Here is a 57,199-nt window from a genome sequence, read left to right as displayed (position 1 = left end):
GGCCCGCTCGGCGATGGTGCGCGCGATCTCGCGCCCGCGGTCCAATGCCGCGGCCGCGTCGTCGGCCACCTCCTGGACCAGCCCGATGCGGTGCGCCTCGGCGGCGTCGAACTCGTCGCCGGTCAGCAGCCAGCGCATTGCGTTGCCCCAACCGGCATCGCGGGGCAGCCGGATCGTCGCGCCGCCGAACGGGTAGATGCCTCGTTGCACCTCGAGCTGGGTGAAGCGCGTCCCGTCCGCCGCGATCCGGATGTCGGCGGCCAGCAGCAGCTCGATGCCCAACGTCATGCACCAGCCGTGCGCAACCGCGATCACCGGCCTGGTCCATACGCCGTCGAGCCGCCACGGGTCGCGGCCGTCGTCGGGGAACGCCAATTCCCCCGCCGCGATGCCGGGGCCGACGTCGACGAGGTCCAGACCCGCGGTGAAGTGGTCGCCGTGTGCGAACAGCACACCGGCGCGCAGCGAGTCATCGGATTCCAACAGCCCGTAGGCGCGGGACAGGTCGGCGAGCATCGCCCGATCGAATGCGTTGCGCTTCTCGGGCCGGTTCAGGCCGATCAGCAGGACGTGTCCGTCGCGCTCGAGGGACACCGTGTCGAGGTTCGGAAGGCCCATCGGCACAGTCAAGCGCAGTGCTAAGGATTATGCAATAGAGCATAACTAAACCTCAGTCACGTTGCCTTCCGACCGAAGGCTCGACAGGGCCAGGACCGCATTCATCGAGATGTTCTGGTTACTTAGGGAATAAAAATTGCTTACTCGACCGATGTCTTATATGCTTCTAAGCATAATCTAGGGCCGCACTCAGGCCGGGAGAAAACAATGTGGATCATCGAAGTCAACGTCGCCGGCTACCAGTTCACCCGCGAGATGCCCGACTTCAAGCGGCGGACGTTCCGGTTCAGCCCGCGTAACATGCACTGGCCGGTACCGCGGCACTCGCACGCTGCATGACGCTCGCCACGGGAGGTACGACAGTGCCGACTACCACCGACGCCAAGACGGACTCAGCCCCGACCAAGCGCTGCGACACCCGCAAGAAGATGCTGCTCAGCGCAGCCGAGGTGATGCGCGAGCGCGGCGCCGCCGGGGTGACCATCGATGAGGTGCTGGCCCGCAGCGGCGCGCCGCGCGGCTCGGTGTATTACCACTTTCCCGAGGGGCGCAATCAGATCCTGACCGAGGCGCTGAAGTTCTCCGGCGACTCCATCACCGCGATGATCGACGACGCCGCCGGCTGGGGCGCCAGGGCCCTGCTGCGCGAGTTCGTCGAGTTCTGGGAGCGGCTCCTCTCCGAGGGAGACTTCAGCGCCGGCTGCCCCGTGGTCGCCGCCGCGATCGGCTCGGACGACACCGAACCCAAGCTGTCCGCCGAAGCCGGCGCCATCCTGGGCCGCTGGTGCACCGCCTTGACGCGGGCGTTCGCCAACGACGGCTTCGACGACGCCGAAGCTTCGTCGCTGGCCGTGATGTCGATCGCCGCCCTGGAGGGGGCCGTCGTGCTGTCCCGCTCGACCCGCAGCACCGACCCCCTGCACCAGGTGGGCGACCAGCTCGAATTTCTCATCAAGGCGAGGGAATTCGTCATTCGCAACAAGATCGCGGAGTAGCGCGCCGGCTCCGCCCGCCAATAACGCAACATTTGCTGTCCGCACCAAGTACCATCGGGTTGCCAACTACACGGCTCCACCAATACCTGCGCCGGCCGGCGCCCTGTCTGAGCGCTCGTCGGGAGGTATTTCCATGTCGTTCGTGTTCGCCACGCCGGATTTAGTGTCAGCCGCCGCAACGGATTTGGCGGGCATCGGCGCGACGCTCACCCAGGCCAACTCGGCCGCCGCCGCCCAGACCACAGAAGTCCTCGCGGCGGCGGCCGACGAGGTGTCCGCCGCGGTCGCGGAATTCTTTGCTGCTCACGGCCAGGGCTATCAGGCGCTCGGCGCGCAGGTGGCGGCGTTTCACGACCAATTCGTCCAGGCCCTGAACGCGGGCGCCGGCGCCTATGCCAGTGCGGAGGCGGCGAACGCCGCGGCGGCGGCCAACCCCTGGCAGGTTGTGCAGCAGGACCTGCTCAACGCGATCAACACGCCCACCGAGCTGCTGATGGGCCGCCCGCTGATCGGCAACGGCACCAACGGCGCACCGGGGACCGGACAGAACGGCGGACCCGGTGGGCTGCTCTGGGGCAACGGTGGCAACGGCGGTTCCGGCACCCCCGCGACCGGGGGCAGTTTCGGAGGGCCAGGCGGCAATGGCGGCCCCGCAGGGCTGTTCGGCAACGGTGGGGCTGGCGGAGCCGGCGGGCCCGCGGTCTTCCCCGAGTCCGCCGGACCCGGTGGCGCCGGCGGCACCGGCGGTTTGCTCGTCGGCAACGGCGGACCCGGCGGCGTCGGCGGGTTTGCCGTGGCCTCCACCACGGGAGGCGCTGGAGGCCACGGTGGCGACGCCATCGGATTATTCGGCAGCGGCGGGGCCGGTGGTGACGGCGGTTCCGGTCGGGTCAACGACTCGGCGAACAGCATCGCCGGTGCCGGCGGCCAGGGCGGCCACGGCGGCCTGCTGCATGGCGACGGCGGTCACGGCGGCAACGCCGGAGTCGCCACCCGCGGTAACAGTGGAGGCAATGGCGGGGCGGGCGGGATGTTCAGCGGCAACGGGGGCGCCGGCGGCAACGGCACGGAAGGCAACCCCACGTTGGGCGGAGGCTCCTACGCCGGCGGCAACGGCGGCTCAGCCGGCCTCATCGGCAATGGCGGCGCCGGGGGGACCGGCGGTTCGGCCACCCTTACGACCGCGTTTGCGGATGGCGGCATCGGCGGTAACGGCGGCAACGGCGGCAGCCTGTTCGGTCATGGCGGTCATGGCGGCGCGGGCGGGCAATCCGCCTATGGCAACGGCGGCGTCGGGGGTGCGGGCGGGAACGCGGTCGGGCTGTACGGCAATGGCGGGTACGGCGGGGACGGCGGCCAAGGCCTCGGCAATGGCGGTAACGGCGGCCGCGGCGGCAACGGCGGCCTCACCGGTAACGGCGGCAGGGGCGGCGACGCCGGCTTCGGCTACACCTTCACCGGAGCGGTGGGCGGCGACGGCGGAAACGCCCAGCTCGTCGGAAACGGCGGCGATGGTGGCACTGTCGGCGGGGTCGGGGGCGGCGGTGGCCTCCTGCTGGGCGTGCCCGGCGCCGACGGGCGATAGGCGCCGCTAGCCCGACGAAATCACGCGTCTGCGCCAGCCGACCGCGCTACGATTTGCCCACGACGGGGGCGTTGCCGGAGGTGCGGAATGTCTTTCCTGTTCACGGTGCCCGACGTCGTTTCAACGGCCGCCACGGATTTGGCGGGTATCAGATCCACGCTCAACCAGGCCAACTCGGCCGCGGCGGCCCAAACCACCCAGTTGCTGGCGGCCGGCGAGGACGAGGTCTCGGCGGCGGTAGCCGCGTTCTTCGGTGCGCATGCCCAGGAATACCAGGCCGTCAGCGCCCAGGCGGCGACCTATCATCAGCAATTCGTCCAGGCCCTGAACGCGGGCGCGAGCGCCTATGCCAGCGCCGAGGCGGCCAACGCCGCGGCAGCGGCCAACCCGTGGCAGGTCGTGCAGCAGGACATCCTCAACGCGATCAACACACCCACCGAACTCCTGCTCCAGCGACCGCTGATCGGCAACGGCACCAACGGCCTGCCGGGGAGCGGCCAGAACGGCGGGGCCGGCGGCATCCTGTGGGGTAACGGCGGCAACGGAGGATCGGGCGCGGCGAACTCACCCGGCGGCAATGGCGGGCCGGCCGGGTTGTTCGGCCACGGCGGCGCCGGCGGCGCCGGCGGGCTGAGCAACACACCCGGGGTCAACGGGGGCAAAGGCGGCGCCGGCGGGACCGGCGGGTTGCTCTGGGGCAACGGCGGCCCGGGCGGCGCGGGCGGTGCCTACAACAACACGATCAACATGAACGTCGGTGGGGGCGGCACCGGGGGCGCGGGGGGCGACGCGATCGGGCTGTTCGGCACCGGCGGCGCCGGCGGTGCCGGCGGCTTGGCGGTTGGCGGCCTTATCGGCGGCGCCGGTTCCGGCGGTCACGGCGGTCACGGCGGTCTGTTGAACGGCAACGGCGGCGCCGGCGGGGCCGCGGGCTCGCAGGGCTCCTTCCCAGGTGTCGGGGGCGACGGCGGCGCCGGTGGGCTGCTGAGCGGCAATGGAGGTGACGGCGGCACCGGCTACGCCGGGAAGGCCGGCAACGGCGGGAACGCCGGGCTGCTCGGCAACGGCGGCGCCGGTGGGGTCGGCGTATCCAGTGGCCTCGGCGGTAACGGCGGGCTGGGCGGCGCGCTGGCCGGCGACGGCGGCCGCGGCGGCGACGGCGGGCAATCCATCGTTGGCGATGGCGGTCGCGGCGGGGCCGGCGGCAACGCCATTGGGCTGTTCGGCAACGGCGGAGAGGGCGGCAACGGGGGCCAGAGCGATATCGCCGCAGGTAACGGCGGACAGGGCGGCCGGGGCGGCAATAGCGCTGTGTTCGGCAGCGGCGGCGACGGCGGCAACGGCGGGGCCAGCGTAAATGGGAAGGCCAACGGCGGCGACGGCGGCAACGCCCAACTCGTGGGCAACGGCGGCATTGGCGGGAACAGCGCCGGAGTCGCCGCCACTCCCGGGGTGGGCGGGGGCGGCGGGCTGCTGCTCGGTATCCCCGGTCCCGACGGGCACGCCGGGCCGTAACCGCCTCGGTCGGTGTAGCAACGCCGACGCCGACGGCCCAGTAGCTCCGATATGGCCCACGAGTTCTGCGGCCGGACTAGGATTTGGATTTTCACCGCACCAGACGCTGCGGGCGCCGGCAGGAGGCGTGAAGATGTCATATGTGATCGCCGTACCAGACGTAATATCAACGGCCACAACAACTCTGGCGGATGTCGGTTCCACCCTTAACGAGGCTAATGCCGTCGCGGCGCTCCGAACCACCAACCTGCTGGCCGCGGGTGCCGACGAGGTGTCGGCGGCGGCAGCGGCGGTGTTCGGGTCGCACGCCGTGGACTATCAGGCGCTCAGCGCCCGAGCCGCGGCGTTTCACCAGCAATTCGTGCAGGCCCTGAAGACGGCCGTCGACGCGTATGCCGGCGCGGAAGCGGCCAACGCCGCCGCCGCGGCCAACCCGTGGCAGGTCCTGCAGCAGGACCTGCTCAACGCGATCAACACGCCCACCGAACTGCTCTTGCAGCGTCCGCTGATCGGCGACGGCGCCGACGGCGCACCCAACACCGGCCAAAACGGCCAGGCGGGCGGACTGCTGTGGGGCAACGGCGGTAACGGCGGGTCCGGCGCGGCTGGCGGGCCCGGCGGCAACGGCGGGCCGGCCGGGCTGATCGGCAACGGCGGAAACGGGGGCGCGGCCGGCATCGGAAACGCCACCGGCGGCGCCGGCGGCACCGGAGGATTCCTGGTCGGCAACGGCGGCGTGGGCGGCGCCGGCGGGCTGTGGGTAAGCGCGACGCCTGCTGTCGCCGGCACCGGCGGCGCCGGCGGCGACGCGATCGGACTGTTCGGCCACGGCGGCGCCGGCGGTGTCGGCGGCTCGAGCGTTTCCGGGTCTACCGGGGGTGCGGGCGGACACGGCGGCCACGGCGGCCTGCTCAACGGCGCCGGCGGCGCCGGCGGAGCCGCCGGGTTGGGCACCTCAGGCAATGTCGGGGGCACCGGCGGGGCCGGCGGTCTGCTGAGCGGCAACGGCGGTGCCGGCGGCGCCGGCTCCGGCAGTCTGCCCGGCGGCGCCGGCGGGAATGCCGGGCTGATCGGCAACGGCGGCGGCGGTGGGACAGGAGGCTCGACCGGCGGCGGAAGCGGTGGCGGCGGCGGACTCGGTGGGGCACTGTTCGGCGACGGCGGCCACGGCGGGAGCGGCGGACAAAACATCAGCAGCACCGCCGGCACTGGCGGCGCCGGCGGCAACGCCATAGGGCTGTTCGGCAATGGCGGCGGCGGCGGAGCAGGCGGCAGTGGGTCGCAGAGCGGCGCCGGCGGCCGCGGCGGCAACGGCGCCCTGATCGGCAGTGGCGGAAGCGGCGGCAGCGCTGGACCCGGGGACCACGACGTTCTAGGCGACCGGTCCACCGGCGGAGACGGCGGCAATGCCGGGCTGATCGGCAACGGCGGCCGAGGCGGCAATGCCTACTTCGTCGACGGCACCGTCGGGCAAGGCGGCGCCGGCGGGTTGCTGCTCGGGGTGCCCGGACCGAACGGGCTGCTTCCCTAGCCGAGCATCAGTCGCTAGCCGGCGGCGGCCTGACCTCTTTGAGTCGCAGCGGTCTGATTGACGGCTCGGGCTGCCAGGCGCCGGGTTTAGAAACCCTCGCCAATACTGGCGCTTTAGTATGGTTTTGCCGTATTTTCGGTACCAGTTGGTTGCTAACGGGCGCAGCAGCAACGTTTCCGGTTTGAACGTACGCGGTACCGATAAATGCCGGTGGAGGTTCGGATATGTCTTTCCTCATCGCACAACCCGACCTGATGGCGGCGGCCGCAACGGATTTGGCGGGTATTGGTTCGACGATCAGTGAGGCGAATGCGGCTGCGTCCGGGCCCACCACGCAGATACTCGCGGCCGGGGCCGACGAGGTGTCAGCGGCGCTGGCAGCCGTCTTCGGTGCCCACGCCCAAGGGTTTCAGGCCCTCAGCGCCCAGGCGGCGGCGTTTCATCAGCAGTTCGTGCAGGCCCTAAACACCGGTGCGGCGGCCTATGCCGGCACCGAGATCGCGAATGCCGCGGCCACCGCGAATCCGTGGCAGGTGTTGCAACAAGACGTACTCAACGCGATCAACGCACCCACCGAGCTGCTCTTGCAGCGCCCGTTGATCGGCGACGGCACCAACGGCTTGCCGGGCACCGGCCAACCCGGTGGTGCCGGCGGCATCCTGTGGGGCAACGGCGGCAACGGCGGATCCGGTGCGGCTAACCAAGCCGGGGGCAACGGCGGTCCCGCCGGACTGTTCGGCAACGGTGGCATGGGCGGAGCTGGGGGCTCGAGTAGCACCGCTGGCGTGAATGGAGGTGCCGGGGGCGCAGGCGGCACCGGCGGCCTGTTGATCGGCAGCGGCGGCGCGGGCGGCATTGGGGGGGCCGACCTGGTCACCGCCGTAGATGGTCTCGGCGGCACTGGGGGCGCCGGGGGCGACGCGATCGGATTGATCGGCAACGGCGGCGCCGGCGGTACCGGAGGATTGGGTTTGCTGCCCTTGGGCGCCACGTCACAAGCCACCGGAGGTGCGGGCGGTAGCGGTGGCCACGGGGGCATCCTCCACGGAGACGGTGGAACGGGCGGGAGTGCCGGAGACGGCTCCGCCGGCAATGTCGGCGGCAACGGAGGATCGGGCGGACTGCTGACGGGAAATGGCGGTGCAGGCGGCGCGGGCACGGGTTCGTTTGCCGGCGGCAACGGGGGCAATGCGGGGCTGATCGGCAATGGCGGCCATGGGGGGAACGGCACAGGTCAGGCCATCGCATCCATCGGCAAAGCGGGCGCCGGCGGGGCCGGTGGCAACGGCGGAATCCTCATCGGCAGCGGGGGGCACGGGGGCCAGGGCGCTGCGAACGTGCTGGGATCCGGTGGTGCCGGAGGCGCGGGCGGCAACGCGATAGGGCTGGTCGGCAGCGGCGGGGACGGCGGTCAAGCAGGCTTCGGGGTGTTAGGTGACGGTACCGGCGGTCACGGGGGCAACGGCGCGGTGCTGATGGGCTCCGGCGGGGACGGCGGGAATGCCGGGAACGGCACCACTAACGGTAACGGCGGTGATGGCGGCAACGCCGCCATTCTCATCGGCAATGGTGGTACCGGCGGGAACAAGACCGGTCCGATCGGCACCGTGGGCAAGGGCGGCAGCGGGGGAATCTTGCTCGGTGTGCCTGGGAACGACGGGCTTTAGACGCTCGGCGGGCTTCCCTAGTCGCTGGCCGGCAGCGGCTTGACCTCTTTGAGCTGCAGCGCGGTCGCACCGATGCTCAGGCTGCCGGCGCCGGGCTTGGTCACCAGCACTTCGGCGCCGGTCTCGTCGACGTAGCGCTTGCCCATCACGGTGCCGTCGGAGAATGCCGGGTCGAGCTCGCCGGAGCGCTCGCCGCCGATCGGCACCATCGGCGCGCCACCGCAGCGCAGGTCGTCGAGGCTGTCGGCGCTGCGGACGACGATGACCTGGGTGTCACACACCTGGCTGGCGAGACGGGTTCCGTTCTTGATCATTTCGGCGTTCCTAAGGTTCGGAGATTTTCGACGATTTCGCGGCGCAGGACTTTGCCCGTGGGTGTGGTCGGCAGCTCGTCGCGAAAGACTACCCGGTCGGGCGTGCGCGACCCCCGCAAACTCTTGCGGACATGCTCACGCAGCTCCTCGGGGTCGGGATCGATGCCGGCCACCGGCACCACGACGGCCACGATCGCCTGGCCCCACTGCGGATCCTCGACGCCGACCACGGCGACGTCGCGCACGTGGGCGTGCTCGATGAGCACCTCCTCCAGCTCGGCGGGCGCGATGTTCTCCCCGCCGCGGATGATGGTGTCGTCGCTGCGCCCGCTGATAAAGAGGTAGCCGTCCTCGTCGAGCAGGGCGACGTCGCGGGTCGGGAACCAGCCGTCCTCGTCGAGCACCGAGCCGATCCCGGTGTAACGCCCCGACACCTGCTCGCCGCGCACGAACAGCTCGCCGCTTTCGCCCGGCGGCAGCACCGTGCCGTCCTCGCCACGGATCTGCAGCTCGATGCCGGGCACCGGCCGCCCGACCGACCCCAGCCGCTTCGCGACGTGGTCGGCCGACGCCGCGTGCGCCTCGCGGTGGTCGTCGGGTCCCAGCACGGCGATCGTCGAGCTAGTCTCGGTCAGCCCGTAGGCGTTCACAAAGCCCACGTGCGGCAGCAGCTCCAGCGCCCGGCGCACCAGCGGCAGGCCGACCTTGGATCCGCCGTAGGCCAGGCTGCGCAGCGACGGTAGCTCGTGTCCGCCGCGCTCGAGGACGGTGACGATGCGGTCCAGCATGGTGGGCACCACGGTCGCGGTGGTGACCTTCTCGGCCTCGATCAGCCGCACCCATTCGTCGGCGTCAAAGTTGGGCAGGTAGACCATCTTTCGGCCGGCGTACAGGTTCGACAGCGCGGCGCTCACACCGGCGATGTGATAGGGCGGCACGCAGATCAGCGCGGCGTCGGCGGGTTCGGCCGACTCGAACTCGACCGTCCCGGTGACGTAACTGGTCAGGTTGTTGTGCGAGAGCTCGACGGCCTTGGGCGCCGACGTGGTGCCCGACGTGAAAAGCACGATCGCCACCGACTCCGGGTCGGCGAACTCGGCCGCGGGCTCGCTCTCGCGCGCGGCCGCGAGGAATTCGTCGGACGACATCACCCGCCCCGACGATTCCCCGATCATGTCGCGGTAGCGGTCGTCGACGATCACCAGCGGTTCGGGCAACCGCTCGATGAGCGCCTGGATGCCCTCGGCGGAGAGCCGGTAATTGAGCGGCGTGAAGGCCAACCCCGCGCGCGCCGAGGCGAAGATCAGCACCGGCAGCATCGCGCCACCGGTCCCCACGTACGCCACATGCTTGGCGCCCGACGCCGCGATGACGCCGGCCCCGCCGTCGGCCAGATCGCTGAGCTGCTGAGTCGTCAGCCGCAGCTCTCCCGAGACGACGGCAGTGCGTTCCGGGTTGCCCGACGCAGCCATCTCCAGCAGCAACGAAATGCTCATCCTCGATCCTTCGTGGATCCCCGCCCTTTACAAATCTAGCGCACAGTGTAAGCCATCTAACTATTGCTAGCGGTTCGGGTCCCAGGCGGAGATCCGGGGGATCCAGCGCGGAACGTTGCGCCGGTAGGCGAGGTACTCGTCGCCGTAGCGCCCGACGAGGTGGGGCTCCTCCCAGAACCGAATGGCCGTCGCCTGGAACGCGAAGAAGATTGCGAACCAAGCCAGCAACGCACCGGAACCGGTAATGGCCGCCTCGCCCAGCAGGATGCAGAGCACGCCGGTGATCATCGGGTTACGCACATGACGGTAGGGCCCGCGCACGACCAAATGGACCGGCTCGCCCATCACCGGCCCGAGCCCCAGGGTCCCCTCGCCGACCCGGTCGAACAGCACGTTCGTCCAGACCATCAGGGCAAGGCCGGCGGCGATCAGCAAGCAGCCGACCGCGACCAGCGCCACCGTCAGCGCGGCACCGAAGTGCCCCGCCCGCAGGCCGGTCGGAAACACAATCAATGCCGGGACGACGATCGTCACCGTCAGCGGAAAAAGCAGGACGGACATCAGGTGTCGCCACCAGAGCCGTCGTTCGTGCGTGTTCGTCGCCATCGCCTACTCCTCTCCCCTGCTTACTTCAACCATCGTTGAACAAAGCCAGCCTACGCGCGCGGCCCTGCATAGGTCAACGCCTGTTGAAGTATGCTGACGCGCATGGCGGAAGCGCGGCGGGCGGGCCGGTGGCGGACCGGTCAACAGAGCAGGCAGCGCATCGTCGACGCGGCGCGCGAACGCTTCATGCGCGACGGGTACGACAAGGCGACGGTCCGCGCGATCGCCGCCGACGCCGGCGTGGACGTCGCGATGGTCTATTACTTCTTCGACAGCAAGGAGGGGCTGTTCACCGCGTCGGCGCTGACCGGGCCCGAGCACCCGCTGCACCAGCTGGCCACGCTGCTCGACGAGGGCACCGAGCAGATCGGCCCGCGGCTGGTGCGCCGCTTTTTCGAGCACTGGGAAGAAGGCGCCGTCTTCGAGCCCTTCATGACGCTGTGGCGTTCGGCGACCATCCACCCCCAGGCGCGAAAGGTGTTGCACGACAGCCTCGCCGGGCCGATCGCCAAGCGGGTCGCGACGGAATTCGGGGTTGCCGACGCCGAGCTACGCGTCGAGCTGGTGGCCAGTCACCTGGCCGGGCTCGCGTTCGCGCGCTACCAGCTCAAGATCGAGCCGCTCGCCTCGACCAGCGTCGACGACCTGGTCGGCTGGCTCGGGCCGACGGTGCAGCGTTACCTGACCGATTAGGTGCCGGTCCAGCGCGCCGGGCGCTTCTCCGCGAAGGCGATCGCGCCCTCCTTGGCGTCGTTGGACACGAACACCGGACCCAGAATCTTGTTCTGTTCCTCCCAGCGGGACTCCTGGGTCCAGCCCCGGGACTCGACGATGATGCGCTTGGTGGCGGCCACCGCGAGCGGGCCGTTGGCCGCGATCTTCTCGGCCAGCTCGATGGCGGCGTCCAGGGCATGGCCCGGTTCGGCCAGCACGTTGACCATCCCCAGCTCGTGGGCGCGCTCGGCGGAAAGGTTGTCACCGGTCAGCGCCAGCTCCATCGCGATGGCCGACGGGATGCGCTCGGGCAGCCGCAGGAGCCCGCCGCCGCCGGCGACCAGCCCCCGCTTGACCTCGGGGATGCCGAACGCCGAGTCCCGCGAGGCCACGATCAGGTCGGTGGCCAGCGCCAGCTCGGTGCCGCCGGCCAGCGCATAGCCTTCCACCGCGGCGATCAGCGGCTTGACCGGCGGGCGCTCGGTGAAGCCCATGCCGCGACCCTCGACGATGGGCACTTCGCCGCGCGCGAAGGCCTTGAGGTCCATGCCCGCGCAGAACGAGCCACCCGCGCCGGTCACGATTCCGACCGACAGGCCGGTGTCGCCGTCGAGCCGATCCACGGCGTCGGCCAGGCCCTGGGCGACCGCGGCGTTGACCGCGTTCTTGGCTTTCGGCCGGTTGATGGTGATGATCAGGATCCGATCCCGCTGTTCGACCAGGACTTCGGGCTCGGGATTGGTGGCCTCTTCGCTCACGGTGCCGCACAGCTCCTTCGGGTCGGGTGGGTGCCTATCCGAGAAGATGGTAACGGTCGGCGGAAATGGCATTGGCACCAGTCGAGAGTCCCGTTACCGGGGCGGCCCTCAGGCCGGCGCCATGGCCGCCTCGACGACCGTCAGTTCCTCGGAAAGACCTGCGGCCCTTCGTATTTCGATGAAGTCGGTGACCATGGCCTCGGTCACCTCGTGCGGGTCCTTGAGGGTGGCCCCGTCGGAGAGCACCGAGATGTTGAGCTGGTCGACGTAGCTCCACACGGTGATGTTCAGCCCGCTGCCGGCGGTCAGCGGCCCCACCGAATAGATCTCGGTGACCAGCGCGCCGCCCACCCGGCCGCGCTCCCGCGGGCCGGGCACGTTGGAGATGTTCAGGTTGAGGATCTTGTTGTGCCCGTCGCGGCCGGAGGCCCACCGGAAGAAGGCCTGGGTGGGCGCGGGCGGCATGTAGGCGGCCCATCGGCTGACCAGCTCGGGCCCCATCAGCTGGTTAGATTCCTTGGCGGCGATGGCGTTGTCGTGGGTGCACCGCACCCGCTCCAGCGGGTCGTCGGAGTCGGTCGGCAGGCCGACCAGCACGCCGGTGAACCGATTGCCGGAGATGCGCTCCGGCGAGAAGTCGAAGCTCATCGGCACCGACGCGAGCAAGGGCATGGCCTGGCCGTCGTAGCGCAGTTGCAGGGTGCGCAGCGCGCCGGTCGCCATGGCGAGCACCATGTCGTTGATCGTCGCCCCGAGCCGCTTGCCGGTCTCCTTCACGTCGGCCAGCGCCAGCGTGGCGGTGGCGAACCTGCGCTCCGCGGTGATCTTGTGGTTCATGAAGGTCGGCGGCGGCTCGAACGGCCGGGTGAGCTCCGGGGACAGCTTGCGCGAGCTGCGGCGGACCCGGCCCAGCCCCTCGGCGGTGTAGCGGATTGTCGCGGGGATTCGCCCGAGGTGGCGCAGGTGATCCGCGAACGCCGAACTCATCAGCTGCCGCGGGGTGGGGTCGGGGTCGGACTTGTACGGGCGACCCTCGGGCGCGGGCTGGATGTCCATGCCGCGGGCCAGCAGGTTCGCCGAGGCGACGCCGTCGGCAAGCGCGTGGTGGATCTTGCCGACCACCGCGATCCGGTTGTTGGCCAGGCCCTCGATGAAGTACATCTCCCACAGCGGGCGGCTGCGGTCGAGCGGCGTGCTGGCGATCCGCCCGATCGCCTCGTCCAATTCGCGACGGCCGCCCGGGGCGGGCAGCCGCCACGGCCGGATGTGGTATTCGAGATCCACCTCGCAGTTCTCCCGCCACATCGGGTGGTGGAACTTGAACGGGATTTCGACGAGCTGGTAACAGAACGGCTCGAGCTTGTTCAGCCGGCCGGCGAGCACCTGGCGGAAGGCTTGGATGTCGAAGTCACGCCGGTCCGGGGCCAGCTCGATCACCGCGGCTTTGATGGTGTGCATGTGCACGTTCGGCGTCTCGCTGTAGAGCAATACCGCGTCCCAGCCGCTGAGCCTTTTCACAGCCACCCCTTACCCATAGGGGGACATTACCCAGCGCCGGGTCCTTAGATAACCTCTTTCGCGCCGATCTGGATTTTGGTGCGGTAGACCTGGTTGAGGAACAGCGAAGCGGCGTGGGCCGCGGCGCCGGCCCGCTCCCCGTCGATGAGGTCGTACCCGTGGCCCGCGCCGGGCAGTTCCAGGTAGCCGACCATCGAATGCGACACGGCGCGTAACCGTTCGACGAAGCTGCGCGCCTGCTCGACCGGGATGACGCTGTCCTTGCTGCCGTGAATCACGAGGAATGGCGGCGCATTTCGATGCACCCGCGCGATCGGCGACGCGTCGCGGAACACCTCGGGGTGACGGGCGATCGACTTCTTGACGACCACCCGCTCCAGGAAGTCGACGAACCGCACCCGCTCGGGGGTGGAACGGTCCTCCCAGTCGTAGCGGCCGTAGATGCCGACGACGGCGTCCACCGAACTGTCGGCGCCCTCGGGCAGTGCCGCCCGATGCGCCGGGTCGTCGGGGGTCAGTCCCGCCAGCGCGGACAGGTGGCCGCCAGCCGAACAGCCCGCCACCGCAACGAAGTTGCGGTCGCCGCCGAACTTGTCGACGTTGGCGCGCGCCCACGCGATGGCGGTCTTGACGTCGGTGATGTGGCGTGGCCAGCGGTGGTGCGGCGCGACGCGGTAGTCGATCGCCAGGCACACCCAGCCCTGCTCGGCGAGCCGGGACATCAGCGCCGAGCCCTGGCCCATGGCCTTGCCGTGCACCCAGGCGCCGCCGGGCACGAAGATCAGCACCGGCGCGGGTTGCGCGGGCAGGTCCTTGCGCCGCCAGACCTCGAGCACCTGCGCCGGATGGTCGCCGTAGTGGACGCCGCGGCGGTAGAGGTAGCGGCGCCGGCGCATCGCGTCCCAGATCGGTGGGGTCCGCTCGGCGACGGGCCAGTCCAGGTCGAGGTCCGCGGCGGATACGACGCCCCGGAGGGCGGCGACGGAGACCTCGCGGATGCTCTGCGGCTCGGCGGGCGGCGCGTCTTTGGCGTGGGGCCCCAGCCAATCCTTGGTCATCGCGGACAGGGCTTGCGGCGCGTGGCGCGCGCCCCAGACGCTCATCGCGGTCAGCGCGCCCAGCGGTTCCAGCCGCTTTCCGACGACCGGCAGCGACGCGCTGGCCACGCTCAGGGCCAGCATGTAGTCGGCGGGGCCGGCCCGCAGCAACCACTTCACACAGGGTGTCATGCGGGGTGCCCTCGCAGTCATGTAACGGACTGTACCCCCGGGCGGACGGCTGAAACTGACGTTTCCGTTAGACAGCGCGGTCCGGCCGGCGCACAGTTTGCTGCTGACCCATTTTGCCCTTTACTGCCGGCTATTTCGGTTTGCCGGTGACGCGCCGACGTGCCACCGCGAGTCGCGTTGCATAGCAAATCGCGCTCACCGCGAACATCGCCGCGGTGAGCAGCAGCCACCTGCCCAGAAACGGCTGCTGGGTCTGCCCGGTGGCAGCGCGGTAGGTCGGGGCGCCCTGCTCGATGATGCCCGGCAGGAAGATCAGCAGCGTCAGCCCCGCCCCCAGCGCGGGGATCCGAATGTGGTTGCGGGCGCTGATGTTTGGCTGACGCGGCGCCCGCGCGAACAGCGCCCGGTCGGCCAGCGCATAGAGCGGGAACAGCAACAGGTCGTGGGCGATCACGGCGGCCGCCAGCCAGACGGCGATCGACTGCCACCAGGTGCCGGAATTCCACAGCGTCGCCGGCTTGAAGGTGGCGAGGACGTAGCCGAGCAGCGCGAACCCGGACAGCATCGTCAGCAGGTGCAACGGGCCGGATCCGTAGATCGCCCCGAAACGTCGCGAGAATCCGGACATCTCAGCTCGGCTCGAACTCGATGGAGGCCACCCATTTGGTGTTGTGCACTCCCGGCAGCGCCGGCACGATGATCCGCGCCGGGTATCCGTGATCCAGTGACAGGTCGGCGCCGTTGACCCGCAGCGCCAGCAGGGCGTCGGGGTCGCGAACCTGGTTGGGCTGCAACGTCGCCGCGCCGAACGCGCCGCCCCGTTGCAGCGAGGTCACCAGCGCCGAGCGTGCGACGGGCACCCCGACGAATCGGGCCAGCTCGGCCAGCCGGACCCCGGTCCAGGTCTGCACGGTCGACCAGCCCTCGACGCATGCGATCGGAAGCCGCGCGGTGTGTTGCGCCATCCCGGCCAGCGCATCCCGGTCCAGCACCACCACCGAGGCCCCGCTGCGCAGGACCAATCGCCAAGTCGCGCCGACGCTTTCGGGCGAGATGCCCGCGGCGGCGGCGGTCTTGTTGACCGGGAAGTCGTTGCCCCGACCGCGCGGCACCAGTAGGGCCGCACCGCGGGAGGCCCCGCCAAGGGTCTGACCGGCCGTCAGCACGCCGACGAGCGCCACCCCGGAGCCGACCAGCGCCAGCGCACCTCGCCGGCTCATCGTCGGTTCGGCCGGGTCGGCCGCCACCAGGCCGTCGGGATCGGGCGGTTCCGGGCGGGTGTCGCTTCGGTTGGTGCGCAACACTTCTCGCAGCGACAGCGATCGCAACCCGGTGATCATGCGCGGGATCTTGAGCGTGATATGCATCAGGAACCCGGCGATGAAGACCCACGCCCCGAAGTAGTGGGCGTCGTAGAAGCTGAACCCGAAGATGTAGTCGTACTGGATGTTCAGCACGCCGGTGACGATCTCGAACAACACCCCGCCGACCAGCATCAGCAGCGACAACCGTTCCAGCAGTTGGGCTATCGAGCGGGCCGGCGGCCAGGCGAACAGCCGCGGGATCACCGACCACAGCTTGGCCAGCACCACCGGGATGATCAGCAGCCCCAGCCCCACGTGCAGGCCCTGGGTCAGCCGGTACAGCCACGACGGCCGCGTGGGCCAGTCGAATACTGGCAGGCGCAGCCAGCCGACGTCGGCGGGGATCGCCTGACCGAGCCGCGGCCCGTAGGCGATGTAGGACAGCAGCCCGGTGAGGATGACGATCGGCAGGGCGATCAGCAGCACCAGCCCGAATACCGACGTCAGCCACGGGCCGCGCAGCGGGCTCCGGAACCGGCCGAGGCGCTCCGCGCCCGGCGGTGGATGCCGGTCCAGCGCGCGCCACAGCCCGCCGGGAAACCCGTAGTCGCTCATAGGGCGGCCAGGTTCGCGATGACCCGGCCGCCGATCAGCCGGACGCCGGTCAGCGTCAGGCCGGCCTGCGCGGCCAGCGTGGCGGCGCTGTCGACACCGACCGTCGCCCACCGGAACCAGGGGCCCACGTCGCTGTCGGTCTCCAGGCGCACCCAGCGTGGGCGGACCCCGACGGCGCCGGGCTCGAACTCGGCCACGCAGCGCCCGCCGCGGCCGAGCAGCTCGGCGGCACGCACCAGGATCCGTCGCGGGTCGCCGCCGAGGCCGACGTTGCCGTCGACGAGCAAAACCGTCTGCCAGCAACCCGTTCCGGGTAGCGGCGCGAACACGTCGCCCAGCAGCGCGGGCGCGCCGCCGCGTCCCGCCAGCCGGATCGCCGTCGCGGACCGATCGATGCCGAGCGCGGGTATTCCCCGCCGGATGAGTTTGGCCACCAACCGCCCCGGCCCGCATCCCAGCTCGATCGTCGGTCCGGTGCACATCTGCGTCACCGCCTCGTCGAAGACGTCGTCGAAGGCGTCACGCGGCGCGGCGCCGGGACATCGCTCACCCAGCCATCGGTGCGCCGGCAGCGGGCGAACCTCGCCGTCCTCGTGCCGGACCCAACACCTCTCGCCACCGAGCGCCCGATCGTAAAGATGCCCCAGCATGTCACGCCTCTCGCATCGTCGCGACCGGGCGGCCCGGACGCGCCTCGGCCCCGGTGGGGGATGTTTTTTCAGATACGCCAGCGTTTCGATCAACCGGATCGATACCCCGATCCGCGCCCGGCTAACCGCGCGCACGCCGGGCCGCGCCATCGACCGGGCCGAATGGTTCACGCGGGTTATTCGGTGCCGAGGATCGCTCGGATGGGTGTCGAATCTAGAGTCGTGCGCCCGGCGCGCTGCACTGCGGTGGCCGGCCGGGGGCGCCGTCCATGCGCAGGTGGATGGTCCCGGCGTCGTCGGCGCGCACGGGATACGCCGTGACCCCCGCACCGCCGTTGCCGACCTCCTCCCCCGTGGCGAGGTCGTAGGTAAACCCGTGCAATGGGCAGATGACGACCCGGGCGTCGCTGAGCCCGTCGGCCAGCGGGCCCCCGCGGTGCGGGCACACGGCGTCGATCGCCCGCAGCGAGCCGTCGCGCAGGCGGAAGACGGCGATCTGGCGGCCCTCCACCGCGTAGGCGCGGCCCCCGCCCACCGGGATGTCGTCCACGTCGCCCAACGTCACCTCGGTCATCGCACCGGCACCTGTGGCAGCGGGATCAGCGGGAGGGACGACCGGAACTGGTTGGGCGCGGGAGAGTTTCGGCTCTCGCTCCACGGGTCACGGTAGGAATCGACCGATTTCTGCATGCGCGCGTCGAGGCCGGCGCCGATCCCGTCGCTGTCCTCGACCACCACCTGCCGGATCCGTTCGATGCCCAGTCGCGGCACGAACGTGTACGTGCGTTCGAGCCAGCCGGCGTTCTCCCGGTAGTACTGCAGGAACCGGCCCGTGAGCGCGATGACCTCTTCCGGGGTGTCGACGGTCGCCAGCAGGTCGCCCTTGCGGACGTGCGCGCCGGCGGCCCCGCCGACGTAGATCTGCCATTGGCCGCCGTCGATGGCGACGACGCCCAGGTCCTTGCACAGCGCCTCGGCGCAGTTGCGCGGGCACCCGGTCACCGCCAACTTCATCTTGGCCGGACTGGGGATGCCCTGGAAGCGCTCCTCGATCGCGATCCCCAATGCCGTCGAGTCACCCAGACCATAGCGGCAGAAGTCGCTTCCCACACAGGTTTTCACGGTCCGGAAGCTCTTGCCGTACGCGTACCCCGACGGCATCCCGAGGTCGGCCCACACCGACGGCAGGTCCTCCTTGCGCACCCCGAGCAGATCGATGCGTTGGCCGCCGGTGAGCTTGATCATCGGGATCTGGTACTTGTCGGCCACGTCGGCGATCTTGCGCAACTGCTCGGAGTTCGTCACGCCGCCCTTGAGCTGCGGCACCACCGAAAAGGTGCCGTCGCGCTGGATGTTGGCGTGCACGCGGTCGTTGATGAACCGGCCGTCATGTTCGTCGACGAACTCGTCGCCCCACATCATGTGCAGCAACGACGCTAGCGCCATCTTCGAGCCGGCGTCCTCACGACCCTCCGGCGCCAGGGCGGCGAACACCGAGGCCACCGAGTGCAGCTCGAGTTCGCGGATCTTGCTCATCAGCTCGGGCTTTTCGTAGGGGATGCCCGGCACGTACCAATTGGCCTCCGCGCCTTGGGAAACCGTGACCCCGGTTTCGGACGCCGCCCACTCGACGACCTGGGCGACCAAGCCCTTGCACGACCCGCAGCCCTTGCCCGCGCGGGTCGCCGACATGACGCCTTCGACCGAGGCCTGGCCGTCCTTGACGCAGCGGACGATTGCGGCCTTGCTCACCCCATTGCAGTTGCACACCTGGGCATCGTCCGACAATTCCGCGGCGCCCGTGGCCGCGTCCGGTGTGCCGAGGTCGAACATCAGCGAGACCCGCTCGGGCGGCAGCGGAAGCCGGCGGTCGAAGGCCTGCATAAGGAATGCCACCTTGCTGACGTCGCCGACCAGCGTGGCGCCGATCAGCTTGTCGTCGCGCACCACCACGGTCTTGTACACCCCGCGCCTGGGTTCGGAGTACTGGACGAATTCGTCGTCGTCGCGTTCGGGCGTCTTCACCCCCATCGCCGCCACGTCGACGCCGGCGACCTTCAGCTTGGTGGCGGTGCGTGAACCGTGGTATGCCGCAGTGGGATTGGTGCCGGTCAAGTGGTCGGCCAGCACGGCGGCCTGTTCCCACAGCGGCGCGACCAGGCCGTAGACCTGTCCCCGGTGCTGCGCGCACTCGCCCACGACGTAGATGTCGTCGTCGTCGACCGAGCGCATGTGGTCGTCGACGACGATGGCGCGTTCCACCGTCAGGCCGGCGCGCATGGCCAGCCCGACGTTGGGCCGGATGCCGGCCGCCATCACCAGCATGTCGCACGGCAGCGTGCTGCCGTCGTCGAATTCGATGGCCGACGGCAGGCCGCCTTCGGTCAGCATCCTTACCGTCCGCTTGCCGGTGTGCACCTCGATGCCCAGCGCCTCTACCAGGCGCCGCAGGATGGCGCTGCCCTGATCGTCGAGCTGGGCGTTCATCAACGCGGGGCCGCCCTGCACGACGCCGACCCGCAGCCCACGGTTCTGCAGGCCCCGCGCGGCCTCCAGGCCGAGCAGCCCGCCGCCGATAACCGCTGCCCTGCTTCGCCCTTCGGCGAACCGGATCATCGCGCGGCAATCGTCGATCGTCCGGAACCCGAACACGCCCGGCGCCAGCGTCTTGTTGTCTTGCCAGATGCCGTCGACCGGCGGGAAGAACGCCCGGCTGCCGGTGGCCAGGAGCAGCTTGTCGTAGCGCACCGTCGTGCCGTCGTCGGCGTGCACCAGGTGCGCGAACGGATCGATGCGCACCACCCGCACCCCGGCTCGCAGGTCGATGTTGTTCTCGGCGTACCAGTCCAGCGGGTTGAGGTAGATCTCCCCGGCGTCATCGGAACCGGCTAACACGTTGGACAGCAGGATCCGGTTGTAGTTGCCGTAGGGCTCGTCCCCGAACACGGTGATGGCGAAGCGCTCTGCGCCGCCGCGCGCGAGGATCTCCTCCAGCGCACGCGCGCCGGCCATCCCATTGCCGACCACCACCAGGCTGGCCAGGGCGGCGGGGCGGTGGCCGTTGGTTTCGGGTTGGGCCAGTGTGGTCATGACTCCCCCTGTCGCGCTCTAGATTTCGACGAGGCCGATGTCGACGAAGACGGTGCCGCTCAGCCCGTCGGGGGCCGCGACGAACACCTCGACGACGGTGTCGACGATCAGGTCTTCGACGACCCGAAGCGGCACGTGCACGGCGTCCTTGGCCCCGATGGGGAAGTAGCGCATCGGCGCGCCGTCGCGCATCAGCACGATGGTTACCAGCTCGTCGGTGCTGTTGCCGCCGCGGAAGTAGACCGGCTGGGTGATCGCCCCGGCCGGCACGACGTAGCGCAGCGACGCGTCCAGCAGGGACGGCGACTCGTACCCCTTGCCGTCGAAGGTGAACGCTCCCTGCAGGAATCGAGGGGTGCTGCCATCACTCATGTCTCATCTCCTTCCGGTGTATCGAATACTTCGGCGTTGGACACCGAGACCGCGCAGACTTTGAACGAGGGCATCCGCGAATGCGGGTCGAGCGCCGGGTTGGTTAGCCGGTTGATGCCCGCCGCGCCGCCCCAGTGGAAGGGCGCGAACACGGTGTCCGGGCGAATGCCGTCGTTTAGCCGTGCCGTCATCACGACCTCGCCCCGGCGCGTCCGCAGCCGCACCTTGCCGCCGCTGCCGATGCCGACCCGGCTGCCCAATGTCGGGTGCATCTCGACCACCGGCTCGGGCTCGGCCTCGGCAAGCTGTGCGACCCTGCGCGTTTGGGCCCCGGATTGGTACTGACTCAACACGCGGCCGGTGGTGAGGTAGTACGGGAATTCGTCATCCGGGGCCTCGGCGGCGCCGCGTTGCTCGACGGGATAAAAGCGGGCCCGGCGGTCTTGTGTCGGGAAGTCCTCGACGAACAGCCGCGGGGTGTCGGGGTACAGCGGCGACGGGCAGGGCCAGAACACGCCGTTGTCGGAGGCGATCCGTTCGTAGCTGATCCCCCGGTAGTCGGCCTTTCCGCCCTGGCTCGCGCGGGTCAGCTCCCCGAAGACCTCCTGCGGCTCCGCCGAGAATCCGTGTACCCCTAGGCGCTTCGCCAGATCGGCCATCACGTCGAGGTCGCTGCGCGCCTCGTCGGGCGGCGTAAGAGCCGCGCGACGCAAGATCACCCGGCCCTCCAGGTTGGTCATGGTCCCCGACTCTTCGGCCCACTGCGTCGTGGGTAACACCACATCCGCCAGCGCCGCGGTCTCAGACAGAAAGATGTCGGACACCACCAGGAAGTCGAGCTTGCTCAGCCTCTCGGCAACATGCAGCGAGTTCGGCGCCGAGACAACGATGTTGGAGGCCAGCACCCACAGCGCGCGCACCCCAGCCGGAGCGCCGATGCCGCTGAGCATCTCGTAGGCCGACTGCCCGGACGACGGTAGGTCGGCCGGGTTGACACCCCATACCCGCGCGACGTGGGCGCGCGCGACGGCGTCGTCGAGCCGGCGGTAGCCGGGCAACTGGTCACATTTTTGCCCGTGTTCACGGCCGCCTTGGCCATTGCCCTGGCCCGTGATCGTCGCGAATCCGCTGTACGGGCGGCCCGGCAATCCCAGCGCCAGGGCGAGATTGATGAAAGCCTGTACCGTGTCGGTGCCCGAGCTGTGTTGCTCGGCCCCACGCGCGGTCAGGATCATCGCCCGATCGGCCCCGGCCAGCATCCGCGCCGCTGCCACGATGTCGTTCTCGGGCACGCCGGTGATCCGTTCCACCCGATCGGGCCAGTACAGCCGCACCGCGCGGCGCACCGCCTCGAATCCGGTGGTCCGCTCGGCGACATATTCGTGGTCGATAAGCCCCTCGCGGGCAATGACATTGAGCATTCCGTTGGCCAGGGCCAGGTCGGTTCCGGGGACGGGCTGCAGGTGAAGGTCGGCGCGACCGGCGGTGGCGGTGCGGCGCGGGTCGACGACGATGTGCTTTGCGCCGCGGGCGCGGCCCGCATCGAAATATTGCATCGCCGGGGGCAGCGTTTCGGCGGGGTTGCCGCCGACGAGGAGGATGACATCGGCACCGGCGATGTCGGCGAGCGGGAAGGGCAACCCACGGTCGATGCCGAACGACCTGTTCGACGCCGCGGCCGCCGAGGACATGCAGAACCGGCCGTTGTAGTCGATCGCCGAGGTGCGCAGCGCGACCCGCGCGAACTTGCCGAGCTGGTAGGCCTTTTCGTTTGTCAGGCCGCCGCCGCCGAAACATCCGACCGCGTCGGGGCCGTGATCCCGTTGCGTCTTCTGGAAGGCCGCGACGATCCGTTCCAGTGCCTCGTTCCAGGTCGCCTCGCGCAGCGGGGCATCGCGCCCGTCGCGAATCAGCGGCCGGGTCAGCCGTTCCGGGTGACCGAGCAGCTCGGCCGCGGTCCAGCCTTTCGCGCACAACCCGCCGCGATTAGTGGGAAAGTCGCGTTGTGGCGCAAGCACGGGCGGCTTTGAGGGTCCCCCGGACAGATCGAGCGTGATCCCGCACTGCAACGAACAGTACGGGCAATGGGTTTTCGTCGGCGCAGCCGCCATCGGTGATCACCGTTTGACTGGTGAGCCGGCAAGCATTTGGCCGGCTCGGCTGGATGTATCCCCCATGTCGCCTCCCGATCGGCGCCTATAGCCCGAAGTTACGTCGCGTGTGTTTCGGAGGTATTTCCCCGGATTGTCCGGACGACTACCGCGCGCTCACGGCCCCGGGTGTGCCCACACGTTCGCTTCGGTGATACTGGGCCGGTGCCGAACGACGACGTTCACCCCGACCTGCGCCGCACCGCCCGCCTCGCCCCGCGGCATCTGATCGGTCCCCGCACCCTGCCGATCATGCGGGCCCTGGGCGGGCTGAGCGAGCGCCGGCGCAAACCCGACCCGTCGGATGTCGAGGTAATCACCCTCGGTTCTGGGGCCGGGATCCGGCTGTTCCGGCCCGCGGGTGCGGCGGGACCGACGCCCGCGTTGTTGTGGATCCACGGCGGCGGGTACGTGATCGGCAACGCCCAGCAGGACGACCGGCTGTGCCGCCGGTTCAGCAAGAGGCTGGGCATGACGGTCGCGTCGGTGGAATACCGCCTGGCGCCCGAACATCCGTATCCCGCGGCGCTGGAGGACTGCTATTCGGCGCTCACCTGGCTCGCCGGGCTGCCCGCCGTGGACCGCCACCGGGTCGCGATCGCCGGCGCCAGTGCGGGCGGCGGCCTCGCGGCCGCGCTGGCGCTGCTGGCCCGGGACCGCGGCGAGGTGAGCCCGGTGTTCCAGGTGTTGGCGTACCCGATGCTGGACGACCGAAGTTCGGCCGGCGACCCGAGCCCGAACCACCGCCTGTGGAGCACGCGCAGTAACCGGTTCGGCTGGACCGCCTACCTCGGCGACGCCGACCCGCGGGTCGCCGTGCCGGGCCGCCGCGACGACCTGAGCGGGTTGCCGCCGGCGTGGATCGGGGTCGGCACGCACGACCTGTTTCACGACGAGGACCTCGCCTACGCCCAGCGCCTGATCGACGCCGGGGTGCCCTGTCACGTCGAGGTGATTCCGGGCGCGTTCCACGGGTTCGACGTGGTGGCCCACAAAGCCCCAGTGTCGCAACGATTTTTCGACAGCCAGTGCGAGAGCTTGCGCGCCGCGCTGGTCCCGGCGGGCTGAGCGCCGGTCACATCGCAAAGAAGACGAGCTCGCCGCCGATGACGGTGGCCGCCACCATGCCGGCGTCCAGCTCGGCCAGCGCCGTCGCCGGCGGCTCGGTCAACACGCAAAGATCGCCCGGCTGACCGGCTTCGACCGACCGCGGCCGGCCCGGGCAATCGGGACGGCCCAGAAACATCGTCAAAGCGGTTAGCGCCGAGACACATTCGTTCCCGTTGAGGACGGCGCCGCTGGGTGTGGTGCGGTACACCGCGGCCCGCATCGCCGTCCAGGGGTCCCCGTGGCCGAAGGGCATGTCGGTGGACAGCGCCACCGGCACGGCCGCGTCGAGCAGGGACGCCACCCGCCACAACTGGGGATGCTCGGCGGCGGGGACGTCGGCGAGGTACTGATCGCCGCGCTCGGCGACGAAGTTGGGCTGGGTGACGACGGTTACGCCGAGGTCGGCCAGGTCGGCCAGGTTGTCGTCCGGCACCACCGCGGCGTGCTCGATGCGATCCTGCGGATGGCTACCGGCCGCGCGCAGGGCCGCGATCGTGACCACCAGTTGGGCCGCCGTGACGCAATGGACGGCGACCGGGTGGCCCTCGCCGTGCCGGTCGGCGATCCAGGCCGTCAAGGCGTCCAGGTCCAGGCGGTCGTCGTGCAGGATCTTCTTGCCCGGCGCCAGGAAGCTGGGCCGCGGCCGGAACTCGCCGCGGCGGTGCGCCACCAACAGCGCGACCATGTCGTCGGCGCCCAGGTCGGGGGTGGCGTCGGTGACCCCGGTGACCCCGGTCGCGGTAATCCTGCGGCTGAGTTCGGCCAGGTCGGTTTCGCGCTGCTGCAGAGCGTCCGACCAGCCGCGGTCCGCGCTGCGCAGGCGGCCGTCGGGGTGGTCGGGCAGGCCGACCCGGCCCAGCGCTTCGGAGTTCAGGATCCACAGCGCCCCGCTACGGTGCTGGATGCGCACCGGAACCTTGCGCACGACGGCGTCGAGGGCCGTGCGGTCCAGCTCGCCGGCAACGGACTCGTGATAGCCCACGGCGCGAATCCACCCGTCCGGACCAGGTGTCGCGTTCGAAAGCAGTTGGGTCAGCTGGGCTTTGGTGCTGACGCCGGGCGGCCCGACGAAGAACGAATCCAGCGCCGACGCAGCCGAGCGCAGGTGCACGTGGTGATCGTGCAGCCCGGGCAGGACGGTCCCGCCGCCGGCATACAGCACGCCCTCCCCCTCGCCGGCCACCAGGCCGTCGCCCACCGCCTCGATCTGCGCGCCGACGCGAATGTCGACCGTTCTGCCGTCCAGCAGCATGGCGCGACGAATCAGCATGACGGGCAACGCCTTTCGGAGACGAGGCGGCGCACGGCGACGTTGTCGGCGCCCAGCTCGGCCGCCGCGCCGCGCACCGCCGGTGCCCGCGGTGGCGGCGCCGGGTACGGTGCGGCCGACTCCTCGGTCGGTAACGCCGCATGGGTGGCGGCGACCGCGGCCATCGACACGTGGATCAACTCCCCGCCGCCCCGGCCCAGCGACTCGAGCACCGCGAGGGCCGCCTCCAACCCGGTCAGCGGGTCGGCGATGGCGTCGCCGCAGAACACCGGCCCTTGGGAACCCGGGCCGGCGCTACCCACCAGGCCGCCGGCCACCGCGGCGTCGTCGCCGAATGCCGGCCGGGCGTCGTCATATCCGCTGATGCGCAACCAGATTCGGCCCGTTCGGGGGACGACGTCGTCCGGCCCGAGCCCCCGCCGCACCAGCGCCGCGGGCCGCGAGCCCTCGATCACGATGTCGGCGACGGCGAGCAATTCGCGCAGCTCGGCGGCCTGCTCGTCGAAATCGACACAATACGATAGCTTTTCACCGTTCATCCAGTCGTAGAAAGCACGGTCACCGCCGCGGGTGCCGTCCGGGCGACGCGGGCTTTCGACCTTGACGACGGTGGCCCCGCCACGCGCCAGCAGCTGCCCGCACAGCGGTCCCGCCCACATCGAGGACAGATCGACCACCAGCAGGCCCGCCAACTCACGCAGTTGCGACCGGAAGCCCAGATGCAGCACCCGCGGCGACGCGGCGGCGGCCTCACCCAGCGCGGCCGCGGGAATGTCTAGCAGCCCCGCCCGTTCGACGACCGCGGACGCCGGACGCGTCGCGGCCCAGCGCTGCAGCGCCGGCCACGGATCGGCCGCCGGTTCCTGCGTCCGCAGCAGCGCGGGCACGGCGGCGACGTCGTCGGGACGCGACAGCGTGATCGCGCACCAGCCGTCGGCGGTCGCCAGCAACCGGGTGGCGCCGCCCGCCGACACCCGGCCGCGGCGGGTCAACCCGAGCAGGGCGGCCCGCCCGGCCAGCAGCGCGGCCGGGTCGATGGGGACGCCCGTTCGGCGACGGATGGCCGTGGCCACCTCCTCGGCGCGGACCAGCACGTTCGCCCGGGAGAAGTCGGGCGGCCCGTCGGACAGGCCAGTCAGGCTGGCCAGCCCGCTGCTGCCCCAGCTTGACGAAGCCGAACTCACGCCCACCATTGTGCGCGCGGCTTGCGCGTGCGACTCAGAAATGCAGCGCGTCGAACCGCCAGTCCAGCACCGGCCGGTCGGGCTCGCCCACCGCGTAGACCACAGATCGCAGCCCCAGGACCCCGCCACGCTCGGTCGGGCGGGCGGTCTCGACGTGCAGTTCGCTGTACAGGGTGTCACCCTCGTGCACCGGGCCGGTGTGATCACAGGACTGCCAGCCCAGGACCGTCGCCAGGTTGGGCAGCAGCCTCGTGGCCTGCGCGAGGGCCAGCCCGATGGTGTGGCCGCCGTACACCAGCCGCTGCCCGCCGACCCGCGAATCGTGGTGTGTGGCAGCGATGTTCAGGGTGAGCCGGGCGAGCTCGGGCGCGCCGCTGACCACGTCGCCGGTGCTGCGCAGCACCGTGCCCGCCAGGCCGGGGTCAAAATGCGGGCCCGGCACCTTGTTTCGGAAGACGTCGGCATCCCAGTGCGCGGTCGGGTCGTGGGCCGGGCCGGGCACGTCGACGCCGACGGCCGACAGATCGTCGGCGGGCGCGTTCTCCGGATTCCAGCCCGGGCTGGCCGGGAGCATGCCGCACCGGTAGAAGTCGAGGACCAGCCGGTCGGCCTGATCGATCGTGATCATCCGCAGCGCCGCCATCCCGGTCGGCGCCCGGCCTGGCTTTGGTGAATTGGCACGCAGCCCAACCACTTCGGTGCGGGTGTAGATGGTGTCGCCGACGACGGGGAACCGGTGAAACACCAGCCCGCGATAGAACAGGTTGGCCTTGACCCGCTGGGTGGCCAGCGTCGACTGGCCGATCGCGACGTCGCAGACCAGCGCCGGGTGCGCCAGCGGTCCCGGCACGCCGGTCACCGCGGTGCTCAGCACCGCGTCGCAGGCCAGGCGCAACCGGTCCCCCACGATCGCCTGATGCGCGGCGGCCATCCCCGCCGAAAGCGTCATCGCCGGCGCCCAGTCGAAGACCTGGCCGACCGAGAGATCGTCGAAGTAGGGGCCGCCCTCCCGCACCTGCGCATAAGTCACGGGGCCAATATGGCACACGTGAGCAGTGAGCTGAACGCAGAAGAAGACATGCTGGTCGCCACCGTGCGGGCGTTCATCGACCGCGAGGTCAAACCCGCCGTCCGCGAGGTCGAGCACGCCAACACCTATCCCGAGGCGTGGATCGACCAGATGAAACGGATCGGCATCTACGGCCTGGCCATCCCCGAGGAATACGGCGGCTCACCGGTGTCGACGCCCTGCTACGTGCGCATCACCGAGGAGCTGGCCCGCGGCTGGATGAGCCTGGCCGGCGCGATGGGCGGGCACACCGTGGTGGCCAAGCTGCTGACGCTGTTCGGCACCGAGGAGCAGAAACGCGCCTACCTGCCGCCGATGGCCACCGGCGAGCTGCGCGCCACCATGGCGCTGACCGAGCCGGGCGGGGGCTCGGACCTGCAGAACATGACGACGACCGCTGTCCAGGACGGCACCGGCACTCTGGTCATCAACGGTTCCAAGACGTGGATTTCGAACGCGCGCCGGTCCGGGCTGATCGCGCTGCTGTGCAAGACCGACCCGAACGCCACGCCGCGCCACAAGGGCATCTCGATCGTGCTCGTCGAGCACGGACCGGGCATGACGGTCTCGCGGGACCTGCCCAAGCTGGGCTACAAGGGCGTCGAGTCGTGTGAATTGTCGTTCGCCGACTTCCGCGCACCCGCGTCGGCGGTGCTGGGCGGCCGGGTCGGCGAGGGCTTCGCGCAAATGATGAAGGGCCTCGAGACAGGCCGCATCCAGGTGGCCGCCCGCGCCCTGGGCGTGGCGACGGCGGCGCTCGAGGATGCGCTGGCCTACGCGCAGCAGCGGGAAAGTTTCGGGCGCCCGATCTGGAAGCATCAGTCGATCGGTAACTACCTGGCGGACATGGCGACCAAGCTCACCGCCGCGCGCCAGCTCACCCGCTACGCCGCCGAGCGCTACGACAGCGGCGAACGCGCCGACATGGAGGCGGGGATGGCCAAGCTGTTCGCTTCCGAGACGGCGATGGAGATTGCGCTGAACGCCGTGCGCATCCACGGCGGCTACGGCTACTCCACCGAGTACGACGTCGAACGCTACTTTCGCGACGCGCCGCTGATGATCGTCGGCGAGGGCACCAACGAGATTCAGCGCAACGTGATCGCGGCGCAGCTCGTTGCCCGGGGCGGGATCTGACGCGAACCTCCCTGATTGACGCCCGGGTTTGCTGTATATTTGCCTGACTTCGGCGCCAGCAAAGAGAGGCAGCTGCCATGAGTTATCCCCCAGGGCCTTACGAAGGTTCCCCAGAGTGGCAGGGCCAGCAGCCTCCGGCGTGGCAGGGCCAGCCGCCGCCGGGATACCCGGCACCGCAACCGGGATACCCCGCCCCGCAACCGGGTTGGCCGGCCCAGCGCGAGCCGGACAACTACCTCGTCTGGGCGATCCTGGTCACGGTGCTGTGCTGCCTGCCGTTCGGGATCGTCTCGATCGTGTACTCCACCAAGGTCTCCGGGCTGTGGACCCAGGGCCGCTACGCCGAGGCACAATCCGCCGCCGACAGCGCGAAGAAGTGGGCCATCATCGGCGCGATCGCTGGCGTGGCCGCCTACGTCATCATCGGCATCCTGTACGCCTTCGTCTTCGCGGTCGCCGTCTCGAACCTCCCGTCCACGACCACCACCACGTATTCGGGCTTCTGAGCCCCGCTTTTAAGACTGGCTACGTGAGGCCTTGAGCCCCAACGTAAGTCGCGTCCACCAGCCCCCACTCCCGGGCGGTGTCGGCGCCGATCGTCCGGCCGGACAGCACCAGGTACGCGGTGCGCCAGCGCCCGATCCGCCGCGGGATGCTGACGGTTCCGCCGGCACCCGGGATCAGCCCGAGGCTCAATTCGGGTAGCCCGAACACCGAATCGTCGCGGGCCTCAACCCACCCGCAGAACGCCGCCATCTCCAGTCCGCTGCCCATCACCCGACCGTGCACCCGGGCGCGGCACGCCCGGCCCAGCCGCGCGGTCAGCGCATCGAGCGCCAGCGCGGGGCTGTGCCGGGTGCGGGCCAAATGCGCGCTCGCCGGATCGGCAAAGGTGCCGAATTCCGCGAGGTCCCCGCCGCTGCCGAACGATGGACCGTTGCCGCTCAACACGATCCCGGTCACCGAGGTGTCCAGCAGCGCGACCGTCAGCGCCTCGAGCAGCGCGGCGCGCGCATCGGTGGAAAACGCGTTGTGGCGTTGCGGGCGGTTGAACGTGATCCGCAAGGTGTCGCCGTCGCGCCGGGCCAGCACCGGCTCGGCGATGTCGGGCATGCTTGCCGGGCCGCGTTCGGCCAGCCATCGCGCGAACTCCGGGCCGGCCTGCAGGGTGGAGTAGGCCAGCGATTCGGTCACCACCCCGGCCAGCGTGGGGCCCGCGGGGTCGACCGCGCGCAGCACGTCGTCGCACACCGCGCTGGCGTGCGGCCACCGTTCACAGCGCTCGGTGAGCTCGGCCAGGGCGTCGGGCACCGAGTCGACGACGACGACCCTGCGATCGTCACACGGTTCTTCGGTCAGCGTGAAAGTGGCTCGGTCGAGCCATGATTCGGCGGCGCTCGCGATCGGCCCCACGGCGACCCGCACGCCGGGCAGCACGTCGTCGTCGGGCTGCGGCGGCCCGCTCAGATCGACGACGCGCAGGGTCACACCGAGTACTTCTCGATCAGCCCGTTCTTGTAGAGCTTCCCGGTGTCGGTGCGCGGCAGCTGCGCCTCGAAGGCGATCGAGCGCGGACATTTGTAGTGCGCCAGGCGGTCCCGCAGCCAGGCGGACAGCTCGTCGGCGAACTGATCGGTGGCGTCGGCCGGGTCGACGGTCTGCACCGCCGCCATGACGCGCTGGCCCATCTCGTCGTCGGGAACGCCAAACACCGCGGCGTCCAACACCTTCGGATGAGTCACCAGCAGGTTTTCCGTCTCCTGCGGGTAGATGTTCACCCCGCCGGAGATGATCATGTGGTGCCGCCGGTCCGTGAGGTAGAGGTAGCCCTCCTCGTCGACGTAGCCGATGTCGCCGACGGTTGCCCAGCCGTGCGCGTCGCGCGAGGCGGCGGTTTTAGTCGGGTCGTTGAGGTACTCGAACGAAAACCCGCCCTCGAAGTAGATCTCGCCGGGCTGGCCCGGCGGCAACTCGGTGCCGTCCTCGCCGAGGATGTGGATCTGGCACGCCATGGGCCTGCCCACCGAACCCGGGTGCGCCAGCCATTCCTCGGCGCTGATCAACGTCGACCCGATCGCCTCGGAGGACGCGTAATACTCGTCGATGATCGGCCCCCACCAGTCGATCATCTGCTTTTTGATCTCGACCGGGCACGGAGCGGCGGCGTGCATCACCCGCTGCAGGCTGGACAGGTCGTACGAATCACGAACGGCCGCAGGAAGTTTCAGCATTCGGGTGAACATGGCCGGCACGAACTGGCCATGGGTGACCCGGTGACGCTGGATGGCGTCCAGCGTGCCCTCGGCGTCGAACTTCTCCAGCACGACCGTGGTGATGCCGCCGGCCTGCGCGCTCATCGACCACACCGACGGCGCGGTGTGATAGAGCGGGGCCGGGCTCAGATAGATCGAGTCGGGGGTCATCCAGAACTCGACCAGCGCCGACATCATGCCGGGCGCCTCGGCGGGCGGCACATGAGGCAGTTCGCGTTTGATCCCCTTGGGCCGCCCGGTCGTGCCCGACGAGTACTGCAACAGGTCACCCTCGATCTCGTCGTCGATCGGGGTGTCCGGTTGGTTCGCAACGCATTCGGGGTAGCACTCCCAGCCCGGCAGGTCGGCCTCTCCTTTTTTGGAGGCGATCATCAGCAGCTCGGGCAGCGCCGGCAGATGGTCGCCCAACTGCACGAGCGTGTCGCGCAGCGCCGCCGAACCGATGATCGCCTTGGCGTTGCTGTTGTCGACGATGTAGGCGGCCTCGGCCGCGGTCAGGTGGGTGTTGATCGGCACGTAATACAAACCGCTGCGGCGCGCCGCCCACATCACCGCGTGGATGTGCTGGTTGTTCTCCATCAGGATCGCGACGGTGTCCCCCTCGCGCAGGCCGGCCTGGCGGAACCGATGCGCCAATCGGTTCGCGCGGGCTTCCAGTTCATCGAAGGTGACGACCGTCCCGGACGGGTAGAGAATCACGGCGGGCTTGTCGGCGCCGACATGCTGGCGAATCTGCATGCGCCGACTGTACGACGCCCGGTTTGACACGTGTCATGCGGGCAGCAGGAGCGCGCTGTCTCCGAATTCGTGCCACAGATAGCCACGGGCGACCGCCTCCCGGTAGGCCGCGGCGACAAGGTCGGGGCCCGCGACGGCCTCGAGTAGCAGCAGGTGCGAGGCGCCGGCGTCATGCCACCCGGTGACCAGGCCGTCGACCACCCGGCACGGGCGCTGCGGGCCGAGCACCAGGTCGGTCCAGCCGACGGCCGGCCGAACCACGCCGGCCGGGTCCGCGGCCGACTCCAGCGCCCGGGTCACCGTCGTGCCGACGGCGATCACCCGGTTGCCCGCCGCGCGCGCCGAGTTCACCAGCCGCGCGGTGGGCGCCGGCACCTCGAACAGCTCGGGAGTCGGCGGCTCGCCGGCCTCGGCCGACGACACCCCGGCGTGCAGGGTGATCGGCGCGATCCCGATCCCGGCGGAGACCAGCGCGGTCACCAGTTCGGTGCTGAACGGTCGTGCGGCGCTGGGCATTTCGGCGCTGCCGGCGGACCGCGCGAACACGGTCTGGTAGTAACGCAGCGGCCACTCCCGCGGCACGTACGAATACCGGATCGGCCGCCCGTGCCGCGCGAGGTACGCCCCCAGGTCGCCCTCGAGGATCACCCGCGCGGTCCACAGCCGGGCACCCTCGACGCCGGGTTCGGGATACGACGAGCCGATGACGAGCGCCGCCCCGCCGGGCAGGTCGACCCGTTCGCCGGGCCGCACATCGGTGAGGTGCCCGGCGGCGTCGGTCGCGGGCCGCAGTTCCACCACCCACTCCTTCTCGGCGCGCGCCGTCGAGAAGTGCACGGTGATGTCCCGCCCGCCGCGGCGGCCGTCGACCGCGGCGGGGATCGTGGCGGAGTTGTTCACCACCAGGAGGTCGCCGGGTCGCAGGTGGTCACCGAGGTCGGCGAAGCGGGCGTGGCTGACCCGCCCCGGGCGGGCGACCAGCAGCCTGACCGCATCGCGGGCCAGGCCGCGGGCTTCGGGGGGCTCGCTCGCGTCGGAGCCCGGCGGACGCTGGAAGTGGATCATGACAGCGCACCGGCCAACAGCTCCGCGGCCCGGTAACGACCCCCCGGCGGCCGGGTGTCCAGCAGGCGGAGCAACGCGGGCACGACGGCCTCCGGTTCGGCGCGATCGGAGATGTCCTCACCGGGAAAAGCGGCCTGGTGCATCTCGGTCCGCATGTCGCCCGGGTCGAAGGCGTAGACACGAACCGCCGCCACCTCGGCCGCCAGGACGGCCGACAGCTGATCCAGCGCGGCCTTCGACGACCCGTATCCGCCCCAGCCGGCATACGGCTCGACGGCGGCGTCGGACGACAGGTTGACGATCACCCCCGCGTTGTCGGCGAGCGCCGGCAGCGCCGCCCGGGCGAGCGCCAGCGGGGCGAACACGTTGGTCTCGTACACGTCCCGCAAGTCGCTCTCCGGGTAGTCGGCGAGCGCGGGCTGCGGGCTGGGCCCCAGCCGGCTGGCGTTGTTCACCAGCAGGCCAACGGGACCGGCGTCCAGCGCGGCGGCGATCAGGGCGTGACGGTGCGACGAGTCCGTGACGTCGCCGGGCAATCCGATGAATCGCTGCGAATTCAGTTCGGCTGCAGTGGCATTGAGTTCTTGGGCGCGGCGGGCATCGGCGACGACGGTCCACCCCCGGTCGAGCAGGGCGGCGGTCAGCGCCCTGCCGAATCCGCGGGAGGCGCCGCTGACGATGGCGACGGGACTGGGTTGCGATTGAGTCATACGGCCCATACTGATAGTTGAAGTAAACTTTAAGTCAAGTCCTCAATCCGGAAAGGCCGCAATGGACAAGCGTGATCTGTTCACCGTCAGCGAGATCGCCCGCCGCAGCGGCTTCGCCGCCTCGGCGATCCGCTTCTACGAAAGCCAGGGCCTCATCACGGCCACCCGGACGTCGGGCAATCAGCGCCGCTTCGAACGGCAGATGCTGCGCCGCCTGGCCTTCATCAAGGCCGCCCGCAACGTCGGGCTGAGCCTGGAAGAGGTCGCCGACGCGCTGGCCACCCTCCCCGACGGCCGCACCCCCACCCGCGCCGACTGGACCCGGCTGTCCAAGACCTGGCGCGCCCGTCTCGACGACCAGATCGCCGGGCTGATCGCGCTGCGCGACAACCTCGACTCCTGCATCGGCTGCGGCTGCCTGTCATTGCAGCGCTGCGCCATCTCCAACCCGGGCGACCTTGCGGCCGGCGCCGGAGCGGGCGCGGTATACCTGCCGAAATCGCTGCGCCGGCAGGTCACGGGTGCCCAGCAGACGTAAAAGCCCCCAATTCCGGCGCGGAATGGGGGCTTTTACGTTCCCCCGCAAGCGGGAGGTGCCCCCAGCTCGCGGAAGTTTAGGCCTCGGCGAGCCGCTGCTTGAGCGCCTCGAACTCGTCCTTGACGCCGGTCGGCAGCTTGTCGCCGACGAACTCGAACCACTCCTCGATCAGCGGCAGTTCCTGGCGCCACTCGTCGGCGTTGACGGCCAGCGCCTGCGCGACCTCTTCGCTGTCCGCGTCGAGCCCCTCGAGGTCCAGGTCCTCGGTGGTCGGCACGATGCCGATCGGGGTGTCCTGGCCGCCGGCCCGGTGCTCGATACGGTCGACGATCCACTTCAGCACGCGGCTGTTCTCGCCGAAGCCCGGCCACAGGAACTCGCCCTTCTCACCGCGGCGGAACCAGTTGACGAAGAACACCTTCGGCAGCTTGGACTCGTCGGAGTTCTTGCCGAGGTCCAGCCAGTGCTGGAAGTAGTCGCCGACGTGGTAGCCCAGGAACGGCAGCATGGCCATCGGGTCGCGGCGAACGGTGCCGACCTTGCCCTCGGCGGCGGCGGTCTGCTCGCTGCCCATGGTCGCGCCCATGAAAACGCCGTGCTGCCAGTCGCGGGCCTCGGTCACCAGCGGCACCGTGGTCTTGCGGCGCGCGCCGAACAGGATGCCCGAGATCGGCACGCCCTGGGGGTCGTCCCACTCCGGCGCCAGGATCGGGCACTGCGACATCGGCGTGCAATAACGCGAATTCGGGTGGGCCGCAGTGGTTTCCGTCTCGCGGAAATACCAGTCGTTGCCCTTCCAGTCGATCAGGTGCTGCGGGTCGCCCTCCAGGCCTTCCCACCACACCTCGTCGTCGTCAGTCAGCGCGACGTTGGTGAACACGGTGTTGCCCGCCGCGATGGTGCGCATCGCGTTGGGGTTGGACTTCCAGTTGGTGCCCGGCGCGACGCCGAAGAAGCCGAACTCGGGGTTGACGGCGTACAGCCGGCCGTCCTTGCCGAACCGCATCCAGGCGATGTCGTCGCCGAGCGTCTCGGCGCGCCAGCCCGGGATCGTCGGCTGCAGCATGGCGAGGTTGGTCTTGCCGCACGCCGACGGGAACGCCGCGGCGAAGTAGTAGGCCTTGTTCTCCGGGGAGATCAGCTTGAGGATCAGCATGTGCTCGGCGAGCCAGCCCTCGTCGTGGGCCATCGCCGAGGCAATGCGCAGCGAGTAGCACTTCTTGCCCAGCAGGGCGTTGCCGCCGTAGCCGGAGCCGTAGCTCATGATCTCGCGGGTCTCGGGGAAGTGGGTGATGTACTTGGTCTCGTTGCACGGCCACGGCACGTCCTTTTGACCGGGCTCCAGCGGAGCCCCGACCGAGTGCAGCGCCTTGACGAAGAAGCCGTCGTCGCCCATCTTCTCCAGGGCGGCCTTGCCCATCCGGGTCATCACCTTCATCGAGACGACGACGTATTCGGAGTCGGTGATCTCCACGCCCAGCTTGGGGTCGTCGGCACCGAGCGGGCCCATGCAGAACGGCACCACATACATGGTGCGGCCGCGCATGCAGCCGCGGTACAGGTCTTTGAGGGTGGACCGCATCTCCGCAGGGTCCATCCAGTTGTTGGTCGGGCCGGCGTCGATCTGCCGCTCGGAGCAGATGAAGGTCCGGGACTCGACGCGCGCCACGTCGGACGGGTCGGACAGCGCCAGGAAGGAGTTGGGGTACTCCTTGGGGTTCAGTCGCTTGAAGGTGCCGGCCTCGACGAGCTGGTCGGTGAGCCGCTGCCACTCCTCGTCGGAACCGTCAGCGAAGACCACCCGGTCGGGCTGGGTGAGCTCGGCGACCTCCTCCACCCAGGACAGCAGCCCCTGGTGCTTGGTGGGCGCGGTGTCCAAACCGGGGATGGTCGCTGAAGTCATCGAAGTCTCCTGGATTCTTCTGCCTGCTTACTCGGCTCGTATTTGAGTTGCCTTGCTATGCCCTCGCCCACACAACCATTTACATGGTGGCGTTAACTACAGGTTATCGTGAGCCACTTGTCGAGGAGGTCTCGGGCGGGTATAAGCCTTCTCACAACAACGATTCAGAAACAGGGCCAAACGTCACCCGTCGTCGCCATTGCCGCTCCTTGAAGCCGTTTCATCGGTGTCGCTCTCGGGTTGGGGTATACCCGGTTGTCCGAGTTCTGCACGCACCGCGTCCAGGGCAGCCTGGATGGTCGGCATCTCCCGGTCGCGCACCGCGGCCGCCCGTGCCGCCGCGATCGCGTGCTCACGTAGTTCGCTGTCGATGGCGCTGACCTGGTCGGCCACCTGCGCGTTCTCCGCCTCGTCGCGGGACACCAGCGCGGTGCTCAGCAGCGACTCGGCGACCAGCACCCGGGTCGCCACCAGCTCCTCCACCGTCGACTGCAGCGACGACGTGACGTCGCCCGCCCAGCGGTCCAGCAGCGCCCGGTCGCGCAGCAGGCCGCGGATGTGGACGACCACGAACGTGACCGCCACCCCGATGGCGACGCATGCCACCGCGCCCGCGGCGGCCAGCGCGGGGCTGAGCCGGGAGGCCAGCCCGCCGACCAGCCGGCTGAGTGTCAGCGCCACCCCCAGCCCGAAGCCGGCGCCCAGCAGCATCATCAGCCAGGTTTCGTGCCGCCGGGACTTCAGGGGCGCGGGCGGGACCTCGACCGTCGGCAGCTTCTCGACACCGGGCAGGGCCACCGGCACCCCCAACACCTGCGCGACCTCGTCGAGGTGGGTGCTGGTTCCCTCGCTCACCTCGGCCACCACCTCGTCGACGCGGCCGCGCGCGTATTCAGCGAAGCCGGCCATCTTCCGCCTCGACAGACCGGCGGCGTCCTCTTGCAGCTCCGTGCGCACCGACGAACAGCGGTTGCGCGCGAAGTAGGACAACTGGACGCGAGCCTGCTGAATCTGGCCGCGCAGCGTGATGGTGCGCTCGGTTTTCGCCTGCCTGCGCTGCCGCAGGGCCCCGCTGCGCTCCTCGCGCAACGCGTCGACCCGCGCCCGCCGCCCGGCGCCGTCGGCGTCTCGGTCGATGCGTTCGGCGACCGCCTGCAGCCGGGATTCCCAGGCCCGCAACCTGTTTCGCCGGGGAATGTCGGGATCGGCGAGTTGCTCGTCGACGGTCCGCACCAGGTCGTCGACGCTCGGGTCGCCCAGGTCAGGCAGGGCGGCCGCGCCGACCCACGGCACCCGGCCGTACCTCGGCGCGTGCGCGACCAGGGTGTCGCGGTTGGCGGCGAGGACGTCGCGCCAGTTGCGGTGCACGTCGGTCTTGGACACCACGCCGACGACCACGTCGGTGTGCTCGGCGGCGGCATCCAGCAGCGCGCAGTCCGATCCGGTCAACTGCGCCGCCGCGGAGACGACGAACACCAGCGCGATCGGCGCATCGCCGGGTCCCAGGTCCGCCGACTCGACGAACTTGTGCTGCGGCAGCCGTTCGCGCAGCGCCGAAACTACGGCGGTGACGCCGGCCAGCCACGGCCCGGTCACCAACACCACGTCGCGGCGGTTGATCCCGGGCGAATCCAGCCGGGGTCCGATCGCCGCCACCAGCGCGTCCACCTCGGCGGCCGCGTCGTCGCCGCTCACCGTGGCTCCCGGGGCAACGGCCCGCAGGCCCGCGACCACAGCCGCAGCGATCCCCGGGCGATGTCCGCGCCGCAGGCGCGCTGCAGATCACTCACCGGTCCCAGCCTGCCAAGGCTGTAGCGCTGCCAGCGCACCGCCCGGGGTAGCTGCGCCGCGGGATCGTCGGGAACGTCGGAGCCGGCGTCGTGCCCGGCAGCCTCGGCCAGGTCAACCGCGGCCGCCATCCGGGCGACCACCGTGTCGTCGCTGGCCAAAAAGTTGCTGATCGCCTCGCCGTCGCGGCCGGCGGCGACGGCCAGGGCCTCCAATTCCGCGACGGCCCGCAGCACCCGCTGGTAGCGCACCTGCGCGCCGATCACCGCGACCTTGTCCAGGACGGCGTCGATGCCGCTCAGCCGGCGCAGCAGGGCCCGCGCCTGTGCCGGCGTCCTGCCCCGGCGGGCCGCGGCGATGCCCAGGGCCGTGCCGAACAGGTCCAGGGTGTCGAGCAGGCGCAGCCGGACGGCGGTCGGCACCGCATTTTCTGCGGCCAGGAACCCGGCGAACGAGCCGTCAAGGCAGCCCGGGCCGGCGGGATCGACGGCGAGGACCCGCAGCGCCGCCCACAACTCGTCGTCCAGGCCGTCGAGCGCGGCGACGGCGAACAGCCCGATCATCGGTTCGATCGGGTGCCCGAGCAGCGCGGCGAGACGGGCGCAGCGTTGGCGCGCCGCCGCGATCGGCCCGTCGCCGCCCCGCCCGGAAAGCGAGCCGGCGAGGTCGGCCTTGTTCAGCACGGCCAGCACGGGGCGCCCGGCGGCGGCGACCGCCTCGGCGTCCTCGGGCTTGATCACTTCGGCCGTGACGTAGACCACGACGTCGGCCCCCGCCGACGTCCCCGCGGTCGCAGCGATCCCGCACCCGGCTCCCGCGAGATCCAGGGCGCGCGCCACGGTGCGGCAACCCACGCCGCGTCGACCGCGTACGGCCACGCGCAGCGGGGCGCCGGCCCGTTCCGTGATCGCGGTCACGCGCGGGTCGGCACGGCCGGCGGCAAAGCGCGCCAGCTCGTCGACGAAAAGTCTGTGCCCGTGTCCCGTCATCTGTCCTAGCCGTTCGATCCGATGGGCGTCCGTTCGCCGAACGGCCAGCCGGGTCTCACCGAATGGTGGCATCTGCGTCAGCGAGATGCGAGCCACCGCTAGCAGCAGAAGGCAACTGTTGGGTATCAATCTGGACCACGGGCGGCTACATCGGGGGTTCATGGGCCACCATGGACAAATGCATGCGCAACCCGGGGTCGGGACGTGTCCCGACGCGCCGGCGGCAGTGGAGGCTGGCCCGGAAAGTAAAGATGTGACTGGAGAACCGCCTGTTCCCGAACATCGCCGCCTCCCCGCCACCAGTTTCCGGTCGCGCCGTTCCGCGCTTTCGGAGGCCCAACGCCGCACCTGGGAGCGGCTGTGGCCGAAACTCGGCATCTCGGTCGGGTCCGCGCTCGCCGGGGTTCCCCAGCCGCCCGAGCCACTGGACACCCGCGCCTGGTTCGGCCGCGAGGCGCCGGTGGTGCTCGAAATCGGCTGCGGCAGCGGCATATCCACCCTCGCGATGGCCCAGGACGAGCCCGGCGTCGACGTGATCGCGGTGGAGATCTACCGCCGGGGCCTGGCGCAGCTGCTGTCCGCGATCGACCGCGAGCAGGTCGGCAACATCCGGTTGATCCGGGGGAACGCGATCGACGTGCTGGACCGCCTGATCGCCCCCGGTTCGCTGACCGGCGTCCGCGTCTTCTTTCCCGATCCCTGGCCCAAGGCCCGGCACCACAAACGCCGGTTCCTGCAACCGAGCACGATTGGCCTGATCGCCGACCGGTTACTCCCTGGTGGTGTTCTGCACGCCGCGACGGACCATCCCGGCTACGCCGAGCAGATCGCCGAGGCCGGCGATGGCGAACCCCGGCTTCGTCGCGCCGAGGAGGGAAGCCGGCTGCCGATCTCGGTCGTGCGCCCCACCACCAAGTACGAGTCCAAAGCCCAAGAAGCGGGCAGCGCGGTGAACGAATTCATCTGGCGTAGGCGATGAGTAGGCAGGCGATGGAAATGAGCCTGACAGAAGAGGCGACGGCATCGGAAGCGCTGGAAGCACCGGCGGTTCTGTCGGCCGAGGGGCTGAACAGCTTCCAACCGCCGGCCGGGCGGGTGCTGCTGGTCTGGGACGCGCCCAACCTCGACATGGGCCTGGGCTCCATATTGGGGCGGCGCCCGACGGCCCTGGAGCGCCCCCGATTCGACGCCCTGGGTCGCTGGCTGTTGGCGCGAACCGCGGAGGTCAGCTCTGGCCGGCCCGGCGTCGTCATCGAACCCGAGGCCACGGTGTTCACCAACATCGCCCCCGGCAGCGCTGACGTCGTCCGCCCCTGGGTCGACGCGTTGCGCAACGTCGGGTTCGCGGTCTTCGCCAAGCCGAAGATCGACGAGGACAGTGACGTCGACCACGACATGCTGGCGCACATCGCGCGGCGGCATTCGGAGGGGCTTGCGGCGCTGGTGGTGGCCTCGGCCGACGGCCAGGCCTTCCGTCAGCCGCTGGAAGAAATCGCGCGCACCGGGGTTCCCGTCCAAGTGATCGGATTTCGCGAACACGCGAGTTGGGCGCTAGCGTCGGATACCTTGGACTTCGTCGACCTGGAAGACATCGCCGGTGTGTTCCGGGAGCCGTTGCCGCGGATCGGTCTGGATTCGCTGCCTGACCATGGAGCATGGCTGCAGCCGTTCCGGCCGCTGTCCGCCCTTTTGACCACGCGTGTGTGAGACTGGGAACTCAATCCGCGGGTCACTACTGATCCAGTAAGGAGCTTACGTGTTCGCCTGGTGGGGACGAACTGTGTACCGGTATCGGTACATCGTCATCGGGGTCATGGTGGCTCTTTGCCTCGGCGGCGGCATTTTCGGAATGAGCCTGGGCAAACACGTTACGCAGAGCGGCTTTTACGACGACGGCAGCCAGTCCGTCAAGGCCTCCGTCCTTGGTGACCAGACCTATGGCCGCGACCGCACCAGTCACATCGTCGCCACCTTCACCGCCCCCGACGGCAAGACCGTCGAGGATCCGGCGTGGCACCAGAAGATCGTCGACGAGCTGAACAAGTTCAAGAACGACCACCCCAACCAGGTCGTCGGCTGGGCGGGCTGGCTGGCGGTCGCCAATCCCGCCGACGCGCCCCCGCTGATCAAGGGGATGGCGACCGAGGACAAGAAGCACACCTTCGTGTCCATCCCGCTCAAGGGCGACGACGACGACTCCATCCTCAACAACTACAAAGCCATCGCGCCGGACCTGCAGAAGCTCGACGGCGGCGCCGTCCAGCTCGCGGGCCTGGAGCCGATCGCCAACGCCCTGACCGGCACCATCGCGACCGACCAGCGACGGATGGAGGTTCTCGCCCTGCCGCTGGTGACGGTGGTGCTGTTCCTGGTGTTCGGCGGCGCGATCGCCGCCGGCCTGCCAGTCATCGTGGGCGGCCTGAGCATCGCGGGCGCAACGGGCATCCTGCGGTTCGTCGCCATGTTCGGGCCGGTGCACTATTTCGCCCAGCCGGTGGTCTCGCTGATCGGCCTCGGTATCGCCATCGACTACGGGCTTTTCGTGGTGAGCCGGTTCCGGGAGGAGATCGCCGAGGGCTACGACACCGAGGCCGCCGTGCGACGCACCGTCATGACGGCCGGGCGCACCGTCACCTTCTCGGCGGTGCTCATCATCGCCTCGAGCGCCAGCCTGCTCGTGTTGCCGCAGGGCTTCGTGCATTCGCTGGTCTATGCGATCTTCGCCGCGGTCGGGCTGGCGGCGCTGCTGTCGATCACGTTGCTGCCGGCCTGCCTGGGCATCCTCGGGCGCCACGTCGACGCGCTGGGCGTGCGGACCGCGTTCCGGGTTCCCTTCCTGCGGAACTGGAAGGTGTCGCGCGCCTACCTCAACTGGCTCGCCGACCGGCTGCAGAAGACCAAGACCCGCGAAGAGGTCGAGGCCGGCTTCTGGGGCAAGCTGGTCAACTTCGTGATGAAGCGGCCGCTGGCGTTCGCGGTTCCCATCGCCGTCGGCATGATCCTGCTCGTCATCCCGCTCGGCAACCTGTCGTTCGGCGGCATGAGCGAGAAGTACCTGCCGCCCAACAACCCCGTGCGCCAAGCGCAGGAGCACTTCGACAAGCTGTTCCCGGGCTACCGCACCGAGCAACTGACCGTGGTGATCAAGAGCAACAACGGCAGCAAGGTCACCGACCAGCAGGTGGCCGACATCCGCAACAGGATCGCTCCGATCACCGGGTTCACCGACAAATCGTGGGAGGAGCGGCCGTGCCCGGCCATCGCGGGCAACCCCTGCGTCAACGGCCCCAACGGCACGACGCAGCCCAAGAACGACTCGGTGCGCGTCATTCAGAACGGTTTGTCCAACCGCAATGACGCCGCCAAGAAGATCGACGAACTGCGGTCCATAAACCCGCCGAAGGGCCTCACCCTCCTGGTCGGCGGCACGCCCGCGCTCGAGCAAGACAGCATCCACAGCCTGTTCGACAAGGCCCCGCTGATGTTGGTGCTGTTGCTCAGCGCCACCACCTTGCTGATGTTCCTCGCGTTCGGGTCGGTGGTGTTGCCGATCAAGGCGGTGGTGATGAGCGCGCTGACGCTCGGGTCCACGCTGGGCATCCTCACCTGGATCTTCGTCGACGGACACTTCTCGACGTGGCTGAACTTCACTCCGACGCCGCTGATGGTGGTGCTGATCGCGCTGGTGGTCGCGGTCGGTTTCGGCCTGGCCACCGACTACGAGGTGTTCCTGGTGTCCCGAATGGTCGAGGCCCGCGAACGCGGCATGTCCACCGCCGAGGCGATCCGGATCGGCACCGCTACCACGGGACGCCTGATCACGGCCGCCGCGCTGGTCCTCGCCGTGGTCGCCGCGTCGTTCGTGTTCTCCGATCTGGTGCTGATGAAGTACCTCGCGTTCGGGCTGATGGCCGCGCTGTTGCTGGATGCCACCGTGGTCCGAATGTTCCTGGTGCCGTCGGTGATGAAGCTGCTCGGCGACGACTGCTGGTGGGCCCCGCGCTGGGCGCGGCGCCTGCAGAACAAGATGGGGCTGGGCGAGATCGACCTGCCTGACGAGCGCAAGCGCCCCACCCTCAACGGCCGGCCCACCCGGCCCCCGGTCGCGGCGGCCGCCCTGGCCGCGGGAGCGCCGCGCGCGCCGCACGACCCCACCCACCCCGGCTCGCTGGAGCCGTCGCGGGCGGCGCACCCCGACCAGCTGGAGCCCAGGCCCGCCCGGGAATTGGCGTCCGGTGCGCCGAGCACGCCGTCCGCCGCGAGCACCACCCGCCTTCAGGCCCAGCCATCAGAGCCCAAGACCGCGCGCCTCTCGGCACCCGCCAACTCAACCCCCTGGCCGTCGGCGTCACCGCGCCCACCCGCGCCGCCGACGCCGTCCAGCGGTCAGACGCGGGCCATTCCGGTCCCCGGCAACCATTCCGGTGACGCGACGGCCCCCGATGACATGCCGGACGCCGAGCCCACCACCGAGAAGCTCGACGCCCGCGGGCAAGGCGACAACGGCGACCGGCGTCGCAGGGGCGCCGGCGGGGGCGTCAGCGCCCAGGATCTGCTGCGTCGCGAGGGCCGGCTCTAAAGCCCGCTCAGTCGGGCTGGTCCGGTTCCGCCTGGACGACAACCCCGGCCTCCTCGGCCTCTTCGGTCTGCTTTTCGGACTCGGCGGAGGGATCCTTGGCCAGCAGCACCTGAATCGCGTTGTTGAGGAACGCGACCGTCGGAACGGCGAGCAACGCCCCGACGATCCCGGCGAGCACGCCGCCGGTGGAGATCGCCAGCACCACAGCGAGCGGATGGATCGACACCGCGCGGCCCATCACCAGCGGCTGCAGCAAATGCGCCTCGAGCTGGTTCACCGCGATGAGCAAACCCAGCGTGATCAGCGCGTAGACGATGCCTTTGGCCAGCAGCGCGACCACCACCGCCAGCAGCCCGGAGACCAGGGCACCGATCAGGGGAATGAAGGCGCCGAGAAACACGACCGAGGCCAGCGGCAGCGCCAGCGGGATGCCCATGATCGCCAACCCGGTGCCGACGCCCGCGGCGTCGGTCAGGGCGACCAGGAAGGTGGCCCGCACGTAGCCGATCAGCGACCCGTATCCGGCGTTGCCCGCCTCGCGCACCCGGTCCCGGGCGTTCGGCGGGAAGATCTTGGTGACGTACTGCCAGATGTTGCGCCCGCCGTAGAGGAAGAAAATCAGCGTGAACAGGGCCAATACCGCGGCCGTCACCAGCTCGGTGATCGTCGCCGCGGTGGACAGCGCGCCGCTGGTCAGCTTGGACTGATTGTTGTGCAGCGCCTGGATCGCGGCGTTGCCCGCGTTGGAGATCTGTTCGCCGCGCAGATGCAACGGGCCCTCCATCAGCCACCGGCGGGAGGAGTCGATGCTGCGGCTGATCTGCTCGGTCAGGTCGGGCAGACCGTAGACGAATTGGATGATGACGAACGTCAGGATGCCGCCGAAAATCGCGAACCCGCCCAGCATGACCAGCGCCACCGCCGCGCCGCGCGGCAGGCCCCGCTTGTCGATCCAGTCGACGGCCGGAACCAGCAAAGCGCTGACCATCAGCGCCAGCAACACCGGAACCACGATGACTTCGAGCTTCTGCATCACCCAGAGCAGTGCGAGCACCGCGGCCAGGATGGCCAGCAAACGCCACGCCCAGGCGGCGGCCTTTCGGACGAGGGGTTCGACCGACGCGGCCTCGAAGGCCTCCGCGGCTCGTTCGGGGTTTGCCGGCATCAGCCCAGCCTATCTGGCGGCGGTGCGCGCCGACCGGTCGTGACGGCGTCCCCGCCGCCACCGGACCCGGCACGATCCGGTTACGACCGCGACACAGTCGGAGCTTCGCCTCGCTGGCCGCGCCACCTGCGCGGTTACCCTAAAGCACGTGTCGCACCACGCACCCGCCCGCAAGCTGGACCTGACGCGCGAAGCGACCCCGCGCGGCAGGTACTGGTGGGTGCGCTGGGTGATCCTCGGCATCGTCGCGATCGTGCTTGCTGTGGAGATCGCACTGGGCTGGCACCAGTTGGCGAAAGCCTGGATGAGCCTGTACGAGGCCAACTGGTGGTGGCTCATCGCGTCGGTGGTGGCGGCGGCCGCGTCCATGCACAGCTTCGCCCAGATCCAGCGCACCCTGCTGAAGTCGGCCGGCGTGCACGTCAAGCAGCTGCGATCGGAGGCCGCGTTCTACGCCGCCAACTCGTTGAGCACGACGCTGCCCGGCGGGCCGGTGCTGTCGGCGACGTTTCTGTTCCGGCAGCAGCGGCTCTGGGGCGCCTCGACGGTGGTGGCCTCGTGGCAGCTGGTGATGTCGGGCGTGCTGCAGGCGGTGGGGCTGGCGCTGCTCGGCCTGGGCGGCGCGTTCTTCCTGGGGGCAAAGAACAACCCGTTCTCGCTGCTGTTCACGCTCGGCGGGTTCGTCGCGTTGCTGCTGTTGGCCCAGGCGGTCGCGTCGCGCCCGGACCTGATCGAGGGCATCGGCAGCCGGGTGCTGTCGTGGGTCAATTCGCTTCGCGGCAGGCCGGCCGACGCCGGCCTGGACAAGTGGCGCGAGACCCTCATGCAGCTCGAGTCGGTGAGCCTGGGCCGTCGGGACCTGGGCGTGGCGTTCAGCTGGTCGATGTTCAACTGGATCGCCGACGTCGCCTGCCTCGGGTTCGCGGCTTACGCCGCCGGTGACCACGCGTCGGTCGCCGGGCTGACGGTCGCGTATGCCGCCGCCCGCGCGGTCGGCACGATCCCGCTGATGCCGGGCGGCCTGCTGGTGGTCGAGGCGGTGCTGGTGCCCGGGCTGGTCTCCAGCGGGATGTCGTTGCCGAGCGCGATCTCGGCCATGCTGCTCTACCGGCTGATCAGCTGGCTGCTCATCGCCGCCATCGGCTGGGTGGTGTTCTTCTTCATGTTCCGCACCGAGAACGTCGGCGATTCCGACGACGACGACCCCATCACCGGCCCGCTGGCCGTCGTGCGCGACCCCGGCGCGTCCACCGACCCGACCGAGACCGCCCTGCAGGGTCCGCTGCCGCCGCCGGAGCCCAGCCACGAAATCGGCCGCTAGGCAACGCTTTCGGCCGTTCGGCCGGCCTTGGCCTAGTGCGCGCCGCCGATCGTCACGCCGGGCAGCAGCGGGGCCGGGGCGCTACCGACCGGGGAGGCGCCCGGGGCGCCGCCGCCCGGCAGCGCGGGCACCCCGCCCGGCAGGCCGCCGGCCGCGCCCTGCGCCTGCTGCAGCATGCCCATTGCCTGCGGGATGCTGATCGGCAACTTGCACTGCGTCGACAGGCTGGTCAGCGGCGACGCGATCGACGTCATGTCGCCGGCCACCTTGGGGTTGGCCTCGAAGTAGGACTTGAGCCCGGTCAGCGACTGCGGGCCGGCCTGCTGTTGCAGCATCGAGGTCATCGTCTGGTTGGTCTCGGGATGCGAGTCCAGGTAGTCGCCCATCGACTTGGAGACCGAGCCGATCGTGCGGGCGATCTCGCTGGCGGCGCACGGGTCGTTGGCGCCGGTCGCCGGCGGCCCGGCGAGGACGGCGACGGCCGCGGCGGGCACCGCGGTGGCCAGCAGCCCGGCGAAGATTCTGCGGCGCCTGGTCGCGGTGCCTGTCGTCATGGGTCGCTCCTAAGAGTTTGCGAACGCGCGCGGCGTCTGGGGGCACATCGCAAAACGGTTGGCATGAACGGCTCTTCGTGACGGGGTTCCCCGCTCCCCCGCGCGGCCACCCGACATCCTGCCATCCGGACACCGCCCCTGCTACTTCGTGTGACCCACACCGCTGGGTCACCGGTTCACAACAACTGGGCAGCGTCTCGGCAACATCCGTGTCGTTGCAGCTCAGGATGCTGATAAGCCGACATAATCCACAGGCTGCTGCGGTATTCTCGCCTGCACGCATTGCGTGAGAACCCGGGGAGTGAAGAAATCCAGCAGTTCATGATGCGCCTCAGCCGCAGCCTGCGTAAGTACCGCTGGTTGGTCTTCACAGGCTGGTTGCTGGCATTGGTGCCGGCGGTCTATTTGGCGTTGACACAGTCGGGCAACCTCACCGGCGGCGGTTTCGAAGTGGCCGGCTCCCAGTCGCTGGCGGTCCACGATCAGCTCGAGGACCTCTACCACGACCAGGGGGCGTCGTCGCTGGCGCTGGTGGCGGCCCCCCGCCCCGACGCCAGCTACGCCGACATCAACGACGCCGTCGCGCAGCTGCGGCAGATCGCCGGCGAGTTCCCCGGCGTCACCGAGGTCCCCAACCCCACCCAGCGGCCGCCGCAGCCCGACCGGCCGTACGTGATCTCGCTGCGGATGGACGCCCGCAACGCCGGCACCAGCGACCTCGCCAAGCAGCTGCGCCAAAAGGTCGGCATCAAGGGTGACCAGTCCGGCCAGGCGGCGAACGGCCGGGTGCGGCTCTACGTGATCGGCCAGGGTGCCCTGTCGACGGCCGCCGCGGCGAACACCAAGCACGACATCGCGGCCGCCGAAAAGTGGAACCTGCCGATCATTCTGGTCGTCCTGCTGGCGGTGTTCGGTTCCCTGGCCGCCGCGACGATCCCGCTCGCCCTCGGCATCTGCACGGTCGTCGTCACGATGGGCCTGGTCTATTTCCTGTCGGCGTACACGACCATGTCGGTGTTCGTGACGTCGACGGTGTCGATGTTCGGGATCGCGCTGGCGGTGGATTATTCGCTGTTCATCCTGATGCGCTTCCGCGAGGAACTGCGCTCCGGGCGCCAGCAGAACGAGGCCGTGGACGCCGCGATGGCCACGTCGGGGCTGGCGGTGGTGTTGTCCGGCATGACCGTGATCGCCTCGCTGACCGGGATCTACATCATCAACACCCCGGCGCTGAAGTCGATGGCCACCGGCGCGATCCTGGCCGTGGCGGTGGCGATGCTGACGTCGGCCACCTTGACGCCGGCGGCGCTGGCGACGTTCGGCCGGGCGGCCGCCAAGAGGTCGCGCCTGCTGCACTGGTCGCGCCAGCCGGAGGGCGGGCAGTCCCGGTTCTGGATCCGGTGGATTTCAGCGGTGATGCGGCGGCCGTGGGCGTCGGCGGTGGCGGCCTCGGTGGTGCTCCTGGTCATGGCGGTGCCGACCGCGTCGATGGTCCTGGGCAACAGCCTGCTGCGCCAGTTCGACTCGTCCCATGAGATCCGCGCCGGTGTCGGCGCGGCCGCGCAGGCGCTCGGGCCCGGCGCGCTCGGGCCGATCCGGGTGCTGGTGACGTTTCCCGACGGCGGCGCGGCGTCGCCGGAGCACAGCCAGACGGTCAACGCGATCCGGCAGCGAATGACGGAGGCACCCAACATCGTTTCCGTGTCGCCGCCACAGTTCGCCGAGGACAACGGCAGCGCCCTGCTGTCGGCGGTGTTGTCGGTCGACCCCGAGGACATGAAGGCCCGCGAGACCGTCGGCTGGATGCGCGCGCAGCTGTCCAAGATCCCCGACGCGGGAACGGCGCGCGTGGACGTGGGCGGCCCGACCGCGCTGATCAAGGACTTCGATGACCGGGTGTCGCAGACCGAGCCACTGGTGCTGCTCTTCGTCGCGCTGATCGCGTTCGTGATGCTGTTGATCTCGATCCACTCGATCTTCCTGGCGCTCAAGGGCGTGCTGATGACGTTGCTGTCGGTCGCCGCCGCCTACGGCAGCCTGGTCGTGGTCTTCCAGTGGGGCTGGTTGAGCGACCTCGGTTTCACCCAGATCAGCTCGATCGACAGCACGGTGCCCCCGCTGGTGCTGGCGATGACCTTCGGGCTCTCCATGGACTACGAAATCTTCCTGCTCACCCGGATCCGGGAACGCTTCCTGCACTCCGGCAACACCCGCGACGCCGTCGCCTACGGCGTGAGCACCAGCGCGCGCACGATCACCAGCGCCGCCCTGATCATGATCGCGGTGTTCATCGGGTTCGCGTTCGCCGGCATGCCGCTGGTCGCCGAGATCGGTGTCGCGTGCGCCGTCGCGATCGCGGTCGACGCCACGGTGGTGCGGCTGGTCCTCGTGCCGGCGCTGATGGCGATGTTCGCCCAGTGGAACTGGTGGATGCCCCGGTGGCTGCGCCGCGTGCTGCCGTCGGTCGACTTCGACCGGCCGCTGCCGCAGGTGGACCTCGGCGACGTGGTGGTCATCCCCGACGACATCTCGGCGCTGGCCGCGCCCAGCGCCGACCTGCGGATGGTGCTCAAGTCGGCCGCCAAGCTCAAGCACCTGGCGCCCGACGCCATCTGCGTGGCCGACCCGCTCGCCTTCACCGGATGCGGGCGCAACGGCAAGACCGCGCCCTCGGTCCCGGCCGACACCCGCGGCCTCGGCCCCGGCCAGATCCCCCACCAAGTCGACATCGACGACGGCGGCGCGGGGGCCGGGGCAAGCCCCGCCAGGAACGGCAGCAACGGCCACCCGCCCGCCAAGAAGCGGGTCGGCGGCCTGCCGTCGCGCAACGGGATCGCCCGCGCGATCGCCGGGGACCGGCCGGTTCATCCGGTGACGCTGTGGCGGGGCCGGCTGTCCGTCGCGATCGACGCGCTGGAGACCGACGCCTCCGGGGTCGATTGTCCCCAGTACGAGCGGCGCAGCCCGGTGGAGACCACCAACGTGCAACTGCCCACGGGCGATCGGTTGCTCGTGCCGACCGGCGCCGAGGCGCTGCGCCTCAAGGGCTACTTGATCATGTGCCGTAACAGCAGCCGCGATTACGCCGAATTTGCAGACATGGTCGACAACGTGGAACCGGAGACCGCCGCGGTGGTGCTGGCCGGCATGGACAGGTATTACTGTTGTCAAACACCCAGGCGGGAATGGATGGCCACCCAGTTGGTCCGCCGGCTCGCGGACCCCCATCCCTCCGATTTCAGCGACGAATGGTCGGATTCCGACGCGAGAGCGGACTGGGACGACGTCAGGCAGCGCTGCCTGTCGGTGGCCGTGGCGATGCTGGAGGAGGCGAGGTGACGTTGGCATCCGAACGGCGCCCGGCACCGCCGCCCGAGCGGCCCGCCGGCGAGCAGCGCATGGACGGTGGCCCTCTTGCCGACACCGAGCAGCCCGTCGAGTTCTGGCCCACGTCGGCGATCCGTTCGGCGCTGCAGGGCGGCGACATCGACACCTGGAAGCGCATCGCCGCGGCGCTGAAGCGCGACCCGTACGGCCGGACCGCCCGCCAAGTCGAAGAGGTGCTCGAGGGGACGCGGCCCTACGGCATCGCCAAAGCGCTGTGGGAGGTGCTGGAGCGCGCCCGCACCCATCTGGAGGCCAACGAGCGGGCGGAGGTGGCCCGACACATCCGGCTGCTGATCGACCGCTCGGGCCTGGGCGAACAGGAATTCGCGTCGCGCATCGGGGTGTCGGCGCAGGACCTGGGCGCCTACCTAGACGGCAGCGTCAGCCCCACCTCCGCGCTGATGATCCGGATGCGCCGGCTCTCGGATCGATTCGTGAAGGTGAAGTCCGCGCGGTCGGCCGAATCCAACTGAGGAGTCAGCGGGCGTTGATCGGCGTCACGTTGGACACCAGCCAGGCGTCGCCGCGCTTCGCCAGCGCCACCCGCAGCGCGGGCGCGGCCTGACTGGGCGGCTGCCCCGGGGTGTTCTGGGTAACCCGCAGGATCACCGCGACGCTGGCGGCCGTCGGACCCAGCGCCTCGACCCCCGCCGACAGCGTCGCGGCCTGCGCCGTCACGTTGTGCTGGGCCAGGTCCGCGCTGGACTTTCGGTACTGCTCCCGGAACGCGCCCGCCTGGTCGGGCACCATCATCGCCGCGGCCCGGTCGATGGAGCTGGTCGGGGCGCTCGGGGTGAACGACGCCATCGCCTCGGCCATGCCCGAGGCCACCTGGACCACCTCGCGGGTGTCGTTCTTGAAGTCGCGGTCCGTGCGCGTCCAGTGCGTGTACCCGGTCGCCACCGCCGCGCACAGGGCGGCCGCGCACAGGAACACGACGGCCAGCCGCAGTCCCGGGGCGTCGTCGTCGGTGCCGACGCTGACCGAATCGCGGCGTAGCAGCCAGAAGTTGACGCCCACTCCCTCGACGATCAGCAGCACCAGGACCGAGCACGCCGACACCCACCACAGCGGCCAGCCGAGGGCGACCCCGATCATCCACAGCGCGGCGATCGCGGCCAGCGGGGCCGCGATGTCGAAGGCCAACAAGCGCCAGATGTTCCTCATCGGATGGAACCCAGCCCCGAGATCATCAGCTTGCCGTCGACGTCGCAGACCTCGAGCCGCAGGTTCCAGTGCACCACCTGCGGTTTGGCGCCGACGTTCTCGCTCACCGACGTCGCGACCAGCATCACCGAGTCCATCCTGCTGGCGAACGGCGGCAGCTTGGTCGTCACTACCGGCCGAGAGGTGCCCGGCTGGGTGTCCAGGTCGCGGTGCATCGTCTCGATGGCCACCGACTCGATGCGGCCCGCGCTCTGCGACTGCAGCTTCTGCACCACCTGCCGGTACGGGTCCACGGCTGCGTCGAAGTCGGTGTTGAGTTCTCCGACCGTGCCGTCGTGCAGCTTCTGCAGGCTGGCGTCGATGTTGCCGCTGTTCATGTTGATCAGCACGCCCGTCCACTCGGCGGCGGTCGCCATGACGCGGCTCAGGTAGACGCGTTCGGCGATCTCGTCGCGGTGCGCGGACCAGATGACGTAGCCGAGCACGACGGCGGCGACCGCCAGCACGCCGAGAACGGTCGACGCGATGCCGTAGATCGAGAAAATTCGCCCGTCCGCGGGCTCGGATTCGTCTTCGGATTCGACGTCGTCTTCGGTTTCGACATCCTCCGATTCCACGTCGGCTTCGGATTCCAGGTCTGACATGGGCCGATCGTCGCATCCAAAAGAAGATGGAAGGATGGCGGGGTGACAGTAGAGGCCATCCGATCGGGCGTCGACCTGAGCTTTGTCGACGCGAACACACGCCCCCAAGACGACCTTTTCGGCCACGTCAACGGCCGCTGGCTGGCCGACTACGACATTCCCCCAGACCGGGCGACCGACGGCGCCTTCCGCGCGCTGTACGACCGGGCCGAAGAGCAGGTGCGCGATCTGATCGTGGAGGCCAGCGAGCAGGGCGCCGCCGAGGGGACGGATCAGCAACGCATCGGCGACCTCTACGCCAGCTTCCTCGACGAGGACACCGTCGAGCGCCGGGGCGTCCAGCCGTTGCTCGACGAGTTGGCCGTCATCGACGACTGCGCCGACACCGCGGCCCTGGCCGCCGCCGTCGGCGCCCTGCAGCGCACCGGCGTCGGCGGGGGTGTGGCGATGTACGTGGACACCGACGCCAAGAACTCGGCCCGCTACCTGGCGCACTTCGCGCAGTCCGGCATCGGCCTGCCCGACGAGTCCTATTTCCGCGAGGAGCGGCACGCCGAGGTGCTGGCCGCCTACCCGGGACACATCGCGCGGATGTTCGGCCTCGTCTACGGTGGCGACCCCGAGAGCCACGCGGACACCGCGGCCCGCATCGTGGCGCTGGAGGCCAAGCTCGCTGCCGCCCACTGGGACGTCGTCAAGCGCCGCGACGCCGACCTCACCTACAACTTGCGCACGTTCGCCGAGCTGCGGATCGACGCTTCCGGCTTCGACTGGGACGGCTGGGCGACGGCGCTGGGCGGCTCTCCCGACTCGCTCGCGGAAGTTGTTGTGCGCCAACCTGATTACCTGGCCGCGTTCGCGTCGCTGTGGGAAAGCGAAGACTTCGAGGACTGGAAGCGCTGGGCGCGTTGGCGGTTGATCCGCGCCCGCGCCGCCTGGCTCACCGACGACGTCGTCGCCGCGGACTTCGACTTCTACGGTCGCCTGCTGACCGGCACCGAGCAGATCCGGGATCGCTGGAAGCGGGCGGTGGCCCTGGTGGAAAGCCTGATGGGCGACGCCGTCGGAAAGCTTTACGTGCAGCGGCATTTCCCGCCGGGCGCCAAGGCCCGGATGGACGCGCTGGTGGACAACCTGAAGGCGGCGTACCGGCAGTCCATCGGCGAGCTGGACTGGATGACGCCGCAGACCCGCGAGCGCGCGCTGGCCAAGCTGGAGAAGTTCACCGCCAAGGTGGGCTACCCGGAGAAGTGGCGCGACTACTCGAAGCTGGTCATCGACCGCACCGACCTGTACGGCAACTACCGGCGCGGGTATGCGGTCAACCACGACCGCGAGCTGGCCAAGCTCGGCGGCCCGGTGGACCGCGACGAGTGGTTCATGACGCCGCAGACCGTCAACGCCTATTACAACCCGGGGATGAACGAAATCGTCTTCCCCGCAGCCATTTTGCAGCCGCCGTTCTTCGACGCCGACGCCGACGACGCCGCCAACTATGGTGGGATCGGCGCGGTGATCGGCCACGAGATCGGGCACGGCTTCGACGACCAGGGCGCCAAGTACGACGGCGACGGCAACCTGGTCGACTGGTGGACCGACGACGACCGCACCGAGTTCGGCGCCCGCACCAAGGCGCTCATCGAGCAGTACGACGCGTACGTGCCGCGGGGCCTCGGCGACGGCCACCACGTGAACGGCGCCTTCACCGTCGGGGAGAACATCGGCGACCTGGGCGGGTTGTCCATCGCGCTGCTGGCCTACCAGCTGTCGCTGAACGGCCGGCCCGCACCCCTCATCGAGGGCCTGACCGGCGTGCAGCGCGTGTTCTACGGCTGGGCGCAGGTGTGGCGCACCAAATCGCGAGAGGCGGAAGCGATCCGGCGGCTGGCGGTCGACCCGCACTCCCCGCCGGAGTTCCGCTGCAACGGCGTGGTCCGCAACATGGACGCCTTTTACGACGCCTTCGGCGTGGCCGAGGGCGACGGGCTGTACCTGGCTCCGGCGAACCGGGTCAGGATCTGGAACTAAGCCACCGCTCTGACCCGCGAGCAGACGGAGAATCGCACAATCTGGCCGCTAAACGCGCGATTCTGCGTCTGCTCGGCATGCTTCGATGCGCGCCGGCACGTGCTTGTGCCACGGCGTGCCCGCGTAGGGGTCGCGCCATTCCGTGGAGGTGAGCGAGTTGGGCGCGACCCCGGGGACGACGGTGCGCCCGTCCTCGCCGACGTAGTCCAGCCCGAAACCGTTGGGCAGCGCGGCGTGTCCGGCCAGCATGGTCTCGGTGACCTCGACGGTCGCCTCGGCGCTGCCGGCCGCGGTGCTGACGCGCGCCCGTCCCCCGTCGACGAGCCCCAGCACCTGGGCGTCCTCGACGCTGACGCGCAGCGCCCCGTCGGCGTCGCGTTTGCGCCAGGACGGGTCGCGGAAGATGTCGTTGGCGGTGTAGGCGCGCCGCTCGCCGACCGACAGCACGATCGGGAAATCCGGCGTGGTCAGCTGGGGCGGTGCCGCCGCCAAAGCACTTAGGTCGTCCAGCATTTCGGGGATCTCCAGCGCGATCTTGTGGTCGGCGTGGCTGATCAGCGCTAAGTCGTCCTCGTAGGTGTGCAGGGTGAACGTGACCCCGGACGGGTTGTCGAGAATCGCGTCGAACAGCGCATTGCCGTCGGCGTGGCCGGCCCGCCGCACCGCCTCGGGGTAGGCCATGGCGGTCTTCTGGGCCAGGCCCCACGCTGCGGCCGCGCCGGCCAATCCGTCGGGCAGCGTCGGCCCCAGGGTCTCGTAGAGCACGTACGGAACCAGCTTCGCCACAGTGGGATTGGTCGCAACCGCACCGAGGAACGCCTCGGCATACTCCTGGCGGCCCCGGCGCGCGGCCTCGCGCAGCGGGCGCAGGTCGGCCTCGTCGAGCACGCCCAGCGCGCGCACCAGGCGGGCCCAGATCTCCGGCTCGGGCAGCGTCCCGGGCAGCGGCTCGAGCAGCGGCCGGCGCAATTGGAAAGCGTTGCCGGGGAATTCGAAGTTGAAGAAGGTCGCCTCGGGCTTCTCGAACTGGGACGCCGCGGGCAGCACGTAGTGGGCGAGCCGGGCGGTCTCGGTCATGGCGACATCCACGACGACCATCAGCTCCAGCGCCTGGAACGCCTCCCGGCAGGCCGCCGAATTGGCCAGCGAGTGCGCGGGATTGGCGCTTTCGACGATCATGGCGCGGAAGCGGTCCGGGTGATCGGTCAGGATCTCCTCGGGCACCACGTTGCTCGGAATCAGCCCGGAGATGATGGGCGCACCGGTGACGGGCGTGCGACCGGAGACCTGGCTGAACAGCGGCGCGAACGACGAATGCAGGTGCTGCCCACCCTTTTTGGCGAAGTTTCCGGTGAGGATCCACAGCAGCTTGTTCAGGTAGGAGCACAGGGTGCTGTTGGGCGCCTGCTGGATCCCGAGGTCCTCGAACACCGCCACGCTCTCGGCGGCGCCGATGCGCCGCGCCGCCGCGCGCAACAGCTCCTCGTCGACCCCGCAGCGCTGCGCGTAGTCGCCGACCGGGACCTCACGCAGTGCGGCCCGTACGACGTCGGCGCCGCGTACGTGCTCGGCGAGAAACGCTTCGTTGCAAAGGTTTTCCTGGACGAGGACGGCGGCGAGCGCGGCCAGGCACCAGGCGTCGGTCCCGGGCCGCACCCGCAGGTGGAAGTCGGCCATCTTGGCCGTGTCGGTGACGACGGGGTCGATCACGATCATCGACCGGGCCGGGTCCTTGGCGATCTCGTTGAGCACCACCCGGGCGCGGGGAAAGCTCTGCGACATCCACGGGTTCTTGCCGACGAACACCGACACCTCGGCGTGCTCGAACTCGCCCCGGGTGTGACCGCCGTAGAGCTGCCCGTCGACCCAGGCCTCGCCGGTCTTCTCCTGCGCCAACGCATTTGACCGGTAGCGGGCCCCGAGCGCCTTCAGGAACGCGCCGCTGTAGGCGCCGCCCAGGTGGTTGCCCTGCCCGCCGCCGCCGTAGTAGAAGATCTTGTCGCCGCCGTAGGCGTCGCGGATGTGCTTGAAGCCCTCGGCGATCTCGACGATGGCGGTGTCCCAGTCGATCTCCTCGAAGGTGCCGTCGGCGCGGCGCCGCATCGGCGAGGTCAGGCGGGCGCGGTTGTTCTGGTAGTGGTCCAGCCGCAGCGCCTTGTTGCAGGTGTATCCCTGCGAGGCGGGGTTCGCCTTGTCGCCGCGGATGCGGGCCAGGCGGCGATCTTCGACCTGGACGACGATGCCGCAGTTGCACTCGCAGAGGATGCACGCGGTGGGCTGCCAGTCGGTGGTGGTCATTGCGAATTCCTCTCGGAGAGCTCGGCCGCGAGCAGTCGGTGTAGCTGGCGGTGCACGACATCAAGGGGCGTCAGGTCGCGCCGCACCCGGGCCAGCACGATCGCGCCCTCGAGCGCGCTGGTCGCCAGCACGGCCAGTTCGCCGGCCCGGTCCGCGGGAATCCCATCGGCGACGAAGCGCGCGGCGATCAGGTCGGACCAGCGGTCGAACACCGCGGCCGCGCGCTCGACGACCGGCGTCATGCGCTCGCGGTCGGACTGCTCGCCGGCCTCGACGGACACCGCGACGACGGGGCAGCCCGCGCGGAAGTCGCTGTCGAGCAGCTGGCGGCGGTACTTGTCGATCAGCGCGTCCAGCAACTCGGCGCCCCCGGCGGCCTCGGTGATGAAGGCGGCCACGTGCTCGCCGGCGTAGTCGACGGCCTCGCAGAGCAGCTGGGTGCGCCCGCCCGGGAAGTAGTGATAGGCCGACCCGCGGGGGGCGCCGCTGTGCTCGAGGACGTCGGAGATGGCCGTGGCGTGCGCACCGCGCTCCCTGATCAGCAGCGCGGCCGAAACCACCATCCGCTCGCGGGGGCTGCGCATATGTATGATGCTATACATAATCCGGCGGCGCGCAAAAGATGCCGAGCAGACACAAAATCGCCCTACTCCGAGCCGGAAAGGGCGATTTTGCGTCTGGTGATGGGGACTAGTTGATCCAGTCGCTGGAGCCGTCGTGCTTCTGGTAGTCGCCGCCGGTGGAGTTCTTCACGATGATCGGATCGCCGGGCCCGAAGTTGTCGAAGAACCACCGGGCGTTGCTCGGGCTGATGTTGATGCAGCCGTGGCTGACGTCGCGCTTGCCCTGGTCGTCCACCGACCACGGCGCGCTGTGCACGAAGTCGCCGACGTTGTCGAAGCGCACGGCCAGCTCGACGGTCACCTTGTAGCCGTAGGTCGAGTTGACCGGGACCCCGTAGGTGGAGGAGTCCATCACCACCGAGGGCATCTTCTCTTGCACGTAGTAGGTGCCGTTGGGGGTCTGGTGGTTGCCGGACGTCATGCCCATCGACATCGGGATGGTCTTCTCCACGGTGCCGTTGCGGGTGACGGTCAGCTGGTGCGTGGAGTCGTCCGCCGTGGCCACCAGGGTGTCCCCGGTGTGGAAGCTGGACACGGTGCCGCCGGCGTCGACGGTCACGTCGGTGTGGGCGGGCCAGAAGCTCAGCGGGCGCCAGCGCAGCTGCGTCGGGGTCATCCAGTAGAACTTGCCCGGCACCGGCGGGGTCGACATCACGTGCACCGCGTCGATGGCCGCGCCCGCGTCGTCGACCCGCCCGGGGAAGTTGATGATGATCGGCTGGGCCACGCCCACAGTCGAGCCGTTCTTCGGGACGATCGAGGGCGGCCCGAACGGTGCGGTGCCGGTGAACGGCGTCGGGTTCTGCCCGGCGGCCGGGCCCGAGGCCGCCGGCTGGGCGCCCGGGAAGGTGAACGGCGGCGGCGCGAGCGGGTCGGCGGGCGGCGGCGCCGCAACGGGCGGGGGCGCGGGCGCGGCGGGTGGGTCCGCTGGC

General features: G+C 70.0%; 49 protein-coding genes. 18 read left to right on the top strand and 31 right to left on the bottom strand.

Annotated elements, in window-relative coordinates; all coding sequences use genetic code 11:
- A partial coding sequence (locus N415_RS16860; RefSeq protein ID WP_068184168.1) for a crotonase/enoyl-CoA hydratase family protein occupies nucleotides 1–618 on the bottom strand: 618 nt, incomplete at its 3' end.
- A gap of 207 nt (nucleotides 619–825) precedes the next feature.
- On the opposite strand from N415_RS16860, the gene N415_RS33120 reads away from it, so the two are divergent.
- From N415_RS33120 to N415_RS16835, 6 genes are all read left to right on the top strand, one after another.
- Nucleotides 826–957, top strand: coding sequence for a hypothetical protein (locus N415_RS33120; protein ID WP_255342532.1), 132 nt, complete (start codon nucleotides 826–828; stop codon nucleotides 955–957).
- Nucleotides 958–1,046: 89 nt separating this feature from the next.
- The gene (locus N415_RS16855) at nucleotides 1,047–1,613 is read left to right on the top strand and encodes a TetR/AcrR family transcriptional regulator (RefSeq protein WP_068184192.1); all 567 of its coding nucleotides are present in this window, start codon (nucleotides 1,047–1,049) and stop codon (nucleotides 1,611–1,613) included.
- A 133-nt stretch (nucleotides 1,614–1,746) separates the two neighbouring features.
- Entirely contained in the window at nucleotides 1,747–3,198 is a 1,452-nt protein-coding gene (locus N415_RS16850; RefSeq protein ID WP_068184158.1) for a PE family protein, read from the top strand.
- Nucleotides 3,199–3,285: 87 nt separating this feature from the next.
- On the top strand, nucleotides 3,286–4,713 hold the full coding sequence (locus N415_RS16845) for a PE family protein (protein ID WP_068184157.1): 1,428 nt from the start codon (nucleotides 3,286–3,288) through the stop codon (nucleotides 4,711–4,713).
- Nucleotides 4,714–4,846: 133 nt separating this feature from the next.
- Nucleotides 4,847–6,244, top strand: coding sequence for a PE family protein (locus tag N415_RS16840; protein WP_068184189.1), 1,398 nt, complete (start codon nucleotides 4,847–4,849; stop codon nucleotides 6,242–6,244).
- Nucleotides 6,245–6,468: 224 nt separating this feature from the next.
- Nucleotides 6,469–7,911, top strand: coding sequence for a PE family protein (locus tag N415_RS16835; RefSeq protein WP_068184155.1), 1,443 nt, complete (start codon nucleotides 6,469–6,471; stop codon nucleotides 7,909–7,911).
- Between the two features lie 17 nt (nucleotides 7,912–7,928).
- Here the strand turns inward: N415_RS16835 and N415_RS16830 are convergent, their stop codons facing one another.
- From N415_RS16830 to N415_RS16820, 3 genes are all read right to left on the bottom strand, one after another.
- Nucleotides 7,929–8,225 carry a hypothetical protein gene (locus N415_RS16830; protein WP_068106239.1) on the bottom strand — a complete coding sequence of 99 codons (297 nt, stop codon included), beginning with the start codon at nucleotides 8,223–8,225 and terminating at the stop codon, nucleotides 7,929–7,931.
- Nucleotides 8,222–9,721: a fatty acid--CoA ligase family protein gene (locus N415_RS16825; RefSeq protein ID WP_068184152.1), complete on the bottom strand. Its 1,500-nt coding sequence runs from the start codon at nucleotides 9,719–9,721 to the stop codon at nucleotides 8,222–8,224. The genes N415_RS16830 and N415_RS16825 overlap by 4 nt, the downstream gene beginning before the upstream one ends.
- A 66-nt stretch (nucleotides 9,722–9,787) precedes the next feature.
- Nucleotides 9,788–10,327, bottom strand: coding sequence for an isoprenylcysteine carboxylmethyltransferase family protein (locus N415_RS16820; protein ID WP_068184150.1), 540 nt, complete (start codon nucleotides 10,325–10,327; stop codon nucleotides 9,788–9,790).
- A gap of 102 nt (nucleotides 10,328–10,429) precedes the next feature.
- Between N415_RS16820 and N415_RS16815 the strand changes: the two genes are divergently transcribed.
- Nucleotides 10,430–11,020 carry a TetR family transcriptional regulator gene (locus tag N415_RS16815; RefSeq protein WP_068184184.1) on the top strand — a complete coding sequence of 197 codons (591 nt, stop codon included), beginning with the start codon at nucleotides 10,430–10,432 and terminating at the stop codon, nucleotides 11,018–11,020.
- On the opposite strand, the gene N415_RS16810 is transcribed toward N415_RS16815, so the two are convergent.
- The 10 genes from N415_RS16810 to N415_RS16765 all read right to left on the bottom strand — a co-directional run bounded on the left by N415_RS16810 (nucleotide 11,017) and on the right by N415_RS16765 (nucleotide 22,688).
- A complete protein-coding gene (locus N415_RS16810; RefSeq protein WP_068184181.1) occupies nucleotides 11,017–11,799 on the bottom strand; it encodes a crotonase/enoyl-CoA hydratase family protein in 783 nt (260 codons plus the stop codon). The genes N415_RS16815 and N415_RS16810 overlap by 4 nt on opposite strands.
- A gap of 108 nt (nucleotides 11,800–11,907) precedes the next feature.
- Nucleotides 11,908–13,317, bottom strand: coding sequence for a wax ester/triacylglycerol synthase family O-acyltransferase (locus tag N415_RS16805; protein WP_068184148.1), 1,410 nt, complete (start codon nucleotides 13,315–13,317; stop codon nucleotides 11,908–11,910).
- A 44-nt stretch (nucleotides 13,318–13,361) separates the two neighbouring features.
- Entirely contained in the window at nucleotides 13,362–14,567 is a 1,206-nt protein-coding gene (locus N415_RS16800) for an alpha/beta hydrolase (protein ID WP_068184144.1), read from the bottom strand.
- Nucleotides 14,568–14,676: 109 nt separating this feature from the next.
- Nucleotides 14,677–15,174: a hypothetical protein gene (locus N415_RS16795; RefSeq protein ID WP_068184142.1), complete on the bottom strand. Its 498-nt coding sequence runs from the start codon at nucleotides 15,172–15,174 to the stop codon at nucleotides 14,677–14,679.
- Nucleotide 15,175: 1 nt separating this feature from the next.
- Complete coding sequence (locus N415_RS16790) at nucleotides 15,176–16,465, bottom strand: molybdopterin-dependent oxidoreductase (RefSeq protein ID WP_068184140.1); 1,290 nt, start codon at nucleotides 16,463–16,465, stop codon at nucleotides 15,176–15,178.
- Nucleotides 16,462–17,115: an SAM-dependent methyltransferase gene (locus tag N415_RS16785; RefSeq protein WP_068184137.1), complete on the bottom strand. Its 654-nt coding sequence runs from the start codon at nucleotides 17,113–17,115 to the stop codon at nucleotides 16,462–16,464. Before N415_RS16785 ends, N415_RS16790 begins: the two co-directional genes overlap by 4 nt.
- Nucleotides 17,116–17,329: 214 nt before the next feature.
- Nucleotides 17,330–17,689 (bottom strand): Rieske 2Fe-2S domain-containing protein, encoded by a 360-nt coding sequence (locus tag N415_RS16780; RefSeq protein WP_068184130.1) that lies wholly within the window; start codon nucleotides 17,687–17,689, stop codon nucleotides 17,330–17,332.
- Nucleotides 17,686–20,205: a nitrite reductase large subunit NirB gene (gene nirB, locus N415_RS16775; protein WP_068184127.1), complete on the bottom strand. Its 2,520-nt coding sequence runs from the start codon at nucleotides 20,203–20,205 to the stop codon at nucleotides 17,686–17,688. The genes N415_RS16780 and nirB overlap by 4 nt, the downstream gene beginning before the upstream one ends.
- Before the next feature lie 18 nt (nucleotides 20,206–20,223).
- The gene (locus N415_RS32275) at nucleotides 20,224–20,577 is read right to left on the bottom strand and encodes a molybdopterin oxidoreductase (RefSeq protein WP_067160846.1); all 354 of its coding nucleotides are present in this window, start codon (nucleotides 20,575–20,577) and stop codon (nucleotides 20,224–20,226) included.
- Nucleotides 20,574–22,688 carry a molybdopterin oxidoreductase family protein gene (locus N415_RS16765; RefSeq protein ID WP_068184125.1) on the bottom strand — a complete coding sequence of 705 codons (2,115 nt, stop codon included), beginning with the start codon at nucleotides 22,686–22,688 and terminating at the stop codon, nucleotides 20,574–20,576. Before N415_RS16765 ends, N415_RS32275 begins: the two co-directional genes overlap by 4 nt.
- Nucleotides 22,689–22,892: 204 nt before the next feature.
- Between N415_RS16765 and N415_RS16760 the strand changes: the two genes are divergently transcribed.
- Nucleotides 22,893–23,795, top strand: a complete 903-nt coding sequence (locus tag N415_RS16760) for an alpha/beta hydrolase (protein WP_068184118.1) — start codon at nucleotides 22,893–22,895, stop codon at nucleotides 23,793–23,795.
- Between the two features lie 7 nt (nucleotides 23,796–23,802).
- On the opposite strand, the gene N415_RS16755 is transcribed toward N415_RS16760, so the two are convergent.
- Genes N415_RS16755 through N415_RS16745 form a run of 3 tightly spaced genes read right to left on the bottom strand, consistent with a single transcriptional unit; the run spans nucleotide 23,803 to nucleotide 27,240 of the window.
- The gene (locus N415_RS16755) at nucleotides 23,803–25,107 is read right to left on the bottom strand and encodes an amidohydrolase family protein (protein WP_068184115.1); all 1,305 of its coding nucleotides are present in this window, start codon (nucleotides 25,105–25,107) and stop codon (nucleotides 23,803–23,805) included.
- Nucleotides 25,101–26,300 carry a CoA transferase gene (locus N415_RS16750; RefSeq protein ID WP_068184112.1) on the bottom strand — a complete coding sequence of 400 codons (1,200 nt, stop codon included), beginning with the start codon at nucleotides 26,298–26,300 and terminating at the stop codon, nucleotides 25,101–25,103. The genes N415_RS16755 and N415_RS16750 overlap by 7 nt, the downstream gene beginning before the upstream one ends.
- 25 nt (nucleotides 26,301–26,325) lie before the next feature.
- Nucleotides 26,326–27,240: an acyl dehydratase gene (locus N415_RS16745; protein WP_239645604.1), complete on the bottom strand. Its 915-nt coding sequence runs from the start codon at nucleotides 27,238–27,240 to the stop codon at nucleotides 26,326–26,328.
- Nucleotides 27,241–27,330: 90 nt separating this feature from the next.
- Here N415_RS16745 and N415_RS16740 point away from each other — a divergent pair, with 90 nt between their 5' ends.
- Entirely contained in the window at nucleotides 27,331–28,497 is a 1,167-nt protein-coding gene (locus N415_RS16740; RefSeq protein ID WP_068184108.1) for an acyl-CoA dehydrogenase family protein, read from the top strand.
- Nucleotides 28,498–28,574: 77 nt separating this feature from the next.
- The gene (locus tag N415_RS16735; RefSeq protein ID WP_068184105.1) at nucleotides 28,575–29,003 is read left to right on the top strand and encodes a CD225/dispanin family protein; all 429 of its coding nucleotides are present in this window, start codon (nucleotides 28,575–28,577) and stop codon (nucleotides 29,001–29,003) included.
- A 19-nt stretch (nucleotides 29,004–29,022) separates the two neighbouring features.
- Here the strand turns inward: N415_RS16735 and N415_RS16730 are convergent, their stop codons facing one another.
- Genes N415_RS16730 through N415_RS16715 form a run of 4 tightly spaced genes read right to left on the bottom strand, consistent with a single transcriptional unit; the run spans nucleotide 29,023 to nucleotide 33,283 of the window.
- A complete protein-coding gene (locus tag N415_RS16730; protein ID WP_068184178.1) occupies nucleotides 29,023–29,979 on the bottom strand; it encodes an enoyl-CoA hydratase/isomerase family protein in 957 nt (318 codons plus the stop codon).
- A gap of 2 nt (nucleotides 29,980–29,981) precedes the next feature.
- Complete coding sequence (fadD4, locus tag N415_RS16725) at nucleotides 29,982–31,508, bottom strand: fatty-acid--CoA ligase FadD4 (RefSeq protein ID WP_068184103.1); 1,527 nt, start codon at nucleotides 31,506–31,508, stop codon at nucleotides 29,982–29,984.
- Between the two features lie 33 nt (nucleotides 31,509–31,541).
- Nucleotides 31,542–32,573 (bottom strand): S-adenosylmethionine:tRNA ribosyltransferase-isomerase, encoded by a 1,032-nt coding sequence (locus tag N415_RS16720; RefSeq protein WP_068184099.1) that lies wholly within the window; start codon nucleotides 32,571–32,573, stop codon nucleotides 31,542–31,544.
- The gene (locus tag N415_RS16715; protein WP_068184096.1) at nucleotides 32,570–33,283 is read right to left on the bottom strand and encodes an SDR family NAD(P)-dependent oxidoreductase; all 714 of its coding nucleotides are present in this window, start codon (nucleotides 33,281–33,283) and stop codon (nucleotides 32,570–32,572) included. The genes N415_RS16720 and N415_RS16715 overlap by 4 nt, the downstream gene beginning before the upstream one ends.
- 61 nt (nucleotides 33,284–33,344) lie before the next feature.
- On the opposite strand from N415_RS16715, the gene soxR reads away from it, so the two are divergent.
- Entirely contained in the window at nucleotides 33,345–33,821 is a 477-nt protein-coding gene (soxR, locus tag N415_RS16710; protein ID WP_068184093.1) for a redox-sensitive transcriptional activator SoxR, read from the top strand.
- Nucleotides 33,822–33,897: 76 nt separating this feature from the next.
- Here the strand turns inward: soxR and N415_RS16705 are convergent, their stop codons facing one another.
- The 3 genes from N415_RS16705 to N415_RS16695 form a co-directional block, all read right to left on the bottom strand.
- Entirely contained in the window at nucleotides 33,898–35,724 is a 1,827-nt protein-coding gene (locus N415_RS16705; protein WP_068184088.1) for a phosphoenolpyruvate carboxykinase (GTP), read from the bottom strand.
- Between the two features lie 183 nt (nucleotides 35,725–35,907).
- Nucleotides 35,908–37,419, bottom strand: a complete 1,512-nt coding sequence (locus N415_RS16700; protein ID WP_068184176.1) for a hypothetical protein — start codon at nucleotides 37,417–37,419, stop codon at nucleotides 35,908–35,910.
- Entirely contained in the window at nucleotides 37,416–38,501 is a 1,086-nt protein-coding gene (locus N415_RS16695) for a hypothetical protein (RefSeq protein WP_068184174.1), read from the bottom strand. The genes N415_RS16700 and N415_RS16695 overlap by 4 nt, the downstream gene beginning before the upstream one ends.
- A 160-nt stretch (nucleotides 38,502–38,661) precedes the next feature.
- Here N415_RS16695 and trmB point away from each other — a divergent pair, with 160 nt between their 5' ends.
- Genes trmB through N415_RS16680 form a run of 3 tightly spaced genes read left to right on the top strand, consistent with a single transcriptional unit; the run spans nucleotide 38,662 to nucleotide 43,080 of the window.
- Nucleotides 38,662–39,480: a tRNA (guanosine(46)-N7)-methyltransferase TrmB gene (gene trmB, locus N415_RS16690; protein WP_081665314.1), complete on the top strand. Its 819-nt coding sequence runs from the start codon at nucleotides 38,662–38,664 to the stop codon at nucleotides 39,478–39,480.
- A gap of 17 nt (nucleotides 39,481–39,497) precedes the next feature.
- Nucleotides 39,498–40,208, top strand: coding sequence for an NYN domain-containing protein (locus N415_RS16685; protein ID WP_068184171.1), 711 nt, complete (start codon nucleotides 39,498–39,500; stop codon nucleotides 40,206–40,208).
- Nucleotides 40,209–40,257: 49 nt separating this feature from the next.
- On the top strand, nucleotides 40,258–43,080 hold the full coding sequence (locus tag N415_RS16680; protein ID WP_068184081.1) for an MMPL family transporter: 2,823 nt from the start codon (nucleotides 40,258–40,260) through the stop codon (nucleotides 43,078–43,080).
- Nucleotides 43,081–43,087: 7 nt separating this feature from the next.
- Here the strand turns inward: N415_RS16680 and N415_RS16675 are convergent, their stop codons facing one another.
- Nucleotides 43,088–44,245, bottom strand: coding sequence for an AI-2E family transporter (locus N415_RS16675; protein ID WP_068184078.1), 1,158 nt, complete (start codon nucleotides 44,243–44,245; stop codon nucleotides 43,088–43,090).
- Nucleotides 44,246–44,393: 148 nt separating this feature from the next.
- Here N415_RS16675 and N415_RS16670 point away from each other — a divergent pair, with 148 nt between their 5' ends.
- Nucleotides 44,394–45,566, top strand: a complete 1,173-nt coding sequence (locus N415_RS16670) for a TIGR00374 family protein (protein ID WP_068184074.1) — start codon at nucleotides 44,394–44,396, stop codon at nucleotides 45,564–45,566.
- Nucleotides 45,567–45,598: 32 nt separating this feature from the next.
- On the opposite strand, the gene N415_RS16665 is transcribed toward N415_RS16670, so the two are convergent.
- Nucleotides 45,599–46,120: a hemophore gene (locus N415_RS16665; RefSeq protein WP_068184071.1), complete on the bottom strand. Its 522-nt coding sequence runs from the start codon at nucleotides 46,118–46,120 to the stop codon at nucleotides 45,599–45,601.
- 321 nt (nucleotides 46,121–46,441) lie between these two features.
- Between N415_RS16665 and N415_RS16660 the strand changes: the two genes are divergently transcribed.
- Together N415_RS16660 and N415_RS16655 are read left to right on the top strand one after the other, a co-directional pair.
- Nucleotides 46,442–49,459 carry an MMPL family transporter gene (locus tag N415_RS16660; RefSeq protein WP_068184068.1) on the top strand — a complete coding sequence of 1,006 codons (3,018 nt, stop codon included), beginning with the start codon at nucleotides 46,442–46,444 and terminating at the stop codon, nucleotides 49,457–49,459.
- Nucleotides 49,460–49,518: 59 nt separating this feature from the next.
- Nucleotides 49,519–49,980 (top strand): XRE family transcriptional regulator, encoded by a 462-nt coding sequence (locus N415_RS16655; protein ID WP_239645602.1) that lies wholly within the window; start codon nucleotides 49,519–49,521, stop codon nucleotides 49,978–49,980.
- A 4-nt stretch (nucleotides 49,981–49,984) separates the two neighbouring features.
- Here the strand turns inward: N415_RS16655 and N415_RS16650 are convergent, their stop codons facing one another.
- Nucleotides 49,985–50,674: a hypothetical protein gene (locus tag N415_RS16650; protein ID WP_068184063.1), complete on the bottom strand. Its 690-nt coding sequence runs from the start codon at nucleotides 50,672–50,674 to the stop codon at nucleotides 49,985–49,987.
- The gene (locus tag N415_RS16645; RefSeq protein ID WP_068184059.1) at nucleotides 50,671–51,318 is read right to left on the bottom strand and encodes a hypothetical protein; all 648 of its coding nucleotides are present in this window, start codon (nucleotides 51,316–51,318) and stop codon (nucleotides 50,671–50,673) included. The genes N415_RS16650 and N415_RS16645 overlap by 4 nt, the downstream gene beginning before the upstream one ends.
- Before the next feature lie 42 nt (nucleotides 51,319–51,360).
- On the opposite strand from N415_RS16645, the gene N415_RS16640 reads away from it, so the two are divergent.
- Complete coding sequence (locus N415_RS16640) at nucleotides 51,361–53,346, top strand: M13 family metallopeptidase (RefSeq protein ID WP_068184056.1); 1,986 nt, start codon at nucleotides 51,361–51,363, stop codon at nucleotides 53,344–53,346.
- 48 nt (nucleotides 53,347–53,394) lie between these two features.
- Here the strand turns inward: N415_RS16640 and N415_RS16635 are convergent, their stop codons facing one another.
- The 3 genes from N415_RS16635 to N415_RS16625 all read right to left on the bottom strand — a co-directional run.
- Nucleotides 53,395–55,644 carry a molybdopterin-dependent oxidoreductase gene (locus N415_RS16635; protein ID WP_068184054.1) on the bottom strand — a complete coding sequence of 750 codons (2,250 nt, stop codon included), beginning with the start codon at nucleotides 55,642–55,644 and terminating at the stop codon, nucleotides 53,395–53,397.
- Nucleotides 55,641–56,228 (bottom strand): TetR/AcrR family transcriptional regulator, encoded by a 588-nt coding sequence (locus N415_RS16630; RefSeq protein WP_068184051.1) that lies wholly within the window; start codon nucleotides 56,226–56,228, stop codon nucleotides 55,641–55,643. The genes N415_RS16635 and N415_RS16630 overlap by 4 nt, the downstream gene beginning before the upstream one ends.
- Before the next feature lie 106 nt (nucleotides 56,229–56,334).
- On the bottom strand, nucleotides 56,335–57,199 hold an 865-nt coding region (locus N415_RS16625; protein ID WP_068184049.1), incomplete at its 5' end, for a L,D-transpeptidase.

Source organism: Mycobacterium sp. UM_CSW (assembly GCF_000455205.1).
Lineage (GTDB): Bacteria > Actinomycetota > Actinomycetes > Mycobacteriales > Mycobacteriaceae > Mycobacterium.
Note: the sequence above shows the minus strand (reverse complement) of the source record. Positions and strands in the feature narration are given on the sequence as shown.

Bases quoted from the DNA above. Each gene is read 5' to 3' on its own strand.
- N415_RS33120 (WP_255342532.1), top strand. From the start codon at position 826: ATGTGGATCATCGAAGTCAACGTCGCCGGCTACCAGTTCACCCGCGAG.
- N415_RS16855 (WP_068184192.1), top strand. From the start codon at position 1,047: ATGCTGCTCAGCGCAGCCGAGGTGATGCGCGAGCGCGGCGCCGCCGGG.
- N415_RS16850 (WP_068184158.1), top strand. From the start codon at position 1,747: ATGTCGTTCGTGTTCGCCACGCCGGATTTAGTGTCAGCCGCCGCAACG.
- N415_RS16845 (WP_068184157.1), top strand. From the start codon at position 3,286: ATGTCTTTCCTGTTCACGGTGCCCGACGTCGTTTCAACGGCCGCCACG.
- N415_RS16840 (WP_068184189.1), top strand. From the start codon at position 4,847: ATGTCATATGTGATCGCCGTACCAGACGTAATATCAACGGCCACAACA.
- N415_RS16835 (WP_068184155.1), top strand. From the start codon at position 6,469: ATGTCTTTCCTCATCGCACAACCCGACCTGATGGCGGCGGCCGCAACG.
- N415_RS16830 (WP_068106239.1), bottom strand. From the start codon at position 8,225: ATGATCAAGAACGGAACCCGTCTCGCCAGCCAGGTGTGTGACACCCAG.
- N415_RS16825 (WP_068184152.1), bottom strand. From the start codon at position 9,721: ATGAGCATTTCGTTGCTGCTGGAGATGGCTGCGTCGGGCAACCCGGAA.
- N415_RS16820 (WP_068184150.1), bottom strand. From the start codon at position 10,327: ATGGCGACGAACACGCACGAACGACGGCTCTGGTGGCGACACCTGATG.
- N415_RS16815 (WP_068184184.1), top strand. From the start codon at position 10,430: ATGGCGGAAGCGCGGCGGGCGGGCCGGTGGCGGACCGGTCAACAGAGC.
- N415_RS16800 (WP_068184144.1), bottom strand. From the start codon at position 14,567: ATGACTGCGAGGGCACCCCGCATGACACCCTGTGTGAAGTGGTTGCTG.
- N415_RS16795 (WP_068184142.1), bottom strand. From the start codon at position 15,174: ATGTCCGGATTCTCGCGACGTTTCGGGGCGATCTACGGATCCGGCCCG.
- N415_RS16790 (WP_068184140.1), bottom strand. From the start codon at position 16,465: ATGAGCGACTACGGGTTTCCCGGCGGGCTGTGGCGCGCGCTGGACCGG.
- N415_RS16785 (WP_068184137.1), bottom strand. From the start codon at position 17,115: ATGCTGGGGCATCTTTACGATCGGGCGCTCGGTGGCGAGAGGTGTTGG.
- N415_RS16780 (WP_068184130.1), bottom strand. From the start codon at position 17,689: ATGACCGAGGTGACGTTGGGCGACGTGGACGACATCCCGGTGGGCGGG.
- nirB (WP_068184127.1), bottom strand. From the start codon at position 20,205: ATGACCACACTGGCCCAACCCGAAACCAACGGCCACCGCCCCGCCGCC.
- N415_RS32275 (WP_067160846.1), bottom strand. From the start codon at position 20,577: ATGAGTGATGGCAGCACCCCTCGATTCCTGCAGGGAGCGTTCACCTTC.
- N415_RS16765 (WP_068184125.1), bottom strand. From the start codon at position 22,688: ATGGCGGCTGCGCCGACGAAAACCCATTGCCCGTACTGTTCGTTGCAG.
- N415_RS16755 (WP_068184115.1), bottom strand. From the start codon at position 25,107: ATGCTGATTCGTCGCGCCATGCTGCTGGACGGCAGAACGGTCGACATT.
- N415_RS16750 (WP_068184112.1), bottom strand. From the start codon at position 26,300: ATGGTGGGCGTGAGTTCGGCTTCGTCAAGCTGGGGCAGCAGCGGGCTG.
- N415_RS16745 (WP_239645604.1), bottom strand. From the start codon at position 27,240: ATGACGCTTTCGGCGGGGATGGCCGCCGCGCATCAGGCGATCGTGGGG.
- N415_RS16740 (WP_068184108.1), top strand. From the start codon at position 27,331: ATGGCACACGTGAGCAGTGAGCTGAACGCAGAAGAAGACATGCTGGTC.
- N415_RS16735 (WP_068184105.1), top strand. From the start codon at position 28,575: ATGAGTTATCCCCCAGGGCCTTACGAAGGTTCCCCAGAGTGGCAGGGC.
- fadD4 (WP_068184103.1), bottom strand. From the start codon at position 31,508: ATGCAGATTCGCCAGCATGTCGGCGCCGACAAGCCCGCCGTGATTCTC.
- N415_RS16720 (WP_068184099.1), bottom strand. From the start codon at position 32,573: ATGATCCACTTCCAGCGTCCGCCGGGCTCCGACGCGAGCGAGCCCCCC.
- N415_RS16715 (WP_068184096.1), bottom strand. From the start codon at position 33,283: ATGACTCAATCGCAACCCAGTCCCGTCGCCATCGTCAGCGGCGCCTCC.
- soxR (WP_068184093.1), top strand. From the start codon at position 33,345: ATGGACAAGCGTGATCTGTTCACCGTCAGCGAGATCGCCCGCCGCAGC.
- N415_RS16705 (WP_068184088.1), bottom strand. From the start codon at position 35,724: ATGACTTCAGCGACCATCCCCGGTTTGGACACCGCGCCCACCAAGCAC.
- N415_RS16695 (WP_068184174.1), bottom strand. From the start codon at position 38,501: ATGACGGGACACGGGCACAGACTTTTCGTCGACGAGCTGGCGCGCTTT.
- trmB (WP_081665314.1), top strand. From the start codon at position 38,662: ATGGGCCACCATGGACAAATGCATGCGCAACCCGGGGTCGGGACGTGT.
- N415_RS16685 (WP_068184171.1), top strand. From the start codon at position 39,498: ATGAGCCTGACAGAAGAGGCGACGGCATCGGAAGCGCTGGAAGCACCG.
- N415_RS16675 (WP_068184078.1), bottom strand. From the start codon at position 44,245: ATGCCGGCAAACCCCGAACGAGCCGCGGAGGCCTTCGAGGCCGCGTCG.
- N415_RS16665 (WP_068184071.1), bottom strand. From the start codon at position 46,120: ATGACGACAGGCACCGCGACCAGGCGCCGCAGAATCTTCGCCGGGCTG.
- N415_RS16660 (WP_068184068.1), top strand. From the start codon at position 46,442: ATGATGCGCCTCAGCCGCAGCCTGCGTAAGTACCGCTGGTTGGTCTTC.
- N415_RS16655 (WP_239645602.1), top strand. From the start codon at position 49,519: ATGGACGGTGGCCCTCTTGCCGACACCGAGCAGCCCGTCGAGTTCTGG.
- N415_RS16650 (WP_068184063.1), bottom strand. From the start codon at position 50,674: ATGAGGAACATCTGGCGCTTGTTGGCCTTCGACATCGCGGCCCCGCTG.
- N415_RS16645 (WP_068184059.1), bottom strand. From the start codon at position 51,318: ATGTCAGACCTGGAATCCGAAGCCGACGTGGAATCGGAGGATGTCGAA.
- N415_RS16635 (WP_068184054.1), bottom strand. From the start codon at position 55,644: ATGACCACCACCGACTGGCAGCCCACCGCGTGCATCCTCTGCGAGTGC.
- N415_RS16630 (WP_068184051.1), bottom strand. From the start codon at position 56,228: ATGCGCAGCCCCCGCGAGCGGATGGTGGTTTCGGCCGCGCTGCTGATC.